Raw genomic sequence first — 56,426 nt, 5'->3', positions numbered from 1 at the left:
TGCCGCCAGCGGGCGCGGTCCGGGCTCAGCTTTCGGGCATGTGCGCTTCGAACCAGTCGATGGCCATGTCGGCCCATCCCGGCGGTATCATGTGGCCCCCGGGATGAAGCGCGAGTTCGAGCGCCGATCCGTCTGCGCAGACCGTCCAGCTTCGGCGCCAGAAGGGTTCGGTCATATCGAAGCTGTCGGCCGTTTCGGTGGGGCAGGCGTTGGACGCGCGGAAGATTTCCAGACCGGCGAAGATATCCCCTTGCTGCCACTGGCCGTTCCGCAGGTAGCGGCCTTCGAGCGGCACCGTGGCGTCTGTCCAGCCATGGGTATGGTGGAGCTTCACCGGCCCCGCGCACCGATCCGGGTGCGGCCGCCAGAAACCACCCGCGATGGGCGCGTAGGCGGGGAAGGCATCGGGCGTGTCGCAGGCGATGTAGGTCACCATGAAGCCGCCGGCCGAAAACCCCGACAGCATCGTGCGGTCCGGGTCGATGCCGAAGCGGGCGCCGGCGTCTGCCGAGACGCGGGCGAGGAAGTCCGTCTCGTCCCGTCCATCGCCAAAATCAGGGATAAATGCCCAGAGGCGTCCTTCGCCCGAGCCGAACCCGCGGGAACCGGTGGGGGCGATGAGTGCATAGCCGCGGTCGGTCACGGAATCGACCAGCCCGGTGTTGCGCATCACCGCCGCGCCGTGGCTTCCGGCACCGTGAAGGTAGAGGATCGCCGGAACGGGACCCTCGGCAGGGCTGTCGGGCAGGGCGATGTGGTATTCGCCGTCGTCCAGGATGCAGGGGCCGGGCGTGGGACCGCAATCCGCAGCGGCGGGGCCGGCAATCAGGGCGCCTAGGGCGGCGATCAGGTATCGGGGTTCGGTCATTGGGTGTCCTGAGTCCAGGGGATGACGGGCAGGTCGCGCTTCAGCCAGCCCGGCCCGGCAGCCGAGCCGGACATGCCTTCGGGGATGTCGGTGATACCGGTGAAGCCGGCCTTTGAGAGCTGGGCCGTCATCCGGGCCGACCGGACGCCGGCGGCGCAGATGAGGGCGATGGGGGCTGACCGGTCGCCACCGGTGGCCCGGTCGAGCGCGGCGATGAAATCGTCGCGGCGCATGTCGATCGGGATGGCGGACGCGGCGATGCCGGTGCGCTGCCATTCGTCGGGGCGACGAATGTCGATGAGGTGGATGTCTCCGGCGGCGCTTTCGGAATGAGCCTGGGCCGGGTCGATGCGGCGGGCGTCGTGATCCTGCGGGATCAGGCGCCAGCGGTGGAGACCATAGGCTGTGGCACCGGTGACGGACACGGCCATGGCGGCGCCCAGCATCGCTCGGCGCGTGAGGGCAGAGGGATCCGTCACGTCCGGAGCGTTCCGGGCTGGCGCGCCACCGGGGGATACCGACGGGGATCGCGCCCTCGCCGGCCCACCCGCCCGCCCCCGTCGCATGCCTGCGGCATGCTCCGGACCGGGTCGGGCGCGATCGGCGCTGGCGCGCCGGGGATCTTGGGGAGCGAGTCGCACATGTGCCCTTCGTAGCATGGGGATGCGGGCGTCCGGCGTCCTGCGAGGGGCACGTGAGATCAACAATATGTCAGGGCGCGGGCCCGTATCTCAACGCCGCAGCAGGCGGAACGCGGCCGAGGCGCCCCACCCGGCGGCGATGGCGATGGCCAGCGACATCAGCCCGTAGACCAGCGGCTGCGCGCGGGACAGGTCGAACAGGAACCGTTCCAGCCCGACCTTGTTGACGTCGATCACCGTCGTGTAGCTGGACACCACGTCGCGGCCGCGCGTCAGGAAGATGCGGATGTCGTAGGCGCCTTCGGTCAGGTCCGATGGCATGGCCAGCGCGGTGCGGAACAGCGTGCTCTGATCCAGTGCCACCTTGCCTTCACGCATCTGGTAGAGATCCTTTTCCTCGCGGATGCGGATCAGGGCTTCGGTGAAGCGCGCGGCCTCGGTAATCTCGGACGGGGCGCCGACCGAGCGGATGGCGCGGTCGATCGAGATCTTCCAGCGCAGGTCCTCGGTTTCGCTCAGGATCTCGTCCAGGGGGGCGGTGGTGGCCACGGCATAGAAGCTGGGAGCCGCATCGACGAGCACGGCCTGGGTGTTGACCCAGATGCCGAACCGGCGCGCCTTCTTGCGGACGAGCACGGGCGCCGACGGGCCGGAAACGGTCACGATGACCTCGAGCGGCGGATCGGGGGGCATCGGGGCTTCACGCTTGACCGCGCCGAAGACGAGGATCTCCGAGCCGTCGAACTGCGTCGTGATCGCCACCCGGTCGCGGCTGAGGCCCAGCACCACTTCTTCCAGCGGTTCTTCCTGCGCCAGGGCAGCGCCGGACCAGAGGGCCACGACAAGACCAAGAAGGGCGCGCGCGATCATCTGGCCACCCCGGCTTTGGCGAGGGAATAAAGCTCGGACGGTTGAAGGAGAAGATCGAGCGCCAGCTTGCCGCAGACCAGCATGACGAGAAGCGCCAGCAGGATGCGCAATTGTTCGGCCTTCAGCTTCAGGCCCAGCGTGGTGCCGAACTGCGCGCCGATGACACCGCCCACCAGCAACAGGACCGCCAGAACCACGTCGACCGTGTAGTTGGTCGTGGCGTGCAGAAGCGTTGTGAAGCCGGTCACGAAGATGATCTGGAAGAGCGACGTGCCCACCACGACCTTCGTGGGCATCCCCAGCAGATAGATCATCGCGGGCACCATGATGAAGCCGCCGCCAACGCCCATGATCGCGGCCAGAACACCCACGAGCAGGCCGACGAGGATCGGCGGGATCACGGAAATGTAAAGCGCCGAGGTCCGGAAGCGCATCTTGAAGGGCAGGGCGTGGATCCAGGTCCGGTGCTTGCGTTCCGTCCGGACCGGCGCGCGGCGCGAGCGCCTGAGCGCCACGATGCTTTCGATGAACATCAAGGTGCCCACGATGCCCAAAAACAGCACGTAGGTCAGCCGGACCAGCAGATCGACCTGACCCAGACTGCGCAGGTAGTTGAAGATGTAGACCCCGACGGCCGCGCCGATCAGCCCGCCCACAAGCAGGACGGTGCCCATCTTCAGATCCACCGTCTTGCGCTGGAGATGCGCCAAGAGGCCCGAGAAGGACGAGGCGACGATCTGGTTGGCGCCGGTGGCAACAGCGACCGGGGGCGGCACGCCGATGAAGAACAGAAGCGGCGTGATCAGGAAGCCGCCGCCCACGCCGAACATGCCGGACAGGACACCCACCATCCCGCCCAGCCCAAGGACGAGGAAGGCATTGACCGAGACTTCTGCAATCGGGAGGTAGATCTGCATGGTCAAACCTAGCTGCGCCGCAGCACGTGTTGCAACGGCTCAATCGCACCGTAACGGCAAACGTGTCGTTGCGATCCGGTGCAGTATGCCGCGGCATCCGTGACGGGCCCGCGCCCGTGCCACGGACATTCCGGATTCGTGAGGCTTCGGGGCGTGACATCCGGCGGCGAAGCCGTCAGAAAGTGACGGCCCCGATGGGCAACGGCATGAAATGTGACGGGAACAGGGACGCGCAGATGGCATTCGACTATGACCTTTTCGTGATCGGCGGCGGCTCGGGCGGGGTGCGCGCGGCGCGCGTGGCCGCGGGCGAGACCGGCGCCAAGGTGGGCCTGGCGGAGATGGACCGCTATGGCGGCACCTGCGTGATCCGGGGGTGCGTGCCGAAAAAGCTCATGGTCTTCGCGTCGGCCTTTCCCGGCATGATGGAAGACGCGCGCGAATACGGCTGGACGGTCGAGGCCGGCGGGCTGGACTGGAAGGCTTTCCATGCGCGGCTGGCGGGGGAGCTTGACCGGCTGGAAGGGATCTACCGCAAGCTCTTGGCGGGGCCGGGGGTGGAAACCTTCGATGCGCGGGCCCGGATCAAGGATCCGCATACGGTGGAGCTGAGCACGGGGCAGACGGTCACGGCCAAGCATATCCTGATCGCGGCAGGCGGCCGCCCGGTGCGCCCCGATGTGCCGGGTGCCGAACTGGGGCTGGTGTCGGACGATATCTTCCACATGGATGCCCTGCCGAACAACATCCTGATTGTCGGCGGCGGTTTTATCGCCTGCGAATTCGCCTGCATCCTGAAAGGCATGGGCGCGAACGTGACGCTGTTCTACCGCGGCGATCAGATCCTGCGGGGCTTCGATGACGAGGCCCGCGATCTTGTTGCCGAGGAGATGCGCCGCAAGGGCATCGACATCCGCACCGGAACCAACGTGGCCGAACTGTCGGACGGCTATGGCGGGGTGCTGGTCAAGGACACGAACGGGGCGGAAATGGTCTATGAAAAGGTCATGTTCGCCACAGGGCGCAGCCCGAACACCCACGACATGGGGCTGGAAGAGGTCGGCGTCGAGCTGGGCCGTTACGGAGAGATCGTCGTCGACGCATATTCCCAGACCAAGGTGCCGTCGATCTATGCTATCGGCGATGTGACCAACCGGGTGAACCTGACCCCGGTCGCGATTCGCGAAGGCATGGCCTTTGTTGAGACGGTCTTCCGGGGCAACCCGACGCCGGTGGATCACGAGCTGATCCCCAGTGCCGTTTTCACCCAGCCCGAGCTGGGGACGGTGGGCTTGACCGAGGAAGAGGCGAAGAAGCAGGAAGAGGTCGAGATCTATTCGACCTCGTTCCGGCCGATGCAGACATCGTTCATCGACCGGGCGGACAAGGTTCTGATGAAGCTCGTCGTGTCGAAGGCGACGCGGAAGGTGCTGGGCTGCCACATCGTGGCGCCGCAGGCCGGAGAGCTGATACAGATGGCCGGGATCGCAGTGAAGATGGGGGCAACCAAGGAAGATTTCGACCGGACGGTTGCAGTTCACCCCACGATGTCGGAAGAGCTTGTGACAATGCGCGCGCCTGTGCGCTGAGGCCAGGGCCTGCGGCCCGTTGGCGTGTAAGGGTTGATTTCCACGGTCTGCCGCACAGGTAGTAGGCCAAAGGACAGCCGATCCGGACATTGACCGGAGGCGGCGAGCGGAGGGAAAGAAAGATATGGCGGGCAACAGCGGCGGCCCATGGGGCGGCGGTGGATCCGGTGGCAGCGGGCCACGGGGCAACGGTGGCGATCAGGGTCAGAACGGTTCGGGCAACAGGGGCGGCGGCGGTGGCCGACGTCCCGAAGACGGTCCCCAGATCCCCGAGATCGAGGAACTCGTCAAGAAAGGCCAGGATCAGCTGCGCGTCCTGATGGGCGGCCGCGGCGGTGGCAATCGCGGCGGCGGCACCGGGAGTGGCGGCGATGGCGGCGGTCCGCTGGTGACCCGCGGCATGGTGATCATCGGCCTTCTGGTCGGTGCGTTCCTGTGGCTCTGGGCCAGCGTCTACACGGTGAAGCCCGAAGAACAATCGGTGGAACTGTTCCTTGGCCGGTTCTCGGACATCGGCATGCCCGGTCTGAACATCGCGCCGTGGCCCTTCGTGTCCTACGAGGTCATCCCGGTCACCCGGGAACAGACCGAAGACATGGGCAACACGGGCAGCACCAATTCGGGCCTGATGCTGACGGGCGACGAAAACGTCGTCGACATCGATTTCCAGGTCGTCTGGAACATCAAGGACCCGGCCGAATACCTGTTCAACCTGCGTGACCCGCGCCCGACGATCCGGGCCGTGTCGGAATCGGCCATGCGCGAGATCATCGCGCAATCGCAGCTGGCGCCGATCCTTAACCGGGACCGGGGCGCCATCGCCGCGCGGCTGAAAGAGCTGATCCAGCAGACGCTCGACAGCTATAACTCCGGCGTGAACATCATCCGGGTGAACTTCGACCGCGCCGACCCACCGGAAACGGTGATCGACGCCTTCCGCGACGTTCAGGCCGCCTCGCAGGAACGTGACCGCCTGCAGAACGTGGCCGACGCCTACGCCAACCGGGTTCTCGCCGAAGCGCGCGGTGAAGCCGCGCAGATCCTGGAAGAAGCGGAAGGTTATCGCGCCCAGCAGATCAACCAGGCCGAAGGTGAGGCAAGCCGCTTCGTTTCGGTTCTGGAAGAATACCGCAAGGCGCCGGAAGTGACGCGGAAACGTCTCTATCTCGAGACGATGGAAGAGGTCATGACCAACGTGGACAAGATCATCCTCGACAGCGGTGTCACCGGCGGCGGTTCGGGCGGGCAGGGCGTGTTGCCCTATCTGCCGCTGAACGAGCTGCGTCGTAACCGTCAGCAGGAGTCGAACTGATGCGCAAATCGACATTCATCCTTCCCGCCATCGTCGTGATCGTGGTGCTGCTGCTGTCGTCGATCTACATCGTCGACGAACGCCAGCGGGCGCTGGTGCTGCAATTCGGCCGGGTCGTCGACGTCCGGAACGATCCCGGGCTGGCCTTCAAATTGCCCTTCATCCAGCAAGTCGTCCGCTATGACGACCGGATCCTGTCGATCGACGTGCAGCCGCTGGAAGTCACGCCTCTCGACGACCGCCGCCTGGTGGTCGACGCCTTCGCACGCTACCGGATCGACAATGTCGAACAGTTCCGCGAAGCGGTGGGTCCCGGCGGGATCTCGACTGCCGAATCGCGGATCGACAGCATCCTGCGGGCCCAGACCCGGGAGATCCTCGGGTCGGTCACCTCGGATGACATCCTGAGCTCGGACCGGGCGGCGATGATGCTCCGGATCCGTGACGGCGCGATCAACGATGCCCGCGACCTGGGTGTCGACATCGTCGACGTGCGTCTGAAGGCCACCGACCTGCCGCGCCAGAACCTTCAGGCCACCTTCGACCGGATGCGGGCGGAACGCGAACGAGAAGCGACCGACGAACGCGCCCGTGGTAACGAGGCGGCGCAGCGTGTGCGCGCCCAGGCCGACCGGACGGTGGTCGAACTGGTGTCGGACGCGCAGCGGCAATCGGACATCATCCGCGGTGAATCGGATGCCCGCCGGAACGCGATTTTCGCTCAGGCCTTCGGGCAGGACGCGGATTTCTTCGAGTTCTACCGCTCGCTGCGGGCCTATGAACGGTCGCTTCTGGGCACCAACTCGCAGATGGTCCTGACGCCGGACAGCGATTTCTTCGTCTATCTGAAATCGCCCCTGCGTCCGGGCGAGACGATGCCCGAAGCCGAGGCCGATGCCCTGGCCGCGCCGGCCGGGATCGAGTTCGAGGAGACTTCGGACACGGGTGCCGATCCCGGTGTGACGGGCGAAGCGAATTCGGGAGTGACGATCCGGCAGACGCCGGAAGCCCCCGCAACGGATGATACGGCAGCCCCGTCCGACGACGCGGCTACCGACGGATCGGACTGAGCGGTCCCTGAGAGGAGCCGGGCATGGCGTGGCTCCTTCTCGGGCTCGGGCTGGTCCTTCTGATCGAAGGGCTGGTCTGGGCCATGGCGCCCGGGATGGTGGAGCGGATGCTTGAAATCTTGCGCACCCTGCCCGAGCCCGCCCGGCCGCAGGCCGGGCTTCTGGCCTGCGTGCTGGGCCTGATCCTGATCTGGCTGGCGGATCTACTGGGCGGGTTCTGACCCGCCCTTTTCATTTTTCCCCGTGCCGAACGTGTCGCCGCCGGATCGCGCCCGGCGCGGCCCGCCCGCCCACCCCGTCGGATCCCGGTCCGGGATCCTCCTTGCCGCCCCGGGCGCGATCCTTCCCAAAGGGCGTTGTAAGCCCATGTTGGCTGATTCGCGGGATGGAACGGCAGAGATCCGCCGTCGAAACGCGTTTTATTACAATCTCTCACAGTCCAGTCACATCTGGTTAACCCTCTCGTGTCTTGCTTTGCCTGTGACGGAGATGTCACTAGGATGCACTCATACCGGACGGGCGGGACCACTCACCGGCCCACGTCCCAAGGCACTCAAAAACATGTCCACCAAGGAGAGCTCCATTGCAGCTACAGGCAATTCCTTTCCCAGACGTCCAACCTGAAGCGCGCAGGCTTTCGGCCCGGGCCGTGCTGCTCGGCGCGGTGACGCTTCTGTTCCTGGCCCTTCAGGTCGCCTACGCTCAGGCGAAACCTGAAAGCCTGGCGCCGCTGACCGAGAAGGTCAGCCCGTCGGTCGTCAACATCACCACCACCACGATGGTCGAACGGCCCACCGGCCCGCAGGGGATCGTGCCCGAAGGCTCCCCCTTCGAGGACCTGTTCCGCGACTTCCGCGACCGCAACCAGCCCGAGGGCGAGGAACGCCGGCCGCGCCGGTCGTCGGCCCTTGGCTCCGGCTTCGTGATCTCGGAAGACGGCTATGTCGTCACCAACAACCACGTCATCGAAGGCGCGGACGAAATCCTGGTCGAGTTCTTCTCGGGCGAGGAGCTGCCGGCAACGCTGGTGGGCACCGATCCCAAGACCGACATCGCGCTGCTGAAGGTCGAAAGCGACGAGCCGCTGGGCTTCGTCAAGTTCGGCGACAGCGATGCCGCCCGCGTGGGCGACTGGGTTCTGGCCATGGGCAACCCGCTGGGGCAGGGCTTCTCGGCGTCCGTCGGGATCGTTTCGGCCCGCAACCGCGCGCTGAGCGGCACCTATGACGATTACATCCAGACCGACGCCGCCATCAACCGCGGCAACTCGGGCGGGCCGCTGTTCGACATGGACGGCGACGTGATCGGCGTGAACACCGCGATCCTGTCGCCCAATGGCGGTTCGATCGGGATCGGCTTCTCGATGGCATCCAACGTCGTGACCAAGGTCGTCGACCAGCTGCGTGAATTCGGCGAAACCCGCCGTGGCTGGCTGGGTGTCCGTATCCAGGACGTGACCGATGACGTGGCCGAGGCGATGGGTCTCGACGCGGCCGAAGGCGCGCTGATCACCGATGTGCCGGACGGTCCTGCGAAGGAGGCCGGGCTGAAATCGGGCGACGTGATCCTGGCCTTCGACGGCGAACCGGTGACGGACACGCGTGAACTGGTCCGCGAGGTTGGCAGCGCCACCGTCGGCAAGACGGTCCGCGTGAAGATCTTCCGCGATGGCGCCATGCAGGACGTCAAGGTCACGCTGGGCCGCCGGGAAGAGGCCGAAGGCACACCTGTTGCCCTGCAACAGGACGAAGACGCCGCCCCGGAAGAGGAACTGGACGTCCTTGGCCTGACCCTGCGCCCGCTGACGCAGACCATGCGCGAGGAAATGAGCCTTCCCGAAGATTCGTCCGGGCTGGTGATCCTGTCGGTCGACGAGATGAGCCAGGCGTTCGAAAAGGGTCTTCGCGCCGGTGACCTGATCACCGAGGCAGGCCAGCAGAAGGTCGAAACGCTCGACGGTTTCCAGGAGCGTATCGCCGGCGCGGAAGAAGCGGGCCGCAAGTCGATCCTGCTTCTGGTCCGCCGCAACGCGGAACCGCGCTTCGTCGCGCTGTCGCTCGAAGAAGAAGAGCCGAAAGACGACGCCGAGTAAGATCGACGTTCCGGGCGTGTCCCGCCCGGCTCCGGACAAAAAAACCCCCGCATGCAACTGCATGTGGGGGTTTTGAGTTTCGGCCTGCACCGAGGGGGATTGGCGCGGCCGGTTCGGCAGATAGTGGAAGACCCGGGACGGTGTTCGGGGGGCAGATACATGCCGCCCCGGATCTTCCATGACGGCCGGCCATCGTGAGGCGATGACCGACCGTCCGTTCCCGGCCCGGGGATGGGCAGAATGGACCGGGAAGCGTTGGGGAGAGCGTTCCGGTTCAGGACCGGGCTCTGGTATCCTCGCCTTACGTGCTGCGGCGGAAGCGGGTGTTCTGGGCGGCGATCCAGCCGGCGATCACCCGAAAGGTATCCGAGGTCGGCGCCGCGAACGGGGCGGTGCCGGTGATCGGGCAGTGCAGGCGGGGGTACATCATGCTGGGCTCTCCTTTGGGTGTGTGGGGCCGTTGCCCCGTCTTGAACCCAAACTGCCCGATTCCCGCCGCCCGCGATGTGAACTGGTTCACAGAGCGAAAGTTTTTCCGAAGTTTTTTGCGAACGGCGCCCATGGCGGGTCACCGAATGTCAAGAATGACAGGGGATATGTCGGGGATTGCGTCCACCGGGGCGGTGCGTGGAGACCACGCACCCTACCGACCGTCGGAAGGCGATCACCGTCGCGGGAACCTTGGCCTGTAGGGTGCGGGGTCTTCACGCACCGTTCCGCCCCAGGGGGTTCTACCCGGTTTCAGACAATGGGTCTTGCCGTCAGATCCGGTCGAGACAGGCCAGCGTTTCCAGCGCCGGCCGGTCCACGACTATCAGCCCGGCGCGGCTGGCCTCGATCACGCCCAGCCGTTTCCATTCCGACAGGGTTTTCGATACCGCCTCGCGCGTGGCGCCGACGAAATCGGCGAACTGCGACTGGTTCAGGCGCAGGGGGTCGGTGGGCGTGGCCAGATCGGCGGTCAGCGCCAGGATCTTGCGGGCCAGCCGGGGCTGGAGGGCGAGGAAGACCTGTTCGCTGTATTGCGTGTTCATCGCGCGCATCCGCTGCCCGGCCAGCGTGATCATGTCGACGGCCAGGTCCGGAGTCTCGCGGATCCGGGCCAGCACATCCGCATTGCGGACCCTGAGGACGGTACTGGGCTCGACCGCCGACAGGGTCGCGGTGCGGGGGCCGGGATCGAACAGCGCGATCTCTCCGAACAGGCTGCCGGGGCGGATCAGCGCCAGCACCAGCTTGCGGCCGTCCTGGGACAGCACGCTGATTTCAAGCGCACCGGTCAGCACGGCATAGAAGGCATCGCCGATGTTGCCCTGTTCAAAAAGCACCTCGCCGGGTTTCAGGGCGACCTCGGTCGCCAGCGCGTTCAGCATGGATTTCAGCTGGTCGGAGGCGTCGGACAAGAAGCCCGTCTGCGGCAAGACCCGTTGCGACATGACCGTTCCCCCCGGTGTTCGGTGGCCTACGGCCCGTTTCGGACAGTTTGGCCGCCGGGCGGGATGCGGTCAATTGTTTGGTGTGCGCCCGCTGCCGTCCCGCGGGACCGCCGACAGGCCCAGCGATTGCGCGGTCTGAAGCGTCAGGACGTCCCAGTCCATGCCCCGCGGGCGCTGGTAGGCGCGGATGGCGGCGCGGGTGTCGGCATCCAGCGTACCGGTCGCGGCCCCCGTGTAGAGCCCGCGGATCTTCAGCGCGCGTTGCAGGCTGGCGATGTAGTCGGGCGTCATGGTGTCGGGGCAGGGGGTGTCGACGGGGCGCGTCTCGCGCTTTTGCACGATCACCTGGCGGCTGGTGGTCTTGTACCGGGCCTCTTGCGCCGCTGTGCCATCGGCCGCGGGCCGGGCCGGGCGCAGAAGGGTCTGGACCGTTTCCGTTCTGATCACGGCGGGGCGGGTGTAGGTGGTGATGCAGGTCGCCTTGGGCGCGCGGGCCGGGTCGTTCGTGTCGTCGTAGGGGGGGATGAATGGCTGGCAGGCCGCAAGCATCCCGGCAAGCGCCATCACCCCGGATTTTGCGCGCACGGTCTTCAACCTGTTCCCACCTGCACCTGTTACCCCCGCCGGCCCGCACCCTGGCGGCGGGGCGGCCCCTGCGCCAAGTCCTGCCAGTGGGCCCGGTCCTTGTCCTCTTCCGGTGGCTGGACCAGCGTGTCAAGGAGCGGCGACAGATCCTCGACATCCTCGGCGATCACGTGGACGACGTTATGCGCCCGCTGGATCCGGCCCGTGACACGCAGCAGCCGCCCGGCGATCACGGCGCGGCGGAAGGTTTCGTAGATCGTCCGCCAGACGACGATGTTCACCACGCCGGTCTCGTCCTCCAGCGTGACGAAGATCACCCCCTTCGCGGTGCCGGGACGCTGGCGCAGGATCACCAGCCCCGCCACCGTCACCCGCGCGCCTTCGGGCGGCAGGTCCAGCTGGGCGGCCGTGATGCACGAGGGCGGGCGTGGCCAATGGGGCGGTTCGCCGGGCCGTTCGATGGAATATGAGTTGGAAGACATGACACGCATGGGAACATTATAGGAACATATGAGCCTTGTGTCCAATGCCGGTGCGTCGTCCGTGCCTCATGGGCAAAAGAGGCTGGCATGGCGCCCAAGCCCCCGTTACACAGACTGCCGATGACCGAACGGAGCCCACGGAACATGGCGAAAATCACCTATATCGAGCATAACGGAACCGAGCACGTGGTCGACGTCCCGAACGGGCTGACCGTGATGGAAGGCGCGCGCGACAACAACATCCCCGGGATCGAGGCAGATTGCGGCGGCGCCTGCGCCTGTTCGACCTGCCATGTCTACGTCGCCCCCGACTGGGTGGAGAAGCTGCCCGAGAAGGACGACATGGAAGCCGACATGCTGGATTTCGCGTACGAACCCGATGAAACCCGGTCGCGCCTGACCTGCCAGCTGCGCGTGTCCGACGCGCTGGACGGCCTTGTCGTGCAGATGCCCGAAAAGCAGATCTGATGCGTGGGGCCGCGCAGCTCGCCGCGGTCCTCTGCTCTGCCGCGGCGCTTGCGGGCGCCGCCCGGGCCGATATCGTGTCGGCCCACTATACCGAACCGACCACCCGCTACGCCCATGGCGTGCTGGGCGATGCCGTCGAATGGGGCGCGCTGGAACTGACCTCGCGCGATGGCGACGCATCCGTGCGCAGCACGCTGCTGCTGCCCGAAAGCCGCGTGTTCGAAGATACCGCCCCGCGCCTTGTCGATGTCGATGGGGATGGCGACGTGGAAGTGATCGTCGTTGAGACTGACGTCTCCCTTGGCGCGCAGCTCGCCATCTACGACGAGACCGGCAAGATCGCCGCCACCCCCCATATCGGTCGCGCCAATCGCTGGCTGGCGCCCTCGGGGGCGGGGGACATGGATGGCGACGGCTTCGTCGAAATCGCCTATGTCGACCGGCCGCATCTGGCCCGGGAACTCAAGATCCTGCGTTTTCGCAATGGCAAGCTGGAGCCGGTGGCCACCGTCACCGGCGTTACCAACCACCGCATCGGTGATCCGGAGATCGCGGGCGGCCTGCGCACCTGCGGTGCGCGGCCCGAACTGGTGCTGCTCGATTCCGGCTGGCGCAACATCGTGCTTGTGCACCTGGAGGGCGGGCGCCCCGTCGCCACGGCCCTCAACCACGGACCGTCGCAAATGGACGCCGTGCTGGCCTGTCGCTGAACCCGCGCTCTGCCCACAAATGAAGCAAGGATCCACCAATCGCGAAAATGCGATGTGAAGAGGGTTTGCTATATCCGATTGTTTTAGTAAGTATTGAGCAGTCGCGAGCCAGCCGCCAGATTCGGACGGACAGCCAGGACCACCCCAGACAGTGCATCCGGCAGGCGAACCGCCTTGCCGCCGGCACGACAACCGGAAGCGAAGGGCTTGCCGCCATGATCATCTGTCACTGCACCCAGGTCAGCGATCGTGACATCATGTCAGCCATCGACTGGATGCGCGCCTCGGACCCTGACACGATCATCACCGTCGGCAAGATCTACCACGCGCTTGGCAAGAAGGCCGATTGCGGTGGCTGCGTGTCGCTGTTCGTGTCGACCATGCGGTCCAACCCGAACTTCAAGGTGCCCGCGGTGCTGCAGAACCTGCGCGAGGCGCCGGGCGCCGAAGCCGAAAAGAAGGCCGCGCGCTAGGGTCAGCGCAAGGCCAGCGGGTCAGTCGGTTTCGGTTTTGATCCGGACGGTCTGACGCAGATCGCCCGTATTGCGGTCGTAGATCAGGATCCGGTCGTCCCCCGTCACCACAGCGTACCAGCCGGACCCGACCGTGAAAGCCGTGGCCGTCGTGCCATCGGGCAAGGTGATCGCATCGGGCAGGGCCGTGTCGTTCGACGGGAAGCGCGTCACGAACAGCGCGATCAGGATCACCATGCCCGCGATCATCACCGCCGTCAGCCCCGTGACAAGCCTTCGCAGGAAGCGTAAGGAGGCGATCTCCACCCCCGGACCGGCGTGGTCCCCGGCGTCCCATGCGGCATCGGGGGTGTCTGCCGGGGGCGTTTCCTGCGCACCCGTTCCCTGCAACTGTCCGTCCTTGTCCCCCATGAGCGCCCGTTCCATTCATTTCGCCATTGCGGCCGATCCACCGTCCCGTCTCGATAAGGCCCTGGCGCGCGATGTGCCAGAGCAGGCCGCGCTGTCTCGCACGCGCCTGGCCCGCCTGATCGCCGACGGCTCTGTCCGCGTGGATGGTGCCGTGGCTGGCGACCCGAAGGCAAGGGTGGAAGAGGGCGCACTGGTCGAGATCACGGTGGAAGAAGCCGAAGTTTCCCACATCGGCCCGGAACCAATCCCGATCTCGGTGGTTTATGAAGACAACGACCTGATCGTCGTCGACAAGCCCGCAGGCATGGTGGTCCACCCTGCGCCCGGCACCCCGTCGGGCACGCTGGTGAACGCGCTGCTGGCCCATTGCGGCGATGATCTTTCCGGAGTCGGCGGCGTGAAGCGCCCCGGCATCGTGCACCGGATCGACAAGGACACGAGCGGCCTCCTGGTCGTGGCCAAGTCGGATGCGGCGCATCACGGGCTCGCGGCGCAATTCGCGGCCCATACCGCCGACCGGGCCTACGGTGCCGTCTGCTACGGCGCACCCGATCCCGGCGATCCCCGGCTGCGCGGCGTGGCAGGGGTAGGGTTCGAACCCGGCGGGACGATCCGGATCGCGACCGAGCTGGGTCGTCACCGCACGGATCGGCAGCGCCAGACGGTGCTGAAGTCCGGCGGGCGGCGCGCGGTGACGCGGGTCGTGGTGGAAGAACAGTTCGGGTCTCCGGCCGCCGCGGCCCTGGTGACCTGCCGGCTTGAGACGGGCCGCACGCACCAGATCCGCGTGCACATGGCCCATGCCGGGCACGGGCTGATCGGCGACCCGCTCTACGGAGGGGCGCGGCGGGCCAGTCGCCTGAAACTGGGCGACAGGGCCGCCGAAGCGATCGGTGCCTTTTCGCGGCAGGCGCTGCATGCCGGGCTGCTGGGATTCGAACACCCGGTGACCGGTGAATTGTTAACGTTCCGGTCACCCTTGCCGCAGGACATGGTTGACCTGTTGGACGCGCTGCGCCAGCCTTGACATGAACCGCACATGCGCGTGAGCGCACAGGCTCCGGCCTTTCTGCGAAATCGGAAAGCGGACATACTGCTGGCCCAGGTCTTGCAGTGGCTCAAAAGCGCCCTAAATCATATGTTAAGTCCTGTTACATTCGGAGGGACATACCCCAGATGGCCAATTATGCCAACCTGCCGGCGCCGACCCCTGAAGGGGGGCTGAACCGGTATCTTCAGGAAATCCGGAAGTTCCCGCTGCTGGAACCGGAGCAAGAATACATGCTGGCCAAGCGCTGGGTCGAGGAGCAGGACACGGAGGCGGCCCACCAGATGGTCACCTCGCACCTCCGGCTCGCGGCCAAGATCGCCATGGGCTACCGCGGCTACGGCCTGCCGCAGGCCGAAGTCATTTCCGAAGCGAATGTGGGCCTGATGCAGGCGGTCAAGCGTTTCGATCCCGAAAAAGGTTTCCGCCTTGCGACCTACGCGATGTGGTGGATCCGCGCCTCGATCCAGGAATACATCCTGCGGTCCTGGAGCCTGGTGAAGCTCGGCACGACCTCGGCGCAGAAGAAGCTGTTCTTCAATCTGCGCAAGGCCAAGGCCCGCATCGGCGCGCTGGAAGAAGGCGATCTGCACCCGGACAACGTCAAACGGATCGCGACCGATCTGGGCGTGACCGAAACGGAAGTGATCTCGATGAACCGCCGGATGTCGGGCGGCGATGCCTCGTTGAACGCGACGGTGGGCACCGAAGGCGAAAGTGCCATGCAGTGGCAGGACTGGCTGGAGGATGAAGACGCCGACCAGGCCAGCGATTACGAGGCGAAGGACGAGTTGACCGCCCGCCGCGAGATGCTGGCCCAGGCGCTCGAGGTGTTGAACGACCGCGAGAAGGATATCCTGACCCAGCGCCGCCTGGCCGATCAGCCGGTCACGCTCGAAGAACTGTCGGGCCAATACGACGTGAGCCGCGAGCGCATCCGCCAGATCGAGGTCCGCGCCTTCGAAAAGCTGCAGAAGAAGATGCGCGACCTGGCCGGCGAAAAAGGCATGCTCGCCAGCGCGTAACCGTTCCCAAGCGGCGCGCGCATTCGATGCTCCCCATTGACGGCTCCGCCGTCAATGGGGCCGTGGCCGCTCCTATTGGAACGGCCCGCTTCGTATCGGGCGTCGAATCTGAGTTTTTCTTCTCTTTCCAAATACCTCCGGGGGAGTCGCGCCAAGGGCGCGGCGGGGGCAGAGCCCCCGACCAACGATGAAGCGTCAGCCCACGTGGGCTATTACTTCTCCATCGCCTCCAGCTCGTCGATCATGCCCGAGATCATGCCGAGGCCCTTGTCCCAGAACGCCGGGTCCGAGGCATCGAGCCCGAAGGGGGCCAGCAACTCCTTGTGGCGCTTCGATCCGCCGGCTTTCAACATTTCGAAGTACTTCTCCTGGAAGCCCGCATCGCCTTCCTCGTAGACCGAGTAGAGCGCGTTCACGAGCCCGTCGCCGAACGCATAGGCGTAGACGTAGAAGGGCGAATGCACGAAGTGGGGGATATAGGCCCAGAAGGTCTCGTACCCGTCCATGAAATCGAAGGCGGGGCCCAGGCTTTCGCCCTGAACGCTCATCCAGAGCGCGTTGATGTCCTCGGGGGTCAGCTCTCCGCCGCGGCGGGCGTCGTGCAGTTTGCATTCGAAATCGTAGAAGGCGATCTGGCGGACGACCGTGTTGATCATGTCCTCGACCTTGCCGGCCAGCATCACCTTGCGCTGTTCGGGTGTCTTGGCGCCGGACAGGAGCTTGCGGAAGGTCAGCATCTCGCCGAAGACCGAGGCCGTTTCGGCCAGCGTCAGGGGGGTGGAGGACAGCAGTTCACCCTGTTCCGCCGCCAGAACCTGGTGGACGCCGTGGCCCAGCTCATGCGCCAGCGTCATCACGTCCCGCGGTTTGCCCAGGTAGTTCAGCAGCACGTAAGGGTGCACGTCCATCACCGTGGGATGGGCGAAGGCACCGGGCGCCTTGCCGGGCTTCACGCCGGCGTCGATCCAGCCCTTGGTGAAGAACGGCTGTGCGATCTCGGCCATCTTCGGGTCGAAATCGCCATAGGCCTCCATCACCGTTTTCTCGGCCTCGTCCCAGCGGATCGTGCGGGGATCTTCCATCGGCAGCGGCGCGTTGCGGTCCCAGACCTGCATCCGGTCCAGCCCCAGCCAGCCGCGCTTCAGCTCGTAATAGCGGTGCGACAGCTTGGGGTAGGCCTTGACCACCGCCTCGCGCAACGCCTCGACCACCTCGGGTTCGACCTGGTTCGACAGGTGACGGCCCGTTTGCGCCGTGGGCATCTTGCGCCAGCGGTCGACGATTTCCTTTTCCTTGGCCTGCGTGTTGTGGATGCGGGCGAAGGTTTTGACGTTCTCACCGAAGACCTGCGCCAGTTCATGCGCCGCCGCCTCGCGCTTTTCGCGGTCCGGGTCGTTCAGGAAATTCAGCGTCCCTTCGATGCCGTAGGTCTCGCCGTCGATCTCGAAGGAGAGGCCGGCGATGGTTTCATCGAACAGCTTCTCCCACGCGTCGCCCACCACGCCCAGATCATGGAGGAATTTCTCCATCTCGTCGGAGAGCTGGTAGGGGCGCAACGCGCGGATGTTGTCGAAGATGGGCCGGTAGCGGGCGAGGTCGTCATTGGCGGCCAAGAGGGCGTTCAGACTGTCCTCGTCGATGCGGTTCAGTTCGAGGTTGAAGAAGACAAGCGGCGTGGTGAAGTTCGTGATCTTCTCCTGCAGGTCCGACAGGAACTTGGCGCGGCCTGCGTCAGTGGTGTGCTGGTAGTAGCGCAGCCCGGCAAAGGACATGATCCGCCCGGCGATGCGGCTGATGTCTTCCTGCCGCTGGATGCAGGCCAGCAGCGCGTCGGCGTCGAGGCCTGCCAGCTTGCCTTCGTAATCGGCCGCGAAATCGTCGCAGGCCTTTTCCAGCCAGTCCAGATCGCGCTTCAGCTCTGGCGCGTCTTCGCCGCTGTAGAGATCGGTCAAATCCCATTCCGGCAGATCGCCAAGGTTCTTGGCGCCGGCGCTGGCATTGGCATCGTGAAGCGGTGTCGGGAGCATGGGAAACCTCGGGCTTGTTCGTTTCCCATGATCTAGGCCCCGTGGCGTGCGATCACAAGGAAGGGCTGGGTGAAAGCCTCAGCCGTATTGCGCCAGAAGGGCCTGCAGTTCGCCCAGCGTTCCGGCTTCGGACGGGGGCTTGTCATGCCGCCAACGCGCCATGCGGGGGAAGCGCAACGCAATCCCTGACTTGTGGCGGGGGCTGGCCTGAATGCCTTCGAACGCGATTTCGAACACGTGGACGGGCGTGACTTGCCGCACGGGGCCAAAACGTTGCTGCGTGTTTTTGCGGACCCAGGCGGTGATCTGGCCGAATTCCTCGTCCGTCAGGCCGGAATAGGCCTTGGTGAAGGGCACCAGCGCCTCGCCGTCCCACACCGCGAAGGTGAAATCGGTGAACAGGTTCGCCCGCCGGCCGTGCCCGGCCTGCGCGTAGATCATCACCGCGTCGATGGAGAGCGGGTCGAGCTTCCATTTCCACCAGTCGCCGCGCTTGCGCCCCGTGGCGTAGGGGCTGGACATGCGTTTCAGCATCAGCCCTTCAGCGCGCTTGTCGCGGGCGGTGAGGCGGTGTTGGGCGAGCGTGCCCCAATCCGCGAACGGGATCCGCGGCGACAGGCGCAGGGGGGCGTCGTCGGGCAGGTTGACGATGAGCGCTTCCAGCCGCGCGCGGCGGTCCGCGAAGGGGAGCGCGCGAATGTCCTCTCCGCCATCCTCCAGCAGGTCGTAGGCGTAGAGCATCGCTGGCGCCTCGGTCAGCAGCTTCTTCGGCACGGTCTTGCGGCCGATGCGCTTTTGCAGGGCGGCGAAGGGCATGGGGGCGTCAACGTCCCAGGCCAGAACTTCTCCGTCGATCACGGTGCCGTCGGGCAGGAAATCCGGCGCGCGGGCGAATTCGGGGAAACGGTCGGTCATCAACTCCTCGCCGCGGGACCACAGGTGGTGCTGGCGGTGGCGGATGATCAGCTGCCCACGGATGCCGTCCCACTTCCATTCGGCGTGCCAGTCATCGGGGGCCCCGAGGGTCTCAGGTTCGCTGTCGAGACCGTAGGCCAGGCAGAACGGGTAGGGGCGGGCGCCTTCCGCTTCCGGATCGTTGGCGTGGATCAGCCGGTCCCATGTCATGGTGGCGGGCGTCCAGTCGCCCATCAGACGCAGCGCGATGTCGGCCTCGTCCCGTTCCGTCGCGCGGGCCAGCGCGCGGGTCATCAGCTTGCGCGAGATGCCGATGCGGAAGCCGCCGGTGATCAGCTTGTTGAAAAGGAAGCGTTCGGTCTTGCCCAGCGAGGACCATGCGGTTTCGACGGCTGCGCGACGTTCCTCCTCGGGCCGGCCGGGCAGGGTGGACAGGCGGGTGAGCCAATCTGTCAACGTGCCGGTGTCGGGCTCGGTCGTGGCCTCGGGCAGGATCAGGGCCAGCGTTTCGGCCAGGTCGCCGACCACGGCATAGCTGTCCTCGACCAGCCAGTCGGGGAGCTCCGCGATCTCTCCGGCCCAGCGGCGGAGTTCCGTCGTGGTGGCCGCGCGCTTCGGGCGACGGCCGGAGAAGAGCGCGACGGTCCACAACCGGTCGGGCTCGGGCGCGGTGGCGAAATAGTCGGCCAGCGCCGCGACCTTGGGGTTGGTGCGGGTGGTGCCGTCGATGGCGGTGAAGAGGGCGGCGAACGATTTCATGCGTCCTCCTCCTCCTCCTCGCCGCCGAATTCGGTGGGGACGGGGGCGGCGTCATAGCCTTGATCGGTCAGCCAGCGGGAGAAACTGTCGGTGTAGCCATGGGTGACGAACACGCGTTCCGCGCCGGTATCGCGGATGGCGCTGTTCAGCCCGTCCCAGTCGGCATGATCCGAGATCACGAACCCCTTGTCCGCCGCCCTTCGCCTGCGGATGCCGCGCAGCTGCATCCAGCCGCTGGCGAAGGCGGTCGTGGTCGTCCCGAACCGTCCCATCCACGTGGAGCCGAGCGCCGAGGGCGGCGCCAGAACCAGCGCGCCGGGATGGTCCTTGATCTTCATCTCCGGCGTGACGTGAGTCGTGGCGGGCAGGGGCAGGCCCTGAACGCGCATGACCTGCGTGGTGGTCTCGACCGCGCCGTGGGTGAGGATCGGGCCGATGTTGGAGTCAAGCAGAGTGAGGAGGCGCTGCGCCTTGCCAAAGGAATAGGCACCGAGGACGGGTGTCTGGCCAGCCTCCTGCGCGGCCTGCCACCAAGCGTTGATCTCGGACGCCAGATCGGCGTCGGGCCGCCAACGGAAGACGGGCAGGCCGAAGGTGCTTTCGGTAATGAACGCGTGGCAGCGAACCGGTTCGAACGGGGTCGAAAGACCGTCGGGCGCGGTCTTGTAGTCGCCCGAGGCGCACCAGACCTCGCCCTCCACTTCGACACGGATCTGGGCGGAGCCGGGGACGTGGCCCGCCGGGTGGAAGGAGACCGTGGCGTCGCCGATGGTCCGGGTTTCGCCATAGCGCACGGTGTTAAGCGTGATGTCCCCCAGCCGGTGGCGCAGGACGGGCGCGGCAATGTCGGTCGCCAGGTAGCGGTTATGGCCCGGGCGGGCGTGATCGGCATGCGCATGTGTGATCAGCGCCCGGTCGACCGGGCGCCAGGGGTCGATGTAGAAATCGCCCGCCGGGCAGTAGATGCCGCGTTCGGTGAAGATGAGAACCGGTGACATGGCTTTGGAGCATAGGGCGGGTTTCGCGGGGGGAAAGGGGGGCCTGGGGAAAGGGGGGCCGGGGAAAGAGGCTCGGGTCTCACCACGAAGATGACCTGCGCCATCTTCACGAAACCGACATCGCTTGTGCTGCCTGAGCCATCCCACCCCACCCGTCAAGGGCAAGCCGCGCGGAGCGCGCGGGCCTCCGGCCCCTTGACGGGCAAGGTGCGACGGCTCCGGGACGGCAGCGCGACGGCGGCTCCGCGAAGATGGCTTGAGATCGTGTGGAGAGGGGACAGGGCGCGGGCGGCGCCCGCTCTCAGGAAATGTGGGAGGTGAAGAAGGCGTCGATCTGGGCCGTGAGGTATTCGCGGACCTTTGGAACCTCGAACAGCACCTCGTGCTGGGCGCCATCGACGAGTTCGAAGCGGGCGCCGGGCCATCTCGCGGCGCGGGCGCGCTGGCGGGGGATGTCGGCGATGCGTTCGTTTTCACCGACGAAGGTCAGGCACGGCACGTCGGGGGCCGGTTTGGGATCGAGCGCCTCGATCTCTGCCAGCGCCTCGCCCAGCCAGTTGATGGAGGGGCCGCCGAGCGAGAGGTCGTGATGCGCTTCGAGCTGCATCTTCATGTGCGCGAACATCGCCGGATCGTTCGTCAGCGTGTTGCCCTCAAAAGGTTCGGTGAGAACCAGGTTGTCCTTGGGTGTCGACGGCGCGCGCATCCCGCCGAGGCCGACTTTCGGCAGCACCGTTGTGAGCACATTGGCCAAAGCACGCAGCGGACCGGGCATGGCGATGCCCCACATCGGACCGGTGAAGACCGCGGCGGCGGGTTTGAACCCTTCCATCAGCGCGCGCAGGCCGATCGATCCGCCCATGGAATGGCCCAGCAGCACCCAGGGGCGCGGTAGGTCCAGCTCGGCGGCGGCGTCCAGCACCGCGGCCACGTCCTTCTGGTAGTCGGGGAACCGGCCCACATCGCCGATCAGGCGGTTCGACTGGAACCGGTCGGCCAGACCCTGGCCGCGCCAGTCTACGGCGACCACGGCATAGCCGCGCGCGACGTATTCCTTGGCGACGATGCCGTACTTTTCAACGTGCTCTGTCCGCCCCGGAAAAATCAGCAGCGTCGCCTTGGCATCCGCTTCGGTACGCCAGACGCCGAACCGGATCCGCACGTCATCGGACGCGGTCAGCCAGTAGGCGGCACCACCCGGAGGCCCGCCGGCCACGTCTTCGTAATACGGGGCCGGCTGCATGCGCGTCAGCCCAGCATCGACGAGAGCGACATCGCGGCGCCCATGTCGCCGTCGATCTTGATCTTGCCGGTCATGAAGGCCGCGGTCGGGTTCAGATCGCCCTGGAACAGCGCCATCAGCGTTTCGGCATCGGCGGTGATCGTCACGTCGGCTTCTTCGTCGCCCACGCGCACGCCCTGATCGTCCAGCATCACCGCGCCGTCGTCGGGGACGTTGAACTTCACCGACTTGCTCATCTTTTCGTCACCGACCTTGGCTTTCAGTTCGGCTGCCAGTTTTTCGATAAATTCGCTCATGTTCCGCCCTCACAATCCGGTTGATCGACCATTGCGCCACTGGCAATTGCCGCGCGCTCCGCTAGACTAGTCTGCGTTATGCGTCACCTGAACCACAATCTCAAAGCTGTCGTGACGGCAAGTCTGGCATTCCTGCCATTGCAAGTCCCGACAACCATACTTGCCCAGTCGCTGGACGAGATTCCCGAGACGTCGGCGCCTCTGCTGGACCAGCGCGGCCCTGACCTGACCGAGGAATCCGCCCTGCTGGACGCCCTGCGCGAGGCCACGCCGGCGGAGGCCGAGCATCTTGACCGCCAGTTGCGGGCGCTTTGGGAGAAAAGCGGTTCGCCGGCGATGGATCTGCTGCTGCGACGCGGCCGTGATGCACTGGAGGAAGGCGATTACGACGTCGCGATCGAGCACCTGACCGCGCTGACCGACCATGCCCCGGACTTCGCCGAAGGCTGGCAGGTGCGGGCTGCGGCCTATTATCGCGCAGAGCTGTTCGGCCCCGCCCTGGCCGATCTGGAACGCGCGCTGGCGCTGAACCCCAACCATTATCACGCGATGCTGGGCCTTGGGGCGATCCTCGAAACGGTGGGGCTCGATCAGCTCGCGTTCGAGGCCTATTCGCAGGCCATCTCTATACATCCCCATCACGAGGACGTATCGAGTGCGCTCGACCGCCTGCGCCGGTCCGTCGAAGGCACGGACCTGTAACGCCACCCGGTAACCAAGGGGCGAGAGATGACTGCGTCATCGCGGGTCGTGGCCGTTCTGGGCCCGACCAACACGGGCAAGACGCATTACGCGCTCGAGCGTATGCTGGCCCACCGGACCGGAATCATCGGTCTTCCTCTCAGGCTTTTGGCGCGCGAGGTCTATGACAAGATCGTTGCCGCCCGCGGCCCGTCCGTCGTGGCGCTGGTCACGGGAGAGGAGCGAATCGTGCCGCCCCGGACCCAGTATTGGGTCTGCACGGTCGAAGCGATGCCCGAGGGCATGGGCTGCGATTTCTTGGCGGTGGACGAAATCCAGCTTTGCGCCGATCCAGAACGTGGCCATGTCTTTACCGACCGGCTGCTGAGGTCGCGCGGCCTGCACGAGACGCTGTTCCTGGGCTCGGACAATATGCGTGGGCCGATCGTTTCGCTGATTCCTGAGGTGATTATCCAGCGCCGCGAACGCATGTCGCAGCTGGTGCATGCCGGATCGAAGAAGATATCCCGCATGCCCGCGCGCTCGGCCATCGTCGGGTTTTCGGTCGACAGCGTCTATGCCACCGCGGAACTGATCCGGCGTCAGAAGGGCGGGGCGGCCGTCGTGATGGGCGCGCTCAGCCCGCGCACGCGGAACGCACAGGTGGAGCTCTACCAGAACGGGGATGTCGATTACCTGGTGGCGACGGATGCCATCGGGATGGGGCTGAACCTGGATATCAAGCATGTCGCGTTCTCCAGCCTGGCGAAGTTCGACGGGCGGCGGATGCGTGAACTGATGCCCAACGAGCTGGCGCAGATTGCCGGCCGGGCCGGGCGTGGCCAGCGCAACGGGACGTTCGGGACGACAGGCGAGGCCGGCGAAATTTCCGACGAGGTCGCACTGGCGATCATGGAGCACCGGTTCGCGCCTCTGAAACGGCTGGTCTGGCGCAGTTCGGACCTGCGGTTCGGGTCGATTGATTCGCTGATACGATCCCTTGAGGCCCCGCCGGACAACGACGTCCTGGTCCGGGCCCGCGAAGCCGATGACCTTGCCGCGCTGAAAGGGCTTGGCCAGATCGCCACCGTCGCGGCCCGCGCAACCAATGCGGGCGCGGTGCGGATGCTGTGGGACGTGTGCCGAATCCCCGACTTCCGCGGGATCAGCCAATCCGAACATGCCGGCATGCTGGAAACGATTTTCGGGCATCTGCACGACCGCGGAACGGTGCCCGACGACTGGCTGGCCGACCAGATCCGGCGCATCGACCGGACCGACGGCGATATCGACACGTTGTCCAAGCGGCTGGCATTTATCCGCACATGGACCTATGTCGCTCAGCGAAAAGGTTGGGTTCAGGACGAAATGCATTGGCGCGGTGAAACCCGCGCGGTAGAAGACAGGCTATCGGACGCCTTGCATCAGAGGCTGACCCAAAGATTTGTGGACCGGCGCACATCCGTGTTGCTGCGCCGGCTCAAGCAGAAGGAGGCCCTCTTGGCCGAAGTAAACGACACCGGTGAGGTGACTGTCGAGGGGGAATTCGTCGGTCGTCTGGAAGGGTTCCGCTTCTCGCCCGACAAGGGCGCCCAGGGACCCGAGGCGAAGACCCTCAAGCAGGCCGCCGTGCAAGCGCTGGCGCCGCAGTTCCATCTGCGCGCCGATCGCTTCTACAATGCGCCCGATACCGAAATCGACTTTACCGAACAAGGCGGGCTCATGTGGGGCTCGGACGCGGTCGGCAAGCTCGTCGCCGGGTCGGAGCCGTTGCGCCCGCAGGTTGAGGTCTTCGTCGACGATGTGGCGGGGCCGGACGTGGCACAGAAGGTGCAGCGCAGGCTTCAGCATTTCATCGACCGCAAGGTCGCGACGCTCTTCGAACCGCTGATCGCGATGCAGAAGGACGAGACGCTGAACGGTCTCGCCCGTGGCTTCGCGTTCCGGCTGGTGGAAAATTTCGGCATCCTGCCGCGTCAGTCCGTGATGCAGGAGGTGAAGGACCTGGACCAGGAGGCCCGCGGCGCGTTGCGCAAGCATGGCGTCCGGTTCGGCCAGTTCACGGTCTTCGTGCCGCTGATCCTGAAACCGGCGCCCACGCGGTTGCGGCTCCTCCTGTGGTCGCTCAGCCAGGGGCTGGACCAGTTCCCCGACGCGCCGCCGCCGGGGCTGGTCACGATCCCCGTGCAATCGGGCAGCCCCGAAGGCTATGACACGATGTGCGGCTATCGGTCGGCCGGGGAACGGGCGATCCGGATCGACATGCTGGAACGCCTTGCGGACATGCTGCGCGCCGAAGACAGCCGTGGCGGGTTCGAAGCCAAGGCCGACATGTTGTCGATCACCGGCATGACGCTGGAACAGTTCGCCGACCTGATGCAGGGGCTGGGCTACAAGGCCGAACGGGGCGAACGCGAAAAGGTGCGCGCGCCCGCGGCCCAGGCACCGCTGACCGAAGCGATCTCGGAGGAAACTCCGGATTCGGCGATTGCGGAGGCGCCGGAAGGCGCCGTGGCGGCGTCGGACGACGACATGCCGGTGGAAGATCCGGCGGATGCCGCGGTCGAGCCCGGGCAGGAGCCTTTGCTCGCCGGGTCGGAAGAGGCCCCCGAAGAAGCGGCCGTACGCACGCCCGAGGACAGCCCCGTAGGCCCCGCCGGCATCCCGGGAGAGGACGCGCCGGAAGCCATGGCCGTGTCGGCCACGGAGGCGGCGGAAGACGCGCCCGAAGCGGTGGCGACGGATGTCGATGCCGATGCCGTAGTGCCCGAATCCGATGTGGTCGAACCCGATGCCATCGCGGACCCGGCCGCCGCGGCAGCGGATGCCGAGCCCGAGATCGAGGTCTTCTACACCTTCACCTGGGGCCGCAACCGTCAAACCAACCAGCGTGGCCGTGGTGGCAATCGCGGACGCCGGGACGACGGACAGCAGGCAGGCGGCGAGAAGCCCGAAGGCGGCGACCGTCGCGAACGCGGGCCGCGGCGCAATGCGGGCGGCGACAAGGGTCGCGACGGCGGCAAGCCCCGTCGGGACGGCAAGCCGCCCCGAGGCAAGGGCGGTCCGGACCGGCGCGGCAAGGACAACGACCGCAACAAGCCCAAGACCTATTCGGCCAAGCCTCCGAAGCAGGAAAAGAAGATCGATCCCGACAATCCTTTCGCAGCCGCGCTGATGGGGCTGAAGGACAACAAGTAGCCGATGGCTGCTGACGTGACCGAAGCAACGGGCGGGCCGGGAACGGCGCGCCCGAAGCTGCGTCTGGACAAGTGGCTGTGGCACGCGCGGTTCTTCAAGACCCGGACGCTGGCCGCCAGGCAGGTGGGCGAGGGGCACGTGCGCGTGAACGGCGACAGGGTGACAAAGCCTGCCCAGAACGTCTCCCCGGGCGACGTTCTGACCTTCGCCCAGGGAAAGGCCGTTCGGGTAGTGCGCGTCGAAGCCTTGGGCACTCGCCGCGGTCCGGCCCCCGAGGCGCAAACATTGTACCACGATCTGACCGAGAAGCGGGAGACCGGCCCGGAGAATCCGCGATACGAGGGAAAGGGTCGGCCTACGAAGCGCGACCGCAGGGCACTCGATCTTTCCCGACGCGATGGGCCGGAATGAAACTTGAATGCCGGGCGCGGCTGGATTAGGTCACCCTTTGTTACGTGGATTAGAAAGCGGCTCATGACCTACATCGTCAACGACAAGTGCATCGCCTGCAAATACACCGACTGTGTTGAAGTCTGCCCCGTGGATTGTTTCTACGAGGGCGAGAACATGCTGGTGATCCACCCTGACGAATGCATCGACTGCGGCGTCTGCGAACCCGAATGTCCCGCCGACGCGATCCGGCCCGATACCGAGCCGGAGGCCGAGGCCTGGGTCGAGTTCAACCGCAAGTATTCAGAGCTGTGGCCGGTGATCATCACCAAGAAGGACGAGCTTCCCAACGCCGAGGAACGCGACGGTGAAGAGGGCAAGCTGGAGAAGTACTTCTCGGAAGCACCGGGCGAGGGCGGCTGAGTCGGCCAAAAACGGCTGTTTGGGTCATGCGACGTGGCGTTTCGGGCCGATTTGAGGCCGAAACTGCCCCGAACAGGTGCGCTATGGCGCAGAGTCGGCTTTTGGAGCCGCCATTTTTGTGATATATGCACGGGATCGAAGACGTGCCTGTTAGTCCGGCCCGATTGGCTTGGCCATTCCGAACGACCGCTGGCGCGCCCTCAGCCATAACGCCGCATCACGGAACCGGTAGACGGTCCGGGGGCGGTGTTTCTGTGGCCTGACACGTGTTGAAGCACTGGGGAAAGATCCGAATGACCAAGTCGAAGAAGCTCGAGTTCCGCCCTGACGATTACGTTGTGTACCCGGCCCATGGGGTGGGTCAAATCATTTCCATCGAAGAGCAGGAAGTAGCCGGCATCAAGCTCGAGCTGTTCGTGATTTCCTTCGAGAAAGACAAGATGACCCTGCGGGTGCCCACCAACAAGGCAACCGAGATCGGCATGCGGTCGCTGTCGTCGCCCGACGTGGTGACGAAGGCGATGACGACGCTGAAGGGCAAGGCGAGGGTGAAGCGCGCCATGTGGTCGCGCCGGGCGCAGGAATACGAGCAGAAGATCAACTCGGGCGATCTGATCTCGATCGCCGAGGTCGTGCGCGACCTGCACCGCACCGACGACCAGCGTGAACAGAGCTATTCCGAACGCCAGCTCTACGAGGCGGCACTGGAGCGTCTGACCCGCGAAGTGGCTGCCGTGAGCGGCGGTGACGAGATCGAAGCCGCGCGCCAGGTGGACGAGGTGCTGATGTCGCGCGCTGCCTGATCGGGCCGTTGCGATCTGAAATTCCGCAAACCGCGCCTTTTCGGGGGCGCGGTTTTTTCGTGCCGGTCGGTCGCGTCGCGGCCTGCGCGCGCCCGTCGACGGCCCACCCGCCCGCCCCCGCCGCCGGGCGCGCGCAGGCGTCCCGATCAGGGCAAGAGGGCCGCGAAAGTGAGAAGGGCCGCGATCTCGGCCACCTGTTGGGTGGCGCCGAGGATATCGCCGGTCTGCCCGCCTATGCGCGCCATGGCGAGGCGGGCGACGACAAGAGCCGCGAGGCCCGTGGCGAGAACCGCGGCGAAGGCTGCGGCGCCCGTTGTGGCGAATGCCAGGACCAGTGCAATGAGAAGTGCCGCGATGGCCGTCGGGGCCGCCGGGCGTCCGACGCTGCCGGCAAGGCCGCCGGGGCGGGCCGACGGCATCCTGTGCATGAGCCAGGGCAGTATCCCGCGCGAGAGGACCGCGGCGGCGATCAGCGGGCCAAGCCCCGCAGGCAGGAGCATCGCAAGCGCAGACCATCGCAGGCCAAGGCCCAGGATCATGGACAGCATGCCATAGGCGCCGACGCGGCTGTCCTTCATGATCTCGAGCCGACGTTCCGGCGTCCAGCCGCCGAAGAGGCCGTCGGCCGTGTCGGCGAGCCCGTCTTCGTGGAGGGCGCCGGTAAGGAGGACGAGAGCCGTGAGGGTCAGGCCCGCCGCGATCTGGGAAGAGAGCCCGATGGACAGGGCGAGGAGACCCAAGAGGCCCGCGAGGAGCGCCACGGCGAAGCCCACCAGCGGAAAGGCCCAGCTTGCTGCCGCCGCGCGGGCGAAGGCGCCATCGGGCAGTTTCGGCAGCGGCAGGCGGGAGAGGAGCGCGAAGGCGAGCCAGGTGTCCTGCAGGAGGCGGAGCATTCTCGGGGGCATGGCGCGGCGCTCCGGCGGCTTCGGGTGGGGCTTGTGATCGCGGTCGGGTCGGTTAAACACCGCGGGACGCACAGATGCAACGAGGCCCGGGCATGACACAGAAACTGACGGATTTGAACGCTCTGCGCACGGCCTTGGCCGCGGCGCCGGGACCTGACGAGGCCGCCCTGAACGGGGCCGCCGAGCGCAACGGCATGCTGACGAAGCCGCCGGGCGCCCTGGGGCGGCTGGAAGACCTGGCGATCTGGTTCGCAGGCTGGCAGGGCGATCCGAGGCCGCGGGTCAAGGCGCCGCAGGTGATCGTCTTTGCGGGCAATCACGGCGTGGCGGCGCGCGGCGTCTCGGCCTTTCCGGCGGATGTGACGGTGCAGATGGTCGCGAATTTCGAGGCCGGCGGCGCCGCGATCAACCAGCTGGCTACGGAGACAGGGGCCAGGATGGACGTGGTCGCGTTGGATCTGGACCGCCCGACCGGGGATTTCACCGAAACCGTCGCGATGGATGCCGAGGACGGGCTGGCCGCGTTGAATGCGGGATGGATGGCCGTGGACCCCGACACCGACCTGTTGGTCGTGGGCGAGATGGGGATCGGCAACACGACGTCGGCCGCGGCCCTTTGCCTTGCGCTTTATGGCGGGTCGGCCGGGGACTGGACGGGCCGGGGTACCGGCGTCGATGACGACCGTCTGCAGGCCAAGTGCAAGGTCGTCGAGGACGGGGTCGCGCGGCATCAGGGGGCGGGCGACGGGCTCGACTGGCTGCTGGCCCTGGGGGGGCGCGAAGTGGCGGCGATGGCCGGTGCGATCGCGGCTGCGCGGGTGCGCGGCATTCCGGTGGTGCTGGACGGGTTCATCTGTTCGGCCGCGGCGGCGTGCCTGGCCGAGGCCGTTCCCGGGGCGCTGGACCATTGCGTGGCGGGGCATGTGAGTGCCGAGGGCGCGCATGGCGCACTGCTGGAGAAGCTGGGCAAGGCGCCGCTTCTGTCGCTGGGACTGCGGCTTGGCGAAGGGTCCGGCGCGGCCCTGGCGGTACAGATCATGAAGGCGGCGGTGGCGTGCCACAGCGGGATGGCAACGTTTGCCGAGGCTGGCGTCGCGGAAGGGTAGATCCCGGTTTCCGGCCGGGCACCGCGCCCGTTTCGGCCCGCCCGCCCACCCCTGATGGATGTGCCTGCGCACATCCATCTGTCCGAAACGGGCGCCCACCGCCGGGGAAGGGCTTGGGCTCACCACGAAGAGAAATGCTCTCTTCCCGAAGCCACCATCGCTGTTCCGGCTCTTTTCGGCAGCGCGACGGCGGCTCCGCGAAGAGGGCGTCGCGGGATGCGGTGGTCAGGCGCTTTTCTGTTCCTCGCGCTGGGCCTGGTCGAGGAGGGCCAGTTCGAGTTCCTTCTGGAGTTCGCGCGCGCGGGCGATGTAGGCCGCGTTGTCGGACGCCGAGAGATCGGGATCCCAGACCTGGGCGAGTTCCCGGACGGCGTAGCGGTCATGGGCGTAGAAGGTCTGTTCGGCCTCGGCGGCTTCGAATTCGGTGAGGCCCACGTTTTCCAGCACGTAGCGGCCGGCGCGGAGCGAGCTGTCGAACATCTCGCGCACGATGTCGTTCGCACCGGCCTGGTAGAGGCGGAAGACGTGGTTACGGTCATAGGCCCGGGCGACGATGTGCAATTCGGGCCGTTCGCGCCGGGCGTAGGTCACGAGGCGGACTGCCGCGTCGACATCGTCGAGCGCCACGACCAGAACGCGCGCCTTGGCGAGGCCCGCGGCCTTCAGGAGTTCGGGACGCGTGGGATCGCCCAGGAAACCCTTCACGCCGAACCGGCGCATCAGCTGGATAGTTTCTATGTCATGGTCGAGCACGATGGTCTTGAAGCCGGACCCCGTCACCAACCGGTTCACGATCTGGCCGAAGCGGCCGATGCCGGCGATGATGATCGGGCCCTCGTCGTCGATCTGGTCGTAGTCGGTGGAACGCCTGGTGTCGCCCATCCGTTTCGACAGAACGTCGTAGAGCATGAAGAGGAGCGGCGTGATCAGCATCGTCAGCGCCACGATCAGCAGCAGCTTTTCCGAGATATCGACCGGAATCACGTTCTGCTGGACCGAGAAGGCGAAGAGCACGAAGCCGAATTCGCCCGCCTGTGCCAGGCCCAAGGTAAACAGCCACCGGTCGCGTCCGCGCAGCTTGAAGGCGGATCCCAGCGCATAGAGGATCGAGCCCTTGATCAGGATCAGCAGGAGCGCGAGCCCGATCAGGTCGCCCGGTTCGCTGAAGAGCAGGCTGAAATTGATGCCGGCACCCACGGTGATGAAGAAGAGCCCCAGCAGGAGGCCCTTGAACGGTTCGAGGTCGGCCTCGAGCTCGTGCCGGAATTCGGAGTTGGCGAGGACCACGCCCGCAAGGAAGGCGCCGAGGGCGGGGGAGAGGCCCACCGTGCTCATCAGGAAGGAGATGCCCACGACGATGGCCAAAGCCAGGGCCGTGTACATCTCGCGCAGGTGGGCGGCGTGGATGAAGCGGAAGATCGGGCGGGTCAGGTAGATGCCGGCCAGGATGATCGCGGCGACGGCGCCGATGGTGACCAGCGTCACGCCCCAGGCCGGCAGGCCTTCGACCAGCGACATGGCGGCGTCGTGGCCGGCCCCATGCGCGGCATCGGCACCGTGGGTGCCTGCAGTGGCCTCGGCGTCGTCTGCGGCAAGGATCGAGCCATCCGGGCTGGCCACTGCCAGATCCCTGACCGCGAGAAGCGGCAGAAGGGCAAGGATCGGGATCACCGCAATATCCTGCGTCAGCAGGACCGAGAAGATGGAGCGCCCGCCGCTTGTCTGCATCAGGCCGCGTTCGGACAATGTTTGCAGGACGATGGCCGTCGATGACAGGGCAAGCGCCAGCCCGATGGCGAGGCCGGTGGACCAGCTGAGGCCCAGGACCATGCACAGCCCCATGACGATCACCGCGGTGCCGAGGATCTGAAGGCCCCCCAGCCCGATCAGCCGGTGGCGCATGTCCCAGAGCGCACGGGGTTCGAGTTCCAGACCGATCAGGAACAGCATCATCACCACGCCGAATTCGGCGAAATGCTGCAGGTCCTGCGTTTCCGAGCCGACGAGATGCAGCACCGGCCCGATGATGATCCCGGCGGCAAGATAGCCCAACACCGAGCCCAGCTTCAGCCGCGCCGCGATGGGCACCGCGATCACCGCAGCGAGAAGATAGATCGTGCCCTGGTAGAGAAAGGCGCTCATTCGCTGTCCTTCTGTATCATGTCGGCAGGGGGGCGTCGCGCTTGAGCTGATCCATGACTATCTGGCTTTGCACGCGGGCAACTGTGGGATGGGGAAGCAGGACCTCGTGTATCAGTCTATTGAGGGCGGGCAGGTCCGCGCAATAGACGCGCAGGAGATAATCCGCGTCGCCGGTCATGGTCCAGGCGCTGACGATCTCGGCCCGTGTCCGGATAAGCCGGGCGAACCCGGTGGACTGGTCCGGGCCATGGCTGCTGAGTTGCACCTGGATGAAGGCCTGCACGGTCAGCCCGATCCGCCCGGGATCCAGCCGCGCGGCATAGCCCTGGATGTAGCCTTCGGCCTCGAGCCGCTGGCGCCGCCGCCCGGCCTGGGAGGCGGAGAGATTCAGGACCTCTCCCAGCTCCTGCGCGGTGAGATGCGCGTTCTGCTGCAGCGAGGCGAGGAGGCGTGTGTCGATGTCATCGAGCATGTGCGGGCTCCGGTCGCTTCGGAATGATATGGTGCGTAAAATGCGCATGTCCACCGGTGCCAGTGTAGAAAGATGCGCAGAACGTGCAGGGAAGATGCGCTAAATTGAGGCAAATAGCAGATGCCCGGCCGTGCCCGGGAGTAGAGAGAGGAGATTGCCCATGGGACCGTTCCCCCACGATGCGCCGCGTTCGGAGATCACGGACGAAAACCCCGCCGGCACCGACGGGTTCGAGTTCGTCGAATTCGCCCATCCCGAGCCCGAAGAACTGCGCGCGCTCTTCGCGCGGATGGGCTACGCCCATGTCGCCAACCACAAGACCCGCCCCGGGGTGGAGCTGTGGCAGCAGGGGGATATCACCTACGTCCTGAATGCCGATCCCGAAAGCTTTGCCGCGGGCTTCGCGGCCGAACACGGGCCCTGCGCGTCTTCCATGGGTTGGCGCGTGCGCGATGCGGACCATGCGTTCCGACACGCGGTGTCGAAGGGGGCCGAGCCTTACGAGGGGCCGGGCAAGGTGATGGACGTACCCGCGATCAAGGGGATCGGCGGGTCGCTGATCTATTTCATCGATCAGTATTACGACACCTCGCCCTATAACTGGGAATTCGACTGGATCGCGCAGTCGAAGCCCAGGGGCGTGGGGTTCTACTACCTCGACCACCTGACCCACAACGTGTTCAAGGGGAACATGGACGTGTGGTTCCGGTTCTATGGCGACCTGTTCAATTTCCGGGAAATCCGGTTCTTCGACATCGAGGGCAAGTTTACCGGGTTGTTTTCCCGCGCGCTGACATCGCCCTGCGGGCGGATCCGGATTCCGCTGAACGAGGACCGTGGCGAGACGGGTCAGATCGTGGCCTATCTCAAGAAGTACAAGGGCGAGGGCATCCAGCATATCGCGGTCGGGTCCGACAATATCTACGACAGCACCGATGCGATTGCCGAGAACGGCCTGACCTTCATGCCGGGGCCGCCGGAGGCCTATTACGATCTGAGCTTCGACCGGGTGCAGGGCCATGACGAGCCTGTGGACCGGATGAAAAAACACGGCATCCTGATCGACGGCGAAGGGGTTGTGGATGGTGGGGAGACGAAGATCCTGCTGCAGATCTTCTCGAAAACCGTGATCGGGCCGATCTTTTTCGAGTTCATCCAGCGCAAGGGCGATGACGGCTTCGGGGAGGGCAACTTCAAGGCGCTCTTCGAATCGATCGAGCAGGAGCAGATCGACAGCGGGGAACTTGTGGGTAAATAACGCCCGGGGCCAACGCGTCCGGCCCACGCCCGTCGGCGGCCCGCCCGCCCACCCCCGTCGGATCGCCTGCGCGATCCTCCTTCCCGCCGCCGGGCGCGGTCCGGTGGTGGGATCAGGGCGCCTTCAGCACCAGCCATGTCCATGTGACGCCGGCCTGGCGATTGCCGGCTTGGATCGACTCGTGGCGCGCCAGGTGGAGAAGATCGAAACCTGAAGCATCGGCCAGCGCCACGACCGTGTCCGCGGGGCAGGGATAGGCGGGGCGTCCGGGCGCTGACGGTCCGTGGCGGAGCGACAGCAGGATCCGCGCATGGGGCGCGCAGAGATCGCGCAGGACGGGCATGGCGCTGGCCTGCGCCTGGGGCGGGAGATGATGCCAGACGCCGCTGCAAAGGATCCTGTCGAAACGGATCCCCAACGCCCAGGTACGCGGAAGATCCGGCAGTGCATCGTCTATCCAGGTGATCCGGTTGTCGGGATGGCGCTTTCGGGCGTCGGCGCGGAAGGCGGTGACGGGTTCGGTCGCATGGACGGTCGCGCCCCGGGCAGCGCACCACGCGGCATCGCGGCCGGTCGCGGCGCCGACGTCCAGAACGGCATGACCGAAGGACGGCAGGTGATCCAGCACGCCTGCATAGATGTCGGTGACGGACAGTGCCTCATATGGTTCGATCAGCTCGGCCGCGCGGTCGGCATAGCCCGACAGCACGGCCCGGATCGCGGGGTCTTCGCGGCCCATGGCCGGACGATCAGCCCGACGGGATCTTGAGCGTCGTGTTCCGGCCATTCTTCTGGTAGCGCAATTCGCTGTCGCCGATGGCGACGATACGGCCGCCGTCGATGCGGTCGCCGACCTGCACCTTCTTGTAGCGCCCGTTCTGCAGCCGGACCAGCGCGCGGCGGTTCGATGGCGTGCCGTAAACGCCGATCAGGTTGACGCGGCGGAGATTGATGGCGTTCGTCAGCGTGGCCCGCCGCGCAACGGTGGCGGTAGAGGGCACGCCGGGCGAAACGGCCCGGGGCGCGACCGAGGCGACACGGGCCGGTTCGTCCTCTTCGGCCTCTTCTTCGGCTTGTGCCCTGGCCGCGGCGGCGGCCTTGGCGGCCGCCGCCAGGGCCAGCTGATGTTCCCGGGCCTCTTCCTTTTCCTGTCGGGCTGCGGCCTCGGCCTCGCGGGCTTCGGCCAGTTGCCGGGCGCGTTCTGCAAATCCTTCGGGACGGGGTTTCGGCGCGATGGACAGGGCGACGGCCCGTGCCGTCGCATCGTCGAAGGTCGGCGCCGTGTCGTCGGTTTCGGTGTTGTCCTGATCGTCGCCGTCGGGGGCCGTTTCCTCGGCCGCCGGGGCGTCTTCTTCCGCGGGTTCTTCGGTCGTCTGGGCCGCCGCCACGATGGACTCGGGGCGCAGGCGGGGTCTCAGGCCGGGATCGACCGGGACGGCGTCCTCGGCTGTGGATTCGTCCGCAGCGGTTTCTGCCTCAGGCGCGGTTTCGTCTGTCTCTGCGGTCGTCTCGGCCTCGGGATCCGCTTCTGACTGGGCCTCTTGCTCGATCTCGGCAGGGCGCAGGCGCGGTCGGACGCCGATGAGATCGGGGTCGATCGCGGCGATTTCGGGCTCGGCGACGTCAGGCTCGGTGATCTCGGGCTCGGCCGGCGCGGATGCGGCCTCGCTCTCGGGCGCGGGGTCCTCCACCGCTGCCACCGCGTCGGAGCGTGTGCGGGGTTCGGGTTCCAGGGCGGGATCCAGAGCCGCGGTCCGTTCCAGCGGCGTGTCCCGTCCCGTATCGGGCAAGGCGGGCAGGGCCCGCGTGGGCCGCGCAAGGGCGCGGTGGTCGATGCCGATCTGATGGACGTCGTCGATGCCGGTCTGGGTCAACGGTTCGGGCGTTTCGGGCGGGCCGGTCCAGATGCCGGTGGCGGCATAAAGTGCCTCGGCCGCGGCCCGTGCGGTTTCGGGCGTCTGGACCACCGGAGGCTCGGGCGCGGCGACTGTTTCCGGTTCGGACGGTTCAGGGTCCACGCTGTCCGGAAGGGCCATCTCCGGTGCGGCAGTCTCCGGGAGGTCGGTTTCCGGACCGGCCGCTTCCGGGGCCGCGTCGCCCGGAAGGATCGCGTCCGGCACGATAACGTCTGGTTTGGCGGCCGTTTCGGGCGCGTCCTGCGCGGCATCGCCGGGCGTGTTGGGAATGATCGCGATTTCGACCGGCGGCTCGCGGTCCGCGCCGCGGCGGATCAGGCTGGACAGCCCGCCATCGACGAACACCGTGGCCCAGGCGGCAACGCCGGCCAGCACCAGCAGCAGCGTGAGCGTCAGGATCAGGCCGAGATAGCGCGGTTTGCCGCCCACCGCGGGCTCCTCGCGCGCGCCGAAGATCGTCATGCGCCTGGCTTCATCGTCCTCGGGCTCGGCCGCGGTCGCGGGCTTGGGCTTTTCGATCTTCGCGAGCGCTGCCGGGGACCTGACGGGTTTGAGCGTGTCGGTCCCGGTCGGGAACCCACCGCCCAGGCCGGGGGTGGCGCGTGCGGCGGCCGCGGCTTCCGATTTCTTGGCGGCCTCTTTCCTGGACTTCTCCTCGGCCTTGGCAAGGCGGCGGTTCTCGGCGGCGACGCTCATCGCGCCGGTGGTATTGCCGATCCGCTCCCTTAGAGATCCGAAGAGTTTCGACAGCCCGCTGCTTTCGTCGTCCTCCAGCGTGCCCGACAGCGCATTGGCGCCGGGTTTGCCGAAGCCGCGCGGGGCCGGTTTGGCGGCATCGGGCGCCGATTTGGGAGGGATCGCGACCTTGGCGCGGGGCTTCGTGCCCTCGCCATCGGTCCGGTTTCGCGTCGCGGAGAAGGCCGGTGTCGCGTCCGTGGCGGCGTCGGTCGCCGAAGGGGTCCCGACTTTCGGCCCGCCGTCTTCGGGGATCGGTCCCGGTGCCGGGGCGGTCGCGGATTTGGTCGCGCCCGACGGCGTACCGAGCGATGGCGCGGCCTCGGCGCCTCCGGCAGGGGCGGTCACCACCGGCTCATCGCCGGATGGACGCCTGCGGCTGGAGAATCCGGTGACCGGCGCGGCCGATTCACTTTCGGCGGGGGCGGCGGATTTCTGCGAGACGGGGTCAGCCTGCGGGGGCGCTTTGACGGGTGTCGGCGTGGGCGTGGGCGATTCGCCGCGCTTTCGGGCCGACTGGAATGCCGGCGCGGGACCGGCTGAAGCAGCCGGTGTTTCCTTCGCCGTCGTGTCCGCGGGTTTTTCCGCAACGGCGGTGTCGCCGGGCCCGGACGTCCCGGGGGCCTTGGCAGTCGGTCCGGAAGCGGTCGGTTCTGGCGCGGGGGCCTTGGCCGGCCGGTCCGAAACCTTGGCCGCGGGGGCCGCGACCGGTTCGGCCTTGGGTTTTCCGGGCGTTTCGGCGCTGGTCTTCGGCTTGGGCGCGTCCTTTGGCGCCGTGTCCGGGACCGGATCCGCGACCGGATCCGGCTCTGGCGCGGGGAGGATGGCGGGACCTATGACGCTGACCTCTTCCCCGTCCGGTTCCACCGCGGCCGGACCTGTCCAGCTTTCGGCGCGAGGCGTCAGGCCGAAGAACGGTTCGGCCGGGTAGCCAAGGCCGTTCGGGGCAGCGACGAAGCTGACCGGGTTGAAATCGTGCTCCTCGGCGAAGGCGCGCGCTTCGTCCAGGGTTTCGTTCGCCACGGCGGCGACATGGGTCATCGGCCCGTCGGCGGCAATGTCGAACGCAAGGTCTTCGACAGCGTAGGGCGTAGCGCCTTCCAGTGCCGCGGCGCCCAGGGCAAGGCGGTCTTCCGCCGACAGGTCGCCCGTCTCGAGCGCGAGGTAGCGGATCTGTTCGTTCGGGATGACGAGCTTGGTCGTAAAACCGCGTGGCGACAGCTGCTTGGCCTTGTCACGCAGCCCGGAGAGGGCGGCGGCCAGATCGGGGCTGTCGAGCGGAACATCGCCAACCGCGCGCCACCCGTCGGGGGCACGATGGAGGAGCGCGATGCCCTCGACGGAAAGCGAAAGCGCAAAATCCGGTTTCATGCTATGGCCTTACCACCTGGGTACACAATACAGTCTACTTGCATTCAGGTTAAGCCCCTTCCCGTCAATCGCAACAGCGCGAGACCCCGGGGAATCGTGTGTCGGAGGGTCGCGGGCGCGTACCGAGTGTAACTAACATGGGAGACGGCGTTGAAACAAATTGCTTTTCTGATCGCTGCGTCGGTTATCGCCGGTTTCGGCATGATCGGGCAGGCCACGGCGCAGGACGCGCGGGTGCCGACCATCTCGGTGGATGGCTCCGGCAGCGTCGATGCGGCGCCCGACATGGCGACCGTGACGCTGGGTGTCAGGGCCGAGGCCGAGGAGGCCCAGGCCGCGCTGACAGCCACGTCCGGGGCCGCCGAGAAGGTGCTTGAGGCCCTGTCCGGGCTGGGAATCGAGTCGCGGGATATCCAGACCCAGTCGATCACGCTGAACCCGGTCTGGTCGAACCGGCAGAGTTCCGACGACGCGCCGCCGCGGATCACCGGCTACGAGGCATCAAACGAGGTCTCGGTGCGGGTGCGCGATCTCGACCGGTTGGGCGAGGTGCTGGATTCGGTGGCGGGTGCAGGCGCGAACACGCTGCAGAGCCTTCGGTTCGGTCTGGTCGATCCTGAACCTCTGCGCGACGAGGCGCGTGCGGCCGCGGTGCGGGACGCGTTGCGGCAGGCCAACATTTACGCGGACGCGGCGGGGCTGAGCCTTGGCCGGATCCAGAGCATCGAGGCCCGCGGCCGCAATGGCGGTGGCCCGGTGATGATGGAGTCGGCGTCCTTCGCGCGGTCTTCGGTACCCGTCGCCACCGGCGAGGTATCGGTAAACGATTCGGTGACGCTGGAGATCGAGCTTATCGACGAATAGGCGCACGTGGTGCCCGGCCCGCCCCCTGCGCGCGGGCCGGCCCACCCGCCCGCCCTCATCGGATCGCTGCGCGATCCGATGCCCGGCACCGCGCAGGGGGCGGGCCGGAGTCGGCGAAAGTCGGGTAATCCTGTCTTCGGGATCAGTCCCAGCAGCCGACGAGCGCCGTCATGCCGGTGGCCTGACGGGCGAGCGCGTCGGCGGACAGCGGCTCGGACGTGAAACCCGCCCGTTGCGGCGTCACGCCCGCCTGTTCGAGGAGACCGCCCATGGCGGTGCCGCGGATCGCGAGGGTGACATTTTCCGGCAGGCGCCGGTTTTCCGGCTTGGGCATCAGGGCGCCGATCACGGTGCCCGTGTCGTCGATCACGGGGCCGCCGGCATCGCCATCGCGCGTCGTCATCGACAGGCGCAGGACGTCTGCGGACCCATCCGGTCCCTGCGCATCGGCCACGGTCCCGAAGGTCATCGATGGCGCGCCAAGCAGACCTTCGAAGGAATAGCCCGACACCGCGATGTCGGCTCGCAGCCGTGGCGGCGTGTCGGCGAAGCGGGCGATGGCCATGGGCGCCAGCGCCTCGTCCGGGCGCAGGACGGCGAGGCCCAGCGTGTCGTCCATGGCCGCGACGCTGGCCGAGAACCGTTCGTCGATCGTGATATGGCCGCAGGATTGCACCGCCTCGGCCGTGGTCACGACAGCGCCGCGGTCATCGACATAGATCCCCGACCGGGACAGCCGCGGGCGGCGAATCTCCAGCCCCGAGACAAGGTTTACCTTCTGGGTCCGTTCCGCCCCGGCGGCCGGGTCGAGCGTGCCCGGCAGGCGTTCGAAGCTGCCCTGCATGTCGGCCAGGATCCGGGCGCGGCGCGCCTCGTCGCCCGTGGGCCAGATCAGCATGAAGCCCTTCACCTCACCGTCGTGCAGCGTCACCTCGGTATGCGAGACGATCTGGCCGTTGCGGCCTTCGATGGTGAAACTGTCGCGTTCCCGTTCGCGGGGGCCGTCCTGTGGCACGGCTTCCAGCGTCTGCAGGATGTCGTAGAGACCGTAAAGCGAGGACCGGTCGCCCTTCTGGCTGATCAGGACGACACGGGCGCCGGGCACCTCGCCGGTGCCGTCGTAATGGGAAAACGGCGCCTCGTGATGCGAGAAGCTGACGGCGCCCCGGGGCATCGACAGGGCAATGCCGGCGGCGCGGTCCACCAGCCGGTCCATGCCGACGCTGGTCAGCGGCGCGTTGTAGGCGCGCATCAGCTCGTCGCGCTGGCGGGTGGTCAGGATGCCCGTGTCCTCGTATCCGCGGGACTGCTGCCACGCGCGCATGGCGCTGCGGGTGCCGCGGCCGAAAGCGCCGTCGATCCCGGCGGCATAGACACCTTCGGCCCGCAGTGCGCGCTGGAGGTCGAAGCGTTCTTCCTGGGTCAGCAGGCGTTCGCCGCGGAGCGCTTCGCTGCGGGTTTCCTGCGGCGGTTCGGGTGTCGGTGTGGGGTCCGCTTCGGCCACGGGGGCGGTGGGGTCCGGCTGGGCCGGGGCCGCGCCGGGCGCCGGGTAGATCCGTTCGCGGATGGAGCCCGCGGCCGTCAGGTAGCTGTCGCCCGGGACCCGGCCTTCGGACACCAGCTGGTTGATCAGGGTGACCGCCTGGTCCGGGGGGTAGGGGCCCAGCATGACGCCGAACCAGCCATTGCCCAGGTCGAAGGCGTTCACGCGGTCCAGCGTCCTTGCATAGCTTTCGGCCCGCGCGAGGGCGAGCGCCTGGCTGGGCAGGGATTCGATCTGGATCCAGGCCGTCGCATCGGGATCTGTCCCGGAGGACGACTGTGCATTGGAAACGGACACAGTGGAAAACAAGAACAACGCGATGAAGGCCAATGCCCGGAAAAGGCCCCGTGCCGGTTTTTCTGACATGATTGCTCTCGTTCTGGGTTTGGACCTGTCCCGTCCACATTTCATGGCGCATTTTCTATGGGATTGCCGGCAAAGCGCAAAGGCTTCAGGCAATTGAGACGCGCGCGCAGGCATTGAAGCAACACTTCCCGCGTCATCCGGGCCGCCGGGGCACGCGCATCTCGCGTTGACCCTTGCCGGCGCTCTGCCTAGGTAGGGCCCGATTGCGCACGCCCACAGGATCCGCCCCATGACCGACACCCCGACCGCCCCGCGTTCGTTCCAGGAAATCATCCTGCGTCTTCAGACCTATTGGGCGGGCAAGGGCTGCGCCGTGCTGCAACCCTATGACATGGAAGTCGGCGCGGGCACCTTCCACCCGGCCACCACGCTGCGCGCGTTGGGGGCAAAGCCCTGGGCCGCGGCCTATGTCCAGCCGTCGCGCCGCCCTACCGACGGCCGTTATGGCGACAGCCCCAACCGGTGGCAGCACTACTACCAGTACCAGGTGATCATCAAACCCAGCCCGCCGGATCTGCAGGAGCTGTACCTGGGCTCGCTCGACGCCATCGGCATCGACACCGATCTGCATGACATCCGCTTTGTCGAGGACGACTGGGAAAGCCCGACACTGGGCGCCTGGGGTCTTGGCTGGGAAGTCTGGTGCGACGGGATGGAGGTGAGCCAGTTCACCTATTTCCAGCAGGTGGGCGGGCACGATTGCCACCCGGTCTCGGGCGAACTGACCTATGGTCTGGAACGGCTGGCGATGTACGTGCTGGGCTATGACGACGGCAACAAGATGCCCTTCAACGACCCGCAGGCCCCGATCGCGCTGACCTATGGCGATGTCTTTCAGGAGGCCGAGGCGCAGTATGCCCGCTGGAACTTCGACGTGGCCGACACCGACATGCTGATGCGCCATTTCGAGGATGCCGAGGCCGAATGCCAGGCGATCCTGTCCCATCCGCATGACGATCCGAAAACCGGGCGCCGCATCGTGATGGCGCTGCCGGCCTACGATCAATGCATCAAGGCCAGCCATATCTTCAACCTGCTGGACGCGCGGGGCGTGATCTCGGTCACCGAACGGCAGGCCTATATCGGCCGGGTGCGGACGCTGGCCAAGGCCTGCGCCGACGCCTTCGTCCAGACGGAGGCCGCCGGTGCCACGGCCGCCTGAGGCTTTGACCCGCCAGCGCTGCCGCCACGTTGCCGCCCGGCGGGGCTGCACTCAAACGGTGCGAAACGGGGAGGTGCGTCCATGAGCGGCAAGATCGTTGCCCTGATCATCATCGTGATCGCCGCGATCGGCGGGGCGGGGCTCTATTACCTGCAGGTCTACCATTACTACTTCGACCTGCCCGAGGCCGCGACGGTGGGCCTGATCCCGGTGGACGGCGAAGACCCCGTCGCGCTGCCCGTCACCGGGTTCCAGGGGATCGATGCCGAAAGCTCTCCCATCCGCTACCGCGCGTGCTTCCAGCTGGACGGCGATGCGCAGGCGCTGGAAGGGCGCTTCGTGGAGATGGAGGACATGGAACCGCGCATCGCGCCGTTCTGGTTCGACTGTTTCGATACCGAAGCGATCGCCGAAGGCGTGGCCGATGGCTCGATCAAGACCTATCTCGGCGGCAAGAACGTCGGCTACGGCGTCGACCGGATCGTGGCCATCGGCGCCGACGGGCAGGGCTTTGCGTGGAACGACCTGAACAATTGCGGCGAAAAGGCCTATGACGGCACGGTCGTGGGCGAAGAATGCCCCGAACTGCCCTGACGCCTTCCTATGATTTGCCATTTCCCGGCCGGGGGGATACCCAACCCCCGCCGACCCAATCGAGCCCGAGTCTGCGGGCCCGACAAGCCTTGTGGACACAGCCATGCCTGATCTTCTGATTGAACTCTTCTCCGAAGAAATCCCCGCCCGCATGCAGAAGGGCGCGGCGGCCGATCTGAAGAAACGCATGACAGACGGTCTGGTCGAGGCCGGGCTGACCTACGCCCATGCCGGCACGTACAGCACCCCGCGCCGTCTGGTGCTGTCGGTCGAAGGCCTGCTCGATGCCTCCCCCGATGTGCGGGAGGAACGCAAGGGCCCCAAGGTAGGCGCGCCCGACAAGGCCGTCGAAGGCTTCCTGCGCGGCGCGGGCGTGACGCGCGACGCGCTGGAAGAACGCGACACTCCGAAGGGCGCCGTCTACTTCGCCACCATCGAAAAGCCGGGCCGCCCCGCCGCCGATATCGTGGCCGAGGTGCTGGAGCAGGTGATCCGCAATTTCCCCTGGCCCAAATCCATGCGCTGGGGGGAAGGCTCGCTCCGCTGGGTGCGGCCGCTCCGCTCGATCCTGTGCCTGTTGTTGCGCGAGGACGGTGCCGAGACGGTGCCGCTCGACATCGACGGGATCAAGGCCGGCAACACCACCGAAGGCCACCGCTTCATGGCGCCGGGCCGCTTTTCGGTGCATTCCTTCGAGGATTACGAGACCAAGCTGAAGCGCGCCTTCGTGATGCTCTCGCCCGAGGAACGCGCTGACCACATCCGCAACGATGCCGAGAACCTCGCCTTCGCCGCCGGGCTGGAAGTGGTCGAAGACGCGGGCCTTCTGGCCGAAGTCGCGGCGCTGGTCGAATGGCCGGTTACGCTGATGGGCGAGATCGACGCGCAATACCTGGATCTGCCGCCCGAGGTGCTGCAGACTTCGATGAAGGAACATCAGAAGTTCCTGTCGGTGAAGAACCCGAAAACGGGCCGCATCGAGCGCTTCATCACGGTCGCCAACCGCGAAACGACGGACAATGGCGCGACGATCCTTGCGGGCAACCAGAAGGTGCTGTCGGCCCGTCTGGCCGATGCGCAGTTCTTCTGGGAAAACGACCTGCGCGTTGCGAAGACGGGCATGGACGCCTGGACCGACGCGCTCGCCCGCGTGACGTTCCACAACAAGCTGGGCAGCCAGGGCGACCGCATCGACCGCATCGCCGCCCTGTCGCGCGAACTGTGCGCGGCTACCGGGGCCGACCCAGACAAGGCGGAACAGGCGGCGAGGCTGGCCAAGGCCGATCTCAGCTCGGAAATGGTCTACGAGTTCCCCGAACTGCAGGGCCTGATGGGGCGCTACTATATAGAAGCCGCAGGTCTGGGTTCGGATGTGGCCGCCGTGGCGCAGGAGCACTACTCGCCACTGGGCCCCTCGGATGACGTGCCGTCCGCGCCGTTGTCGGTGACCGTGGCGCTGGCCGACAAGCTGGACACGCTGACGGGGTTCTGGGCGATTGACGAGAAGCCTACCGGCTCGAAAGATCCCTATGCGCTGCGTCGCGCTGCGCTGGGCGTGATCCGGTTGCTGCTCGTGAACGATGTGCGCCTTGCGCTGAAAGACGTTATCGAAAAAGCAGACGTTGGCATCTCTCAAAACCCGGACGGCATTGTTGGCCCGGGTGTCGCTGACTACTTTCCGGATCTCCTCTCCTTCTTCCACGACCGCCTGAAGGTCCACCTGCGGGATAAGGGCATCCGTCACGACATCATCGACGCCTGCATCGCGATGCCCGGCAACGACGACCTCGTCCTGCTGGTCAAACGAGCCGAGGCGCTGGCGCAGGTGCTGGGCACCGAAGATGGCGTAAACCTCGTGCAGGGTTTCAAACGCGCCAACAACATCCTGAGCCAGGCGGAAGAGAACGACGGCGTCTCCTATTCCTTCGGCGCAGATCCCAAGCTGGCCGAGACGGACACGGAAAAGGCACTGTTCGCAGCGCTGGACGCGGCCGAAGCCGCGATCCGCCCCGCGCTCGCGGCAGAGGATTTTCCGGCTGCCATGGCGGCAATGGCCGCGCTCCGCGGCCCGGTGGACGCGTTCTTCGAAGAAGTGCAGGTGAATGCCGACAACCAGATCCTGCGCCGCAACCGCCTGAACCTGCTGAACCAGATCCGCGACACCTGCATGCAGATCGCCGACCTGGAACGTATCGAGGGCTGAAACCGGGCAGGGGGCTCTGCCCCCGCCGCGCCTTTGGCGCGACTCCCCCGAGGTATTTTCGGACCGAAGAACATATGGGTGCGCGCCCGGCTTCTGGTCCGAAAATACCTCCGCCAGAGGCAATCCGCGGCCGCGGCCTTGCGCGCTCTTGTGTTGCCGGGCACGCGGTCTATTCTGGCCGTCAAGGAGGATCTGACCCCTTGCTGAACACCCCCGCAGCCGCACTGATCACACCCACCGCCCCGGTCGCCGTCAAAACCCATGGCGGGCGGGCGAAATGCCTGCAACGTCTGGTCCGGATGAAGCTTCCGGTGCCGACGACCGTGGCGCTGTCCTTCGACACGATCTCCGCCATTGCGCGGGGGGAGATGCCGGATCTCACCAGCATCCTCGACGTGTTCGAACCGGGCACGATCCTGTGCGTGCGGCCGTCGTCGGAAGATCCCGACTGGGGCGGACCGGGCGCGATCCTGAACGTGGGCATGAACGATGATCGCCGCGCCGCGCTGGCGGACAAGCTGGGGCAGGCCGCGGCCGATGTGCTGTACCTGCGGTTCGTGCGGGCCTACGCGACCCATGTCGCGCGGCTGGACCCGGACGAGTTTGACGATGCCGCGATGAGCGAGGGCGATACCGCCCGCGCGCTGGAGCGGATCCTGGAAACCTACGAGGACGAGGCGGAAGAGCCGTTCCCGCAGGACCCGGCCAAGCAACTGGCGGCCGTCCTGCAATCCATGGCGCGGGCCTGGGAAGGGACGACGGCGCGGCTTCTGCGTCAGGCCAAGGGGGCGCCGGCAGATGCGGGCCTGGGCCTTGTCGTGCAGGAGATGATCCCGGGCGTGGGCCCCGGCGAATGCGGGTCGGGCGTATTGCAGCTGGTCGATCCGGTGATGGGCAAGCCGCAGGTCACCGGCCGCTACCTGAGCCAGAGCCAGGGGCGCGATGCGCTGGCCCCGGGCCGCGGTGCGATTTACCTGGCGAAGGATCCGCGGGGGACCTCTCTGGAGGACGTCGCGCCCGAGGCCTTTGCGCTTCTGAAGGATTACGCCGCCCAGATGCGTATCCGCCTGCGCGAGGAAATGCAGGTCGAGTTCGTGATCGCCGGGGGGGAGGTCCATATCCTCGACGGTGTGCGCGTCCACGTGGAATCGCGCGCGCGCCTTCGCATTGCCGTGCGGCTGGCCGAAGACGGCATCATCGAGAAGAACGACGCCGTCCTGCGGGTCGAGCCCAAGTCGCTGAACGAATTGCTGCACCGGCAGGTCGATCCCCGGGCGCCGCGCGACGTGTTCGGCACCGGCATCGCCGCCAGTCCCGGCGCCGCGACGGGCCGGATCGTGTTCGAAGCCGCCGACGCATTGGCGGCAAAGGCACGGGGTGAGGCCTGCGTGCTGGTGCGCAGCGAAACGTCGCCCGAGGACGTGCGGGGCATGCATGTCGCCGCGGCCGTGCTGACGGAAAAGGGCGGGGTGACAAGCCATGCCGCGGTGATCGGCCGGGGCTTCGGCGTGCCCTGCGTGGTGGGGGCCTCGTCGCTGCATTTCCAGATGTCGAAGCAGCGGCTGGTCGCGCCCGGCGGGCAGGTGTTGAAGGCGGGCGACCTGATCACCATCGACGGGACCACGGGCGAAGTGCTGGTGGGCGAGCCCGCGATGCTCGAGGCGAACCTTGACGACTGCTTCCAGACGCTGATGTCCTGGGCCGATGCGGCGCGCGATATCGGGGTGCGGGTGAATGCCGATACCCCGGCCGAGGCACGGACCGCACGCAATTTCGCGGCGGAAGGCATCGGCCTGTGCCGGACGGAGCACATGTTCCTGGAACCCGGTCGCCTGATCGTCATGCGCGAGATGATCTTTGCCGAGACGCCCGGCGACCGCGCGGCGGTACTGGAGCGGCTGTTGCCGATGCAGCGCGCGGGGTTTGTCGATCTCTTCCGGATCATGGAAGGGCTGCCGGTGTGCATCCGGCTGTTCGATCCGCCGCTGCATGAATTCCTGCCCCGCAGCCGCGCGGGCCAGCGCGAACTGGCCGAGGCGCTGGACATCCCCGTCAGCGACGTGACCCGGCGGGTTGAGCAGATGACTGAGTACAACCCCATGCTGGGCCTGCGCGGCGTGCGGCTGGGCGTCACGGTGCCCGAGATCTACGACATGCAGGCCCGCGCCATCTTCGAGGCGACGCTGGATGCCAGCCGCGAGGGCGAACCGGTGGTCCCCGAGATCATGATTCCGCTTGTCAGCGCCAAGCGTGAGGTCGAACTGGTGAAATCGCGAATCGATTCCGTCGCCGCGGCTGTCAGATCGGAGCGGGGGCAGGACTTCGAATTCAAGCTAGGGGTGATGGTCGAGACGCCTCGTTGCGCATTGCGTGCAGCGGACATCGCACCCTATACGTCTTTTCTGAGCTTCGGCACCAACGACCTGACGCAGATGACGTACGGCCTGTCCCGCGACGATGCGGGGCGGTTCATGTCGGCTTACGTCAAGCATGGCGTCTTTCCGGAAGATCCGTTCCATATCCTCGATCAGGACGGCGTGGGCGAACTGCTGCAGATCGGGGCAGAGCGGGGAAGACAAGGGAATCCAATGGTTTCGCTGTCGATTTGCGGTGAACATGGTGGCGATCCGCAGTCGATCGCGTTCTGCCGGACGGCCGGGTTCAACTATGTTTCGTGCTCTCCCTTCCGGGTTCCGGTCGCTCGGCTGGCGGCGGCGCAGCTGGCAATCCGGGACCCGCGGAAAGCCTAATTTCAGCCCAGCGAAAAGGCGCCGGGCGGTCATCGTCGCGGGCCGATCCCCGCCTGTCGGCGGATTTTGGCGCCTTCCCCCCGAGACGTTCCAATCTTCGTGTGCTAGTAGCCCCGCGGAACAACGCGGTGGGACAGGTACCGCGGGCTGAACGTATCCGGCAAAAGACCGGTCGCTTCGCTATTTGTGAAGATTGCGTTTGGTGATCGGGAGAACGCGTATGACATTTGTAGTTGCCTTGGCTTTGGCCACATTATTTTCGGTTCCGACGGCGCATGCCGAAGGGGCCGACCTGAGGACACTCTTCCAGCAGGAAGAAACGCACCTTGCCGCCATGTCGGACACCCGCAAGCGCGCGCTACTGGGTGTGCAGACCGGGAAACCGGTCGACAAGGCCGGAAAGCAGGGACTGTCCTGGGCCGGAAACTGGCCATGGCAGACCGGGAAGACCGAAGAACAGCCGATCGAGGTCGCTTTCACCAGCGCCTGGGTCGACTCGCAGCCAGCCGCGAGCGGTGGTGCGGAACTGAACTGCCTGGCCGAGGCGCTGTACTTCGAAGCGCGGGGCGAAACGGTCAAGGGCCAGTTCGCCGTGGCCGAGGTGATCATCAACCGGGCCAAAAGTTCGGGCTTTCCGAATTCGGTCTGTGGCGTGATCAACCAGGGTACCGGCAACGGGCGCAAGCACCAGTGCCAGTTCTCGTATCGCTGCGATGGCCGGGCCGAGGTGATCGGCAACAAGGCGATCTATGACCGGCTCAAGAAGATCGCCCGGGTCGCACTTGATGGCGGGATCGTGCCGCTGACAGACGGCGCCACCTTCTATCACAACACTCATGTGCGGCCGCGCTGGTCGCGGACCTTCAAGAAGACCGCCGCCATCGGTGTGCACTACTTCTACCGTCCGCAGCAGCGCACGGCGAGCAACTGACGCCCCCGGCCGTCAGTTGATGGTGGACCTTCCATTTCCGACCGCGGACCGATAGGGCGAAGGCCCTGATACACGGTCGAAGGACGACCACGCCATGACCAACGAAGTGAAGCTTGCCTTCGCCCATCCCGGGGCGCGGGCCGAGGCCACCGCCGGGCCCGAACCGCTCGACCGGATCTCGCTCCGCAATCACGTGGTCGAAGTCGAGATCGGCGCCTTCCAGAAGGAACGCGGCGTGACCCAGCGGGTGCGTTTCGACATCGCGGTCGAGGTTCGCCAGATGGCCGAAGCGGCCGAAGACGATGTTGACCGCATCCTCTCCTACGACAAGGTGACCGAAGCGATTGCGGCCGAACTGGCCGCCGAACGGGTCAACCTGCTGGAAACCCTGGCCGAACGCATCGCCGCGCGGATCCTGCTGGAACCGCAAGCCATGCGCGTCTTCGTGCGGATCGAGAAGCTGGACCGTGGTCCAGGCGAATTGGGCGTGGAAATCGTGCGTGCCCGCACGCACCAGACACCGGGGCAGGAAAACGATCCAGGCCTGCGTCCGCGGATCCTGTTCCTTGGCAACGCGGCGATTGCATCCGACCACCTGACAGGCTGGCTGGACCGGCTGGAAGCCGCGGCGGAGCCGGCGATCCTGTGCGTGGGCCGCCCGGATCTGGATCGCCCCGTCACCAATCACGTCTGGACCCAGCGCCGGATCGACCTTCTGGCCATCGAACAGAACGCCTGGACGCTGGCTGCACGCGACGACCGTTGCGTCGTGGTCAGCACGCGGACGGAACTGGACTGGGCGATGAAGAACGGCCAGATCAGCGTCTGGGCACCGTCGAAGATCGTGCTGGACGCGGTCGACGGTCCGCCCGCAACGCTGCCCGACGCTCTGTCATTGGCGGTCTGGTTCGCGGGCAGCTATGGGGTAAGGGACATCCTTGCCATCGGCGCCGACGCGTTCGCGCCGTTCCCGGCCGAAGTCACGGCGCAACCGGTCGTTGCGGAGCTTCCATGACCGATCTGTATCGTCCGATCGTGACCTCTGACGCGGCGCTTTCCGCAGGAGCTGAAAAGCTGGCCGGTGGCCGGCTGACCTTCACCCATGCCGAACACCTGACGCCCGGCGGTCCGGGCCCTCTGGTGCCTGTCGCCGATCTGCCGGCGGACGTGCGCGGCCGCCTGGCTGAGCCGCGCGCGGACCTCGCCGGGATGGACATGGGCCAGCCCGCGATCATGGGCGTGCTGAACGTGACGCCCGACAGCTTTTCCGACGGTGGCAGGTTCATCGACCCGGACCTTGCCATCGCGCAAGCCCACGCGATGTGGGACGGCGGCGCCGCGATCCTCGACATCGGCGGGGAATCCACCCGCCCCGGCGCGGCCGAAGTTCCGGTGGACGAGGAAATCGCCCGCACCGCACCCGTGATCGCCGCGATCCGTGCGGAGCTGGGGGGCGACGTTCCGATCTCCATCGATACCCGAAAGGCCGCCGTCGCCGAAGCCGCGTTGAAGGCCGGGGCGACGCTGGTCAACGATGTCTCGGGCTTCACCTTCGATGCGGCCCTCGCGCCGCTGTGCGCCGAGGCGGAGGTACCCGTCTGCGTCATGCACACGCAGGGCACGCCCGACGTGATGCAAAAGAACCCGATCTACGAGAACGTGCTGACCGACGTTTACGAGGTGCTGGCCCGCCAGATCGACACGCTGGAAGCGCAGGGCATTCCCCGTGCGCGCATTCTCGCCGACCCCGGGATCGGCTTCGGCAAGACGCTGGAGCACAACTGCGAGATCATGAAAGGCCTCAGCCTTTTCCATGGCTTGGGCTGTCCGGTCCTGCTGGGCGCGTCGCGCAAGCGCTTCATCGGCACCATCGGGCAGGCGCCCGAGGCCGACAGGCGCATGCCCGGGTCCGTCGCCGTCGCGCTTGCAGGGGTGCGACAGGGTGTGCAAGTAATCCGAGTTCACGATGTCGCCGAGACGGCGCAGGCGATCCGTCTCTGGCAAGCCGTGACCTGACTTCGAGGGCTCTCTCAGATGCGTAAACTCTTCGGGACCGACGGTATCCGCGGCACCGCCAATGCGGCGCCGATGACGGCCGACCTTGCATTGCAGATCGGCGCGGCGGTGGGGCGGTATTTCCGGCGCAACGACGGTGTGAACGGCACCGATCACCGGGTCATGATCGGCAAGGACACCCGCCGGTCATGCTACATGTTCGAAAACGCGCTGACGGCCGGCCTGCTGTCGACCGGCATGAACGTCATGCTGACGGGCCCGGTGCCCACGCCCGCCGTGGGGCAGATGACACGGTCGCTGCGCGCCGATCTGGGCGTGATGATTTCCGCCAGCCACAACCCCGCGTCCGACAACGGCATCAAGTTCTTCGGCCCCGACGGCTTCAAGCTGTCCGATCAGGCGGAGGCCGAGATCGAGGCGCTGGTGGCCAATGGTGTCGAACCCGCGAAGCCCGCCAATATCGGCTGGGCGCGGCGGATCGACGATGCGCATTACCGGTACGTCGAGCGGGTGAAATCCTCGCTCCCCCGCGGGCTGAAGCTGGACGGGCTGAAAGTGGTGGTCGATTGCGCCAACGGTGCTGCCTATCGTGCGGCGCCCGAAGCGCTTTGGGAGCTGGGCGCTAAGGTCATCCCCATCGCGGTGGAGCCGAACGGTTTCAACATCAACCTCGATTGCGGGTCCACCCATCCCGAAAAGGCGGCGGAGGCGGTGCTGCGCGAAGGCGCCGATGTGGGGATCTGCCTTGACGGCGATGCCGACCGGGTGATCCTGATCGACGAAAAGGGCCGGGTTGCCGACGGTGACCAGCTGATGGCGCTGCTGGCCTCCCGCTGGGCGGCGGACGGTATCCTGACAGGCGGCGCGCTGGTGGCGACGGTGATGTCGAACCTGGGCCTGGAGCGGTTTCTGACGGACCGCGACCTGCGGCTGGAACGCACGCAGGTCGGCGACCGGTATGTCGTCGAACGCATGCGCCAGGGTGGCTTCAACCTTGGCGGCGAACAGTCGGGCCATATCGTGATGACCGACCACGCCACGACGGGCGACGGGCTGATGGCGGGGCTGCATTTCCTGGCCGAAATGGTGCAATCCGGCACTCCCGCCAGCGCGCTGCTGCAGCAGTTCGAACCCGTCCCGCAGCTCTTGAAGAACGTCCGCTACGAGGCCGGGAGCGCCCCGCTGGAGATGCCCGAAGTACTGACCGCGATCTCGGCGGCCGAAGACGCGCTGGACGGCAACGGCCGGCTTCTGATCCGCAAGTCGGGGACGGAGCCGCTGATCCGCGTGATGGCGGAATCCGAAGATCCGGATCTTCTGGAACGCACGGTGAACAGCGTCGTTGATGCCGTCACTGACGCCGCGGCGCCCTGAAGCCACGATCAATCCGGTGACCAAAGGTAGATTCTCGCCCGCCCTGGGAGGCGGGTCGGGCGCGAACCGGACCGCAAGCAATCCGGGGGCGGGATGTCGAGGGCGCAATGTGCCGCCGCTACCCCATGTCCATGATTTCGTGCTTCAGCGTCAGCGGGATCACCAGATCCTCCTCGTCGGCCAGGTGCCGGTCCAGGAAGCCATCCAGGCGCACAAGGATCTGGTGCAGCGGATCGATCACCGTGGGCCAGTCCTTCGGGCCTTCGCCGGCCTGACGCAGCACGTCGTTGGCGGTGCCCGCGAAATCGTTCAGCAGGGCATCCAGCACGGTGTGATCGGTCTCCAGCATGTCGAAGCCGCGGCGAAAGGTCGGGTCCAGCGCATCAAGCCGGGGGAACAGCACGTGGTCCTCGATCTGGTGATGGGTGTGCAGGTGGTTCAGTAGCATGTTCCCCAACTGGCCCACACGGTTGGCATGGGCCATCGGATCCATCCGCTTGTCCAGCGCCTGTTCACAATCGCTCAGCACCGTCTTGCCAAGCTTCTTCAGGCCGCCGTGGATATCCAGCCAATGACCGGCCAGCCCGTCATAGGCGTGATGCGCGGGCCATTCGGGCCGGGGCAGGTCGGGCAGCATCTGCGCCAGTTCGGGGGGCAGGCCATTGCGGGTGTTGATGTCAAAATCACTCATGCCCGGTAACCTGTGCACTTACGCCCCCATCCGCAAGTCACGACTTGGCCCGCGCGCGAAACAGCCGCGACAGGGCGCCCCACTGGCTGAGCGCCACGCCGATCAGGATCAGCACGGTGGCGACCAGCAGCGAAGCGCGCAGCGGCTCGCCCAGGAAGACGACGCCGATCAGCACGGCCCAGACCGGCACCTGGTAGTTCGTGAGGCTCATGAACACCGGCCCCGCCGTGCGGATCACCATCACCCGCAGAAGGTTCGCCGCCGCCGTGGGCACAAGCCCCAGGAAAGCCAGCGCCAGCAGGGTGCGCGTGTCGATCGGGGGCGGCAGGCCTTCCTTCAGCAGCGCCGCAGGGATGACTGCCACGGCACCGATGGCCAGCAGCACGGCTGACAGCCCGATCGGATCCACCGTCGGCAGCCGCCGCATCAGGATCGAACTGACCGCATAGCACGCGGCCGCGCCAAGGCAGGCCAGTTGCCCCGCCAGCTCGATCCGCCCGCCCACGGGGACGAGCGCATCGGGGCCAAGCAACACCACGATCCCGGCAAACCCGATCAGGAACCCCAGCGTCTTGCGCGGCGTGATCCGTTCGTCCGGCACCAGGAAATGCGCCAGCGGCAGCACGATCAGCGCGACACTGGCCATGGCCACGCCGGTAAAGCCCGCGGTCACGTATTGCTGCCCCCACGAGATCAGCATGAACGGCACGGCCGAGCTCATCAGCCCGACGGCGAGGAGGTTGCGCCGTTCGCCGGCGTGAAGCGGTCGTTCGAACAGCTTCCAGCCAAGCGCGCCCCAGGTCCCGACCGTGAGCAGGGTGGCAAAGCCGATCCGGTAGGCGGCCAGCCAGAAGGGCGTGATGCCTTCCAGCGCGATCTCGATCACCGGGAAGGCCCCGCCCCAGGCGAGGCCAAGGAATAGGATCATGATCCAGCTGGCAGATGTTATGGTGGGGGGCATGGTCGTCTTCCCGCTTGATACGCGGCAGGGTTAGCACCGATCTTGCGGGGATGCTGCGCTGTCGCCCGAATAGTGGCTGTGCGCCTGTCATTCGGGAAAATCGGCCCCGGCACAGCGCCGGGGCCGAAGGGCTTAGTTCTTGGCCTTGTCGACCATCTTGCCGGCCGAGATCCAGGGCATCATGGCGCGCAGCTTTTCGCCCACTTCCTCGATCTGGTGGGCGTCGTTCATGCGGCGGGTGCCCTTGAAGAACGGCTGGCCCACGGCGTTTTCGGTCATGAAATCACGCACGAACTTGCCGGTCTGGATGTCCTTCAAGATCGCCTTCATCTCGGCCTTGGTCTGGTCGTAGGGCAGAACCCGCGGGCCCGACACGTATTCGCCGTATTCGGCCGTGTTCGAGATCGAGTAGTTCATGTTCGCGATGCCGCCTTCATAGATCAGGTCGACGATCAGCTTCACTTCGTGCAGGCATTCGAAATAGGCCATCTCGGGCGCATAGCCCGCTTCGACCAGCGTCTCGAAGCCCATCCGGATCAGCTCGACCAGGCCACCGCAAAGAACCGCCTGTTCGCCGAAGAGATCGGTTTCGCATTCCTCGCGGAAGTTGGTTTCGATGATGCCCGAACGCCCGCCGCCGATGGCCGAGCAATAGGACAGGCCGATGTCCAGCGCCTTGCCGGACGCATCGTTGTTCACGGCCACAAGGCAGGGCACGCCGCCGCCCTTGGTGTATTCACCGCGCACGGTATGGCCGGGGCCCTTGGGCGCCATCATGATGACGTCGACGCCGGGCTTGGGCTCGATCAGGCCGAAATGCACGTTCAGGCCGTGGGCGAAGGCAATCGCCGCGCCGTCCTTCAGGTTGTCGTGCACGTATTTCTTGTAGGTCTCGGCCTGCAGTTCGTCGGGCATGGTGAACATGATCAGGTCGCACCATGCAGCCGCTTCGGCGATGCCCATGACCTGCAGGCCTTCGCCTTCGGCCTTGGCCGCGCTGGCCGAGCCTTCGCGGAGCGCGACGACGACATTCTTCGCACCGGAATCACGCAGGTTCAGCGCGTGGGCGTGGCCCTGCGAGCCATAGCCCAGAATGGCGACCTTCATGTCCTTGATCAGGTTCACGTCGCAATCGCGATCATAGTAGACACGCATATCGGTTCTCCAAGTCTTGTTATTCGTGTCCGCACTGGATAGACCGCCAGCCCAAGGAATGGCAGTGCATCGGGCGCAGAAACTTCGCTGATTGTGCGTGGATCATTCCCGTTCTTGCAGAAGACCGGAAAATTCATGCTCGACGACACCGACAGACGCATTCTGCGCCAGTATCAGGCCGAACCGGGCGCCCCGGTCGCGGACCTTGCCGCGCGGGCCGGGGTGACGCCGTCGACTTGGGGCCGTCGTCTGGAACGGATGGAGCGGGCGGGGGTGATCGAAGGGCTTGAAGCGGTGATCGACTGGCGCGCGCTGGGGTACGAGATCACCGTCTCTCTGCGGTTCACGCTGGACAAGACTGTCCCCCGCGCGTTCGAGGATTTTCTGGAAGCGGCCCGTGCCATACCAGAGGTGCTGGAACTGCAGACCTTTGTGGGGCGAGTCGATGTACGCTTGCTGCTGCTGGCCCGCGACATGGGGCATTACCAGCGCCTTTATCGCGAGAAGATCCTGACCTTGCCCCACATCGTCGACATCGACGCGCTGATGCACATCGCGCAGATCAAGAACGAAGACCGGCTGCCGCTGTGATCGAACTTGACGACATAGATCGCCAGATCCTGCGCGCGCTGGCCCGAGATGCCGGGCAAAGTGCAGGCGCGTTGGGGCGGGATCTTGGCCTGTCGCAACCGGCGACATGGCGGCGGATCCGGCGGCTGACAGATGCGGGCGTGATCCGTGGCAAACGCGTGCGGCTGAACGCGGAACGGCTGGGCTTTGGCGTGACGGTGTTTCTAGGCGTGAAGCTGGCCCGCAAGGGGCAGGTGACGCTGGAAGATTTCGAACGCGCGATGAGCGCGATCCCCGAGGTGCAGACCGTCGAACACGTGCTGGGCGTCTACGACTTCCGCCTGCGCGTCGTCGCCCGCGATCTGGCAGATTTCGAACGGGTGCTGCGGCGGCGTATCATGGCGCTGCCCGGCGCGGGAGAGGTCGAGGCCAACGTGCTTCTCAGCGAAGAACGCCGTCCCGGTCCGCTGGGCTAGGCCCGGTCTCAGGCGATGTGCCAGTCCGATTTGGCGGAATCGCACAAAACGCGTGCCTCGTGCCTGCGCAGGCAAGCTCGGGCGGTCTGAATGCGGCGGGCGGCGGCTTGGAAGCCCGGCAACAGCGCCCGGTTTTCGGCCAGCGTGGCCTGCCCCTGAACATCCTCCGGCGCGGCATCGCCGAACAGGCTTTCCGTCAGCACGCCCTCGGCCCAGATGATTTCATGCTGGTCGAACATGATGTGCAGGTACGTCACGATCCCGCCGAAGACCGGCGTGATGTCGACACCGTCGACAAGGTATTTCGCGGGCACCAGCATCTCGGTCTCGCAGAACAGAAGTTCCACCGCCGCGCCGCGGACCAGCAGGCGGTGGTTGGGCGAAATCGTCAGCGCGCGGTCGTTGCCAATGGGGCCGGGGGCAAAGTGGATCGGCGCCCCGTCACCACGCGCCGCAGTGGTGCGCCGCCCGATCCAGCGGATCGGCTGTTGGCCGGAATCCAGTGTCATCACCATTTCGCCGATCTTCAGATCCTCGATCCGTCGATAGCCTTCAGAGGTCAGGATCCGCGTGCCCTTGGCAAAGCAGACGGTTTCGAATGACGTGTAATCGCCTGCCTTGAACAGGTTGTCGCCCTTTTCCAGAGGCGCATCGATCTTGCCGTCATGGTTGAAGTCGAAATCCTGGTTGCGGTTCAGCGTGACGCTGCCGCCCTGGCCGGTGATCTGCCCCAGATCGGTGCCCGGTGCGATCATCAGGTTCGAAAAGGACGGCCCGCCATTTTCTGGCACCAGCACGTTCGCATTGAACCGCAGGTACCCGTCGCCTTCGCCGCTGAGATCGGACTGGATGCTCGCCGTCTGGCCCGGGTTCATGGGGCGGTAATCGTACTTCACGATGCCGCTGCGATAATCGTCCATCGAGCCGTAGACGGTGAGGTCGTACACCCCGCTGGAGCCTGTGACTTCGCCGTCCGAATTCAGCCGCCGGACCGAGATGACGACGATATCGTTATCGCCAAACACCTGTTCCCCGCCCGAGATCGTGATCGTCCCCTGGCCGTCGGTGCCCGCCGACGAATTCGTCGACGCGCTGGCACCGTTCACGACGTCGATACCGAAAAGAATGATGTCAC

The 56,426-nt window shown here is 66.4% G+C and carries 52 protein-coding genes (1 of these 52 only partly in view); 28 read left to right on the top strand and 24 right to left on the bottom strand.

The features are described 5' to 3' along the window. Positions 1-25 precede the first annotated feature (25 nt). The 4 genes from D4754_RS06905 to D4754_RS06890 form a co-directional block, all read right to left on the bottom strand. A complete protein-coding gene (locus D4754_RS06905; RefSeq protein WP_121062157.1) occupies positions 26-868 on the bottom strand; it encodes a CE1 family esterase in 843 nt (280 codons plus the stop codon). After that, positions 865-1,347 (bottom strand): rhodanese-like domain-containing protein, encoded by a 483-nt coding sequence (locus D4754_RS06900; RefSeq protein WP_240453779.1) that lies wholly within the window; start codon positions 1,345-1,347, stop codon positions 865-867. Before D4754_RS06900 ends, D4754_RS06905 begins: the two co-directional genes overlap by 4 nt. Before the next feature lie 252 nt (positions 1,348-1,599). After that, positions 1,600-2,379: a TIGR02186 family protein gene (locus D4754_RS06895; protein ID WP_121062155.1), complete on the bottom strand. Its 780-nt coding sequence runs from the start codon at positions 2,377-2,379 to the stop codon at positions 1,600-1,602. Continuing rightward, positions 2,376-3,296, bottom strand: coding sequence for a sulfite exporter TauE/SafE family protein (locus D4754_RS06890; RefSeq protein WP_121062287.1), 921 nt, complete (start codon positions 3,294-3,296; stop codon positions 2,376-2,378). The genes D4754_RS06895 and D4754_RS06890 overlap by 4 nt, the downstream gene beginning before the upstream one ends. Positions 3,297-3,532: 236 nt before the next feature. On the opposite strand from D4754_RS06890, the gene gor reads away from it, so the two are divergent. The 5 genes from gor (at position 3,533) to D4754_RS06865 (ending at position 9,359) form a co-directional block, all read left to right on the top strand. Continuing rightward, the gene (gene gor / locus D4754_RS06885; RefSeq protein ID WP_121062285.1) at positions 3,533-4,885 is read left to right on the top strand and encodes a glutathione-disulfide reductase; all 1,353 of its coding nucleotides are present in this window, start codon (positions 3,533-3,535) and stop codon (positions 4,883-4,885) included. 124 nt (positions 4,886-5,009) lie between these two features. Continuing rightward, on the top strand, positions 5,010-6,197 hold the full coding sequence (gene hflK, locus D4754_RS06880) for an FtsH protease activity modulator HflK (protein ID WP_121062154.1): 1,188 nt from the start codon (positions 5,010-5,012) through the stop codon (positions 6,195-6,197). Then, positions 6,197-7,267 (top strand): protease modulator HflC, encoded by a 1,071-nt coding sequence (gene hflC, locus D4754_RS06875; RefSeq protein WP_121062153.1) that lies wholly within the window; start codon positions 6,197-6,199, stop codon positions 7,265-7,267. Before hflK ends, hflC begins: the two co-directional genes overlap by 1 nt. 23 nt (positions 7,268-7,290) lie before the next feature. Then, complete coding sequence (locus tag D4754_RS06870; protein WP_121062152.1) at positions 7,291-7,488, top strand: DUF2065 family protein; 198 nt, start codon at positions 7,291-7,293, stop codon at positions 7,486-7,488. A gap of 362 nt (positions 7,489-7,850) precedes the next feature. Continuing rightward, positions 7,851-9,359, top strand: a complete 1,509-nt coding sequence (locus D4754_RS06865; RefSeq protein ID WP_420837201.1) for a DegQ family serine endoprotease — start codon at positions 7,851-7,853, stop codon at positions 9,357-9,359. Positions 9,360-9,660: 301 nt separating this feature from the next. On the opposite strand, the gene D4754_RS24545 is transcribed toward D4754_RS06865, so the two are convergent. The 4 genes from D4754_RS24545 to D4754_RS06850 all read right to left on the bottom strand — a co-directional run bounded on the left by D4754_RS24545 (position 9,661) and on the right by D4754_RS06850 (position 11,862). After that, positions 9,661-9,789, bottom strand: a complete 129-nt coding sequence (locus tag D4754_RS24545; RefSeq protein WP_276208618.1) for a hypothetical protein — start codon at positions 9,787-9,789, stop codon at positions 9,661-9,663. 331 nt (positions 9,790-10,120) lie between these two features. Beyond that, positions 10,121-10,795: a Crp/Fnr family transcriptional regulator gene (locus D4754_RS06860; RefSeq protein WP_121062151.1), complete on the bottom strand. Its 675-nt coding sequence runs from the start codon at positions 10,793-10,795 to the stop codon at positions 10,121-10,123. A 69-nt stretch (positions 10,796-10,864) separates the two neighbouring features. Next, complete coding sequence (locus tag D4754_RS06855) at positions 10,865-11,380, bottom strand: peptidoglycan-binding domain-containing protein (protein WP_240453792.1); 516 nt, start codon at positions 11,378-11,380, stop codon at positions 10,865-10,867. Positions 11,381-11,409: 29 nt separating this feature from the next. Then, entirely contained in the window at positions 11,410-11,862 is a 453-nt protein-coding gene (locus tag D4754_RS06850) for an OB-fold nucleic acid binding domain-containing protein (protein ID WP_420837200.1), read from the bottom strand. Between the two features lie 144 nt (positions 11,863-12,006). Here D4754_RS06850 and D4754_RS06845 point away from each other — a divergent pair, with 144 nt between their 5' ends. The 3 genes from D4754_RS06845 (at position 12,007) to D4754_RS06835 (ending at position 13,513) form a co-directional block, all read left to right on the top strand. Then, on the top strand, positions 12,007-12,330 hold the full coding sequence (locus tag D4754_RS06845) for a 2Fe-2S iron-sulfur cluster-binding protein (RefSeq protein WP_121062148.1): 324 nt from the start codon (positions 12,007-12,009) through the stop codon (positions 12,328-12,330). Further along, positions 12,330-13,040 carry an FG-GAP repeat domain-containing protein gene (locus D4754_RS06840; protein ID WP_121062147.1) on the top strand — a complete coding sequence of 237 codons (711 nt, stop codon included), beginning with the start codon at positions 12,330-12,332 and terminating at the stop codon, positions 13,038-13,040. Before D4754_RS06845 ends, D4754_RS06840 begins: the two co-directional genes overlap by 1 nt. Before the next feature lie 215 nt (positions 13,041-13,255). Further along, the gene (locus tag D4754_RS06835; RefSeq protein ID WP_121062146.1) at positions 13,256-13,513 is read left to right on the top strand and encodes a (2Fe-2S)-binding protein; all 258 of its coding nucleotides are present in this window, start codon (positions 13,256-13,258) and stop codon (positions 13,511-13,513) included. A 21-nt stretch (positions 13,514-13,534) separates the two neighbouring features. Here the strand turns inward: D4754_RS06835 and D4754_RS06830 are convergent, their stop codons facing one another. Beyond that, a complete protein-coding gene (locus tag D4754_RS06830) occupies positions 13,535-13,939 on the bottom strand; it encodes a DUF6476 family protein (protein WP_338031141.1) in 405 nt (134 codons plus the stop codon). Between D4754_RS06830 and D4754_RS06825 the strand changes: the two genes are divergently transcribed. Continuing rightward, a complete protein-coding gene (locus D4754_RS06825; protein WP_121062145.1) occupies positions 13,923-14,951 on the top strand; it encodes an RluA family pseudouridine synthase in 1,029 nt (342 codons plus the stop codon). The two genes, D4754_RS06830 and D4754_RS06825, sit on opposite strands and share 17 nt — an antisense overlap. Positions 14,952-15,100: 149 nt before the next feature. Continuing rightward, positions 15,101-15,997: an RNA polymerase sigma factor RpoH gene (gene rpoH / locus D4754_RS06820; protein WP_121062144.1), complete on the top strand. Its 897-nt coding sequence runs from the start codon at positions 15,101-15,103 to the stop codon at positions 15,995-15,997. Positions 15,998-16,209: 212 nt separating this feature from the next. Here the strand turns inward: rpoH and D4754_RS06815 are convergent, their stop codons facing one another. From D4754_RS06815 to D4754_RS06795, 5 genes are all read right to left on the bottom strand, one after another. Then, complete coding sequence (locus D4754_RS06815; RefSeq protein WP_121062143.1) at positions 16,210-18,024, bottom strand: M3 family oligoendopeptidase; 1,815 nt, start codon at positions 18,022-18,024, stop codon at positions 16,210-16,212. A gap of 78 nt (positions 18,025-18,102) precedes the next feature. Then, the gene (locus D4754_RS06810; RefSeq protein WP_121062142.1) at positions 18,103-19,698 is read right to left on the bottom strand and encodes an ATP-dependent DNA ligase; all 1,596 of its coding nucleotides are present in this window, start codon (positions 19,696-19,698) and stop codon (positions 18,103-18,105) included. Continuing rightward, a complete protein-coding gene (locus D4754_RS06805; RefSeq protein WP_121062141.1) occupies positions 19,695-20,696 on the bottom strand; it encodes a ligase-associated DNA damage response exonuclease in 1,002 nt (333 codons plus the stop codon). The genes D4754_RS06810 and D4754_RS06805 overlap by 4 nt, the downstream gene beginning before the upstream one ends. A gap of 301 nt (positions 20,697-20,997) precedes the next feature. After that, positions 20,998-21,939, bottom strand: coding sequence for an alpha/beta hydrolase (locus D4754_RS06800; protein WP_121062140.1), 942 nt, complete (start codon positions 21,937-21,939; stop codon positions 20,998-21,000). A 5-nt stretch (positions 21,940-21,944) separates the two neighbouring features. Beyond that, positions 21,945-22,235, bottom strand: a complete 291-nt coding sequence (locus D4754_RS06795; protein WP_121062139.1) for an SCP2 sterol-binding domain-containing protein — start codon at positions 22,233-22,235, stop codon at positions 21,945-21,947. A 78-nt stretch (positions 22,236-22,313) separates the two neighbouring features. On the opposite strand from D4754_RS06795, the gene D4754_RS06790 reads away from it, so the two are divergent. The 5 genes from D4754_RS06790 (at position 22,314) to D4754_RS06770 (ending at position 27,730) form a co-directional block, all read left to right on the top strand. Beyond that, positions 22,314-22,937, top strand: a complete 624-nt coding sequence (locus D4754_RS06790) for a tetratricopeptide repeat protein (protein ID WP_121062138.1) — start codon at positions 22,314-22,316, stop codon at positions 22,935-22,937. A 27-nt stretch (positions 22,938-22,964) separates the two neighbouring features. Further along, entirely contained in the window at positions 22,965-26,114 is a 3,150-nt protein-coding gene (locus tag D4754_RS06785; protein WP_121062137.1) for a helicase-related protein, read from the top strand. Between the two features lie 3 nt (positions 26,115-26,117). Beyond that, complete coding sequence (locus tag D4754_RS06780) at positions 26,118-26,525, top strand: RNA-binding S4 domain-containing protein (protein WP_121062136.1); 408 nt, start codon at positions 26,118-26,120, stop codon at positions 26,523-26,525. 63 nt (positions 26,526-26,588) lie between these two features. Beyond that, positions 26,589-26,927 (top strand): ferredoxin FdxA, encoded by a 339-nt coding sequence (gene fdxA / locus D4754_RS06775; RefSeq protein ID WP_121062135.1) that lies wholly within the window; start codon positions 26,589-26,591, stop codon positions 26,925-26,927. A gap of 293 nt (positions 26,928-27,220) precedes the next feature. Continuing rightward, positions 27,221-27,730 (top strand): CarD family transcriptional regulator, encoded by a 510-nt coding sequence (locus tag D4754_RS06770; RefSeq protein WP_121062134.1) that lies wholly within the window; start codon positions 27,221-27,223, stop codon positions 27,728-27,730. Positions 27,731-27,876: 146 nt separating this feature from the next. Here the strand turns inward: D4754_RS06770 and D4754_RS06765 are convergent, their stop codons facing one another. Beyond that, on the bottom strand, positions 27,877-28,635 hold the full coding sequence (locus D4754_RS06765) for an adenosylcobinamide-GDP ribazoletransferase (protein WP_240453777.1): 759 nt from the start codon (positions 28,633-28,635) through the stop codon (positions 27,877-27,879). A gap of 92 nt (positions 28,636-28,727) precedes the next feature. On the opposite strand from D4754_RS06765, the gene cobT reads away from it, so the two are divergent. Further along, the gene (cobT, locus tag D4754_RS06760; protein ID WP_121062133.1) at positions 28,728-29,741 is read left to right on the top strand and encodes a nicotinate-nucleotide--dimethylbenzimidazole phosphoribosyltransferase; all 1,014 of its coding nucleotides are present in this window, start codon (positions 28,728-28,730) and stop codon (positions 29,739-29,741) included. A 225-nt stretch (positions 29,742-29,966) separates the two neighbouring features. Here cobT and D4754_RS06755 read toward each other — a convergent pair whose 3' ends face one another. Beyond that, positions 29,967-31,883 carry a cation:proton antiporter domain-containing protein gene (locus tag D4754_RS06755; RefSeq protein ID WP_121062132.1) on the bottom strand — a complete coding sequence of 639 codons (1,917 nt, stop codon included), beginning with the start codon at positions 31,881-31,883 and terminating at the stop codon, positions 29,967-29,969. Positions 31,884-31,899: 16 nt separating this feature from the next. Then, complete coding sequence (locus D4754_RS06750) at positions 31,900-32,355, bottom strand: Lrp/AsnC family transcriptional regulator (RefSeq protein WP_121062131.1); 456 nt, start codon at positions 32,353-32,355, stop codon at positions 31,900-31,902. A 160-nt stretch (positions 32,356-32,515) separates the two neighbouring features. On the opposite strand from D4754_RS06750, the gene hppD reads away from it, so the two are divergent. Continuing rightward, entirely contained in the window at positions 32,516-33,613 is a 1,098-nt protein-coding gene (gene hppD, locus D4754_RS06745; protein ID WP_121062130.1) for a 4-hydroxyphenylpyruvate dioxygenase, read from the top strand. 112 nt (positions 33,614-33,725) lie between these two features. On the opposite strand, the gene D4754_RS06740 is transcribed toward hppD, so the two are convergent. Then, a complete protein-coding gene (locus tag D4754_RS06740; RefSeq protein ID WP_163025805.1) occupies positions 33,726-34,352 on the bottom strand; it encodes a class I SAM-dependent methyltransferase in 627 nt (208 codons plus the stop codon). 10 nt (positions 34,353-34,362) lie between these two features. Beyond that, positions 34,363-37,635 (bottom strand): hypothetical protein, encoded by a 3,273-nt coding sequence (locus tag D4754_RS06735; protein WP_121062128.1) that lies wholly within the window; start codon positions 37,633-37,635, stop codon positions 34,363-34,365. 150 nt (positions 37,636-37,785) lie between these two features. Between D4754_RS06735 and D4754_RS06730 the strand changes: the two genes are divergently transcribed. Beyond that, positions 37,786-38,499: an SIMPL domain-containing protein gene (locus tag D4754_RS06730; RefSeq protein ID WP_240453776.1), complete on the top strand. Its 714-nt coding sequence runs from the start codon at positions 37,786-37,788 to the stop codon at positions 38,497-38,499. A 142-nt stretch (positions 38,500-38,641) separates the two neighbouring features. Here D4754_RS06730 and D4754_RS06725 read toward each other — a convergent pair whose 3' ends face one another. Further along, a complete protein-coding gene (locus D4754_RS06725; protein WP_121062127.1) occupies positions 38,642-40,408 on the bottom strand; it encodes a serine protease in 1,767 nt (588 codons plus the stop codon). 229 nt (positions 40,409-40,637) lie between these two features. On the opposite strand from D4754_RS06725, the gene D4754_RS06720 reads away from it, so the two are divergent. From D4754_RS06720 to glmM, 8 genes are all read left to right on the top strand, one after another. Beyond that, complete coding sequence (locus tag D4754_RS06720; RefSeq protein WP_121062126.1) at positions 40,638-41,570, top strand: glycine--tRNA ligase subunit alpha; 933 nt, start codon at positions 40,638-40,640, stop codon at positions 41,568-41,570. An 81-nt stretch (positions 41,571-41,651) separates the two neighbouring features. Then, positions 41,652-42,164, top strand: coding sequence for a DUF6446 family protein (locus D4754_RS06715; RefSeq protein ID WP_121062125.1), 513 nt, complete (start codon positions 41,652-41,654; stop codon positions 42,162-42,164). A 103-nt stretch (positions 42,165-42,267) separates the two neighbouring features. Then, the gene (glyS, locus tag D4754_RS06710; RefSeq protein WP_121062124.1) at positions 42,268-44,367 is read left to right on the top strand and encodes a glycine--tRNA ligase subunit beta; all 2,100 of its coding nucleotides are present in this window, start codon (positions 42,268-42,270) and stop codon (positions 44,365-44,367) included. Positions 44,368-44,567: 200 nt separating this feature from the next. Then, positions 44,568-47,117 (top strand): putative PEP-binding protein, encoded by a 2,550-nt coding sequence (locus D4754_RS06705; protein ID WP_240453775.1) that lies wholly within the window; start codon positions 44,568-44,570, stop codon positions 47,115-47,117. Between the two features lie 220 nt (positions 47,118-47,337). After that, positions 47,338-48,048, top strand: coding sequence for a cell wall hydrolase (locus D4754_RS06700; RefSeq protein ID WP_240453774.1), 711 nt, complete (start codon positions 47,338-47,340; stop codon positions 48,046-48,048). A 94-nt stretch (positions 48,049-48,142) separates the two neighbouring features. After that, positions 48,143-49,063, top strand: a complete 921-nt coding sequence (locus tag D4754_RS06695) for a dihydroneopterin aldolase (RefSeq protein ID WP_121062122.1) — start codon at positions 48,143-48,145, stop codon at positions 49,061-49,063. Continuing rightward, the gene (gene folP / locus D4754_RS06690; RefSeq protein WP_121062121.1) at positions 49,060-50,064 is read left to right on the top strand and encodes a dihydropteroate synthase; all 1,005 of its coding nucleotides are present in this window, start codon (positions 49,060-49,062) and stop codon (positions 50,062-50,064) included. The genes D4754_RS06695 and folP overlap by 4 nt, the downstream gene beginning before the upstream one ends. An 18-nt stretch (positions 50,065-50,082) precedes the next feature. After that, on the top strand, positions 50,083-51,438 hold the full coding sequence (glmM, locus tag D4754_RS06685) for a phosphoglucosamine mutase (RefSeq protein WP_121062120.1): 1,356 nt from the start codon (positions 50,083-50,085) through the stop codon (positions 51,436-51,438). A gap of 118 nt (positions 51,439-51,556) precedes the next feature. Here the strand turns inward: glmM and D4754_RS06680 are convergent, their stop codons facing one another. The 3 genes from D4754_RS06680 to ilvC form a co-directional block, all read right to left on the bottom strand. Next, positions 51,557-52,129 carry a hemerythrin domain-containing protein gene (locus D4754_RS06680; protein ID WP_121062119.1) on the bottom strand — a complete coding sequence of 191 codons (573 nt, stop codon included), beginning with the start codon at positions 52,127-52,129 and terminating at the stop codon, positions 51,557-51,559. A gap of 37 nt (positions 52,130-52,166) precedes the next feature. Then, positions 52,167-53,090, bottom strand: a complete 924-nt coding sequence (locus D4754_RS06675; RefSeq protein WP_240453773.1) for a DMT family transporter — start codon at positions 53,088-53,090, stop codon at positions 52,167-52,169. A 132-nt stretch (positions 53,091-53,222) separates the two neighbouring features. Then, positions 53,223-54,245, bottom strand: coding sequence for a ketol-acid reductoisomerase (ilvC, locus tag D4754_RS06670; RefSeq protein ID WP_121062118.1), 1,023 nt, complete (start codon positions 54,243-54,245; stop codon positions 53,223-53,225). A 135-nt stretch (positions 54,246-54,380) separates the two neighbouring features. Here ilvC and D4754_RS06665 point away from each other — a divergent pair, with 135 nt between their 5' ends. Both D4754_RS06665 and D4754_RS06660 read left to right on the top strand, forming a co-directional pair. Then, positions 54,381-54,836 (top strand): Lrp/AsnC family transcriptional regulator, encoded by a 456-nt coding sequence (locus D4754_RS06665; RefSeq protein ID WP_121062117.1) that lies wholly within the window; start codon positions 54,381-54,383, stop codon positions 54,834-54,836. Beyond that, entirely contained in the window at positions 54,833-55,291 is a 459-nt protein-coding gene (locus tag D4754_RS06660) for an Lrp/AsnC family transcriptional regulator (protein ID WP_121062116.1), read from the top strand. The genes D4754_RS06665 and D4754_RS06660 overlap by 4 nt, the downstream gene beginning before the upstream one ends. Positions 55,292-55,299: 8 nt before the next feature. Here D4754_RS06660 and D4754_RS06655 read toward each other — a convergent pair whose 3' ends face one another. Beyond that, positions 55,300-56,426 carry the 3' portion of a Hint domain-containing protein gene (locus D4754_RS06655; RefSeq protein ID WP_121062115.1) on the bottom strand. It continues 10 nt past the right edge of the window, so the window shows 1,127 of its 1,137 coding nt (coding positions 11-1,137); its start codon lies beyond the right edge, outside the window; the stop codon is at positions 55,300-55,302.

The sequence above is a fragment of the Chachezhania antarctica genome (assembly GCF_003646465.1).
Lineage (GTDB): Bacteria > Pseudomonadota > Alphaproteobacteria > Rhodobacterales > Rhodobacteraceae > Chachezhania > Chachezhania antarctica.
The sequence above is the reverse complement of the archived record's forward strand: the minus strand, read 5'-3'. Positions and strand labels throughout refer to the sequence as shown.

Excerpts from the sequence above, each read along its gene's own strand:
- D4754_RS06905 (WP_121062157.1), bottom strand. The coding sequence starts at position 868 with ATGACCGAACCCCGATACCTGATCGCCGCCCTAGGCGCCCTGATTGCC.
- D4754_RS06895 (WP_121062155.1), bottom strand. The coding sequence starts at position 2,379 with ATGATCGCGCGCGCCCTTCTTGGTCTTGTCGTGGCCCTCTGGTCCGGC.
- D4754_RS06890 (WP_121062287.1), bottom strand. The coding sequence starts at position 3,296 with ATGCAGATCTACCTCCCGATTGCAGAAGTCTCGGTCAATGCCTTCCTC.
- gor (WP_121062285.1), top strand. The coding sequence starts at position 3,533 with ATGGCATTCGACTATGACCTTTTCGTGATCGGCGGCGGCTCGGGCGGG.
- hflK (WP_121062154.1), top strand. The coding sequence starts at position 5,010 with ATGGCGGGCAACAGCGGCGGCCCATGGGGCGGCGGTGGATCCGGTGGC.
- hflC (WP_121062153.1), top strand. The coding sequence starts at position 6,197 with ATGCGCAAATCGACATTCATCCTTCCCGCCATCGTCGTGATCGTGGTG.
- D4754_RS06870 (WP_121062152.1), top strand. The coding sequence starts at position 7,291 with ATGGCGTGGCTCCTTCTCGGGCTCGGGCTGGTCCTTCTGATCGAAGGG.
- D4754_RS24545 (WP_276208618.1), bottom strand. The coding sequence starts at position 9,789 with ATGATGTACCCCCGCCTGCACTGCCCGATCACCGGCACCGCCCCGTTC.
- D4754_RS06860 (WP_121062151.1), bottom strand. The coding sequence starts at position 10,795 with ATGTCGCAACGGGTCTTGCCGCAGACGGGCTTCTTGTCCGACGCCTCC.
- D4754_RS06850 (WP_420837200.1), bottom strand. The coding sequence starts at position 11,862 with ATGTCTTCCAACTCATATTCCATCGAACGGCCCGGCGAACCGCCCCAT.
- D4754_RS06845 (WP_121062148.1), top strand. The coding sequence starts at position 12,007 with ATGGCGAAAATCACCTATATCGAGCATAACGGAACCGAGCACGTGGTC.
- D4754_RS06840 (WP_121062147.1), top strand. The coding sequence starts at position 12,330 with ATGCGTGGGGCCGCGCAGCTCGCCGCGGTCCTCTGCTCTGCCGCGGCG.
- D4754_RS06835 (WP_121062146.1), top strand. The coding sequence starts at position 13,256 with ATGATCATCTGTCACTGCACCCAGGTCAGCGATCGTGACATCATGTCA.
- D4754_RS06825 (WP_121062145.1), top strand. The coding sequence starts at position 13,923 with ATGAGCGCCCGTTCCATTCATTTCGCCATTGCGGCCGATCCACCGTCC.
- D4754_RS06830 (WP_338031141.1), bottom strand. The coding sequence starts at position 13,939 with ATGGAACGGGCGCTCATGGGGGACAAGGACGGACAGTTGCAGGGAACG.
- rpoH (WP_121062144.1), top strand. The coding sequence starts at position 15,101 with ATGGCCAATTATGCCAACCTGCCGGCGCCGACCCCTGAAGGGGGGCTG.
- D4754_RS06815 (WP_121062143.1), bottom strand. The coding sequence starts at position 18,024 with ATGCTCCCGACACCGCTTCACGATGCCAATGCCAGCGCCGGCGCCAAG.
- D4754_RS06810 (WP_121062142.1), bottom strand. The coding sequence starts at position 19,698 with ATGAAATCGTTCGCCGCCCTCTTCACCGCCATCGACGGCACCACCCGC.
- D4754_RS06805 (WP_121062141.1), bottom strand. The coding sequence starts at position 20,696 with ATGTCACCGGTTCTCATCTTCACCGAACGCGGCATCTACTGCCCGGCG.
- D4754_RS06800 (WP_121062140.1), bottom strand. The coding sequence starts at position 21,939 with ATGCAGCCGGCCCCGTATTACGAAGACGTGGCCGGCGGGCCTCCGGGT.
- D4754_RS06795 (WP_121062139.1), bottom strand. The coding sequence starts at position 22,235 with ATGAGCGAATTTATCGAAAAACTGGCAGCCGAACTGAAAGCCAAGGTC.
- D4754_RS06790 (WP_121062138.1), top strand. The coding sequence starts at position 22,314 with ATGCGTCACCTGAACCACAATCTCAAAGCTGTCGTGACGGCAAGTCTG.
- D4754_RS06785 (WP_121062137.1), top strand. The coding sequence starts at position 22,965 with ATGACTGCGTCATCGCGGGTCGTGGCCGTTCTGGGCCCGACCAACACG.
- D4754_RS06780 (WP_121062136.1), top strand. The coding sequence starts at position 26,118 with ATGGCTGCTGACGTGACCGAAGCAACGGGCGGGCCGGGAACGGCGCGC.
- fdxA (WP_121062135.1), top strand. The coding sequence starts at position 26,589 with ATGACCTACATCGTCAACGACAAGTGCATCGCCTGCAAATACACCGAC.
- D4754_RS06770 (WP_121062134.1), top strand. The coding sequence starts at position 27,221 with ATGACCAAGTCGAAGAAGCTCGAGTTCCGCCCTGACGATTACGTTGTG.
- D4754_RS06765 (WP_240453777.1), bottom strand. The coding sequence starts at position 28,635 with ATGCCCCCGAGAATGCTCCGCCTCCTGCAGGACACCTGGCTCGCCTTC.
- cobT (WP_121062133.1), top strand. The coding sequence starts at position 28,728 with ATGACACAGAAACTGACGGATTTGAACGCTCTGCGCACGGCCTTGGCC.
- D4754_RS06755 (WP_121062132.1), bottom strand. The coding sequence starts at position 31,883 with ATGAGCGCCTTTCTCTACCAGGGCACGATCTATCTTCTCGCTGCGGTG.
- D4754_RS06750 (WP_121062131.1), bottom strand. The coding sequence starts at position 32,355 with ATGCTCGATGACATCGACACACGCCTCCTCGCCTCGCTGCAGCAGAAC.
- hppD (WP_121062130.1), top strand. The coding sequence starts at position 32,516 with ATGGGACCGTTCCCCCACGATGCGCCGCGTTCGGAGATCACGGACGAA.
- D4754_RS06740 (WP_163025805.1), bottom strand. The coding sequence starts at position 34,352 with ATGGGCCGCGAAGACCCCGCGATCCGGGCCGTGCTGTCGGGCTATGCC.
- D4754_RS06735 (WP_121062128.1), bottom strand. The coding sequence starts at position 37,635 with ATGAAACCGGATTTTGCGCTTTCGCTTTCCGTCGAGGGCATCGCGCTC.
- D4754_RS06725 (WP_121062127.1), bottom strand. The coding sequence starts at position 40,408 with ATGTCAGAAAAACCGGCACGGGGCCTTTTCCGGGCATTGGCCTTCATC.
- D4754_RS06720 (WP_121062126.1), top strand. The coding sequence starts at position 40,638 with ATGACCGACACCCCGACCGCCCCGCGTTCGTTCCAGGAAATCATCCTG.
- D4754_RS06715 (WP_121062125.1), top strand. The coding sequence starts at position 41,652 with ATGAGCGGCAAGATCGTTGCCCTGATCATCATCGTGATCGCCGCGATC.
- glyS (WP_121062124.1), top strand. The coding sequence starts at position 42,268 with ATGCCTGATCTTCTGATTGAACTCTTCTCCGAAGAAATCCCCGCCCGC.
- D4754_RS06700 (WP_240453774.1), top strand. The coding sequence starts at position 47,338 with ATGACATTTGTAGTTGCCTTGGCTTTGGCCACATTATTTTCGGTTCCG.
- D4754_RS06695 (WP_121062122.1), top strand. The coding sequence starts at position 48,143 with ATGACCAACGAAGTGAAGCTTGCCTTCGCCCATCCCGGGGCGCGGGCC.
- folP (WP_121062121.1), top strand. The coding sequence starts at position 49,060 with ATGACCGATCTGTATCGTCCGATCGTGACCTCTGACGCGGCGCTTTCC.
- glmM (WP_121062120.1), top strand. The coding sequence starts at position 50,083 with ATGCGTAAACTCTTCGGGACCGACGGTATCCGCGGCACCGCCAATGCG.
- D4754_RS06680 (WP_121062119.1), bottom strand. The coding sequence starts at position 52,129 with ATGAGTGATTTTGACATCAACACCCGCAATGGCCTGCCCCCCGAACTG.
- D4754_RS06675 (WP_240453773.1), bottom strand. The coding sequence starts at position 53,090 with ATGCCCCCCACCATAACATCTGCCAGCTGGATCATGATCCTATTCCTT.
- ilvC (WP_121062118.1), bottom strand. The coding sequence starts at position 54,245 with ATGCGTGTCTACTATGATCGCGATTGCGACGTGAACCTGATCAAGGAC.
- D4754_RS06665 (WP_121062117.1), top strand. The coding sequence starts at position 54,381 with ATGCTCGACGACACCGACAGACGCATTCTGCGCCAGTATCAGGCCGAA.